The organism is Gilliamella sp. X-46, from assembly GCF_057063525.1.
Genome location: NZ_JBXSQH010000015.1, coordinates 1 through 53,968, shown reverse-complemented (window position 1 = coordinate 53,968; position 53,968 = coordinate 1). Strand labels below are relative to the sequence as shown.

General features: G+C 35.1%; 50 protein-coding genes and 1 pseudogene. 39 read left to right on the top strand and 12 right to left on the bottom strand.

Annotation, left to right across the window (positions count from 1 at the left end; translation table 11 throughout):
- From ACYIAJ_RS09195 to nusG, 3 genes are all read left to right on the top strand, one after another.
- Positions 1-161: EF-Tu C-terminal domain-related protein (locus ACYIAJ_RS09195; protein ID WP_483560351.1), on the top strand; the 161-nt coding region annotated here is incomplete at its 5' end.
- Between the two features lie 137 nt (positions 162-298).
- The gene (gene secE / locus ACYIAJ_RS09190) at positions 299-700 is read left to right on the top strand and encodes a preprotein translocase subunit SecE (RefSeq protein WP_483560346.1); all 402 of its coding nucleotides are present in this window, start codon (positions 299-301) and stop codon (positions 698-700) included.
- Position 701: 1 nt separating this feature from the next.
- A complete protein-coding gene (gene nusG / locus ACYIAJ_RS09185; protein ID WP_483560345.1) occupies positions 702-1,247 on the top strand; it encodes a transcription termination/antitermination protein NusG in 546 nt (181 codons plus the stop codon).
- 218 nt (positions 1,248-1,465) lie between these two features.
- Here the strand turns inward: nusG and ACYIAJ_RS09180 are convergent, their stop codons facing one another.
- Positions 1,466-1,771 carry an HPP family protein gene (locus tag ACYIAJ_RS09180; protein WP_483560350.1) on the bottom strand — a complete coding sequence of 102 codons (306 nt, stop codon included), beginning with the start codon at positions 1,769-1,771 and terminating at the stop codon, positions 1,466-1,468.
- On the opposite strand from ACYIAJ_RS09180, the gene ACYIAJ_RS09175 reads away from it, so the two are divergent.
- Complete coding sequence (locus tag ACYIAJ_RS09175; RefSeq protein WP_483560352.1) at positions 1,746-2,114, top strand: hypothetical protein; 369 nt, start codon at positions 1,746-1,748, stop codon at positions 2,112-2,114. The genes ACYIAJ_RS09180 and ACYIAJ_RS09175 overlap by 26 nt on opposite strands.
- 67 nt (positions 2,115-2,181) lie before the next feature.
- Here the strand turns inward: ACYIAJ_RS09175 and ACYIAJ_RS09170 are convergent, their stop codons facing one another.
- The gene (locus tag ACYIAJ_RS09170; RefSeq protein WP_483560344.1) at positions 2,182-4,104 is read right to left on the bottom strand and encodes an ABC transporter ATP-binding protein; all 1,923 of its coding nucleotides are present in this window, start codon (positions 4,102-4,104) and stop codon (positions 2,182-2,184) included.
- Positions 4,105-4,194: 90 nt separating this feature from the next.
- Here ACYIAJ_RS09170 and ACYIAJ_RS09165 point away from each other — a divergent pair, with 90 nt between their 5' ends.
- Entirely contained in the window at positions 4,195-5,352 is a 1,158-nt protein-coding gene (locus ACYIAJ_RS09165; protein WP_483560349.1) for a sugar diacid recognition domain-containing protein, read from the top strand.
- Between the two features lie 191 nt (positions 5,353-5,543).
- On the opposite strand, the gene garD is transcribed toward ACYIAJ_RS09165, so the two are convergent.
- Complete coding sequence (gene garD, locus ACYIAJ_RS09160; RefSeq protein WP_483560343.1) at positions 5,544-7,094, bottom strand: galactarate dehydratase; 1,551 nt, start codon at positions 7,092-7,094, stop codon at positions 5,544-5,546.
- 446 nt (positions 7,095-7,540) lie between these two features.
- On the opposite strand from garD, the gene ACYIAJ_RS09155 reads away from it, so the two are divergent.
- From ACYIAJ_RS09155 to ACYIAJ_RS09130, 6 genes and pseudogenes are all read left to right on the top strand, one after another.
- Positions 7,541-8,869, top strand: coding sequence for an MFS transporter (locus tag ACYIAJ_RS09155; RefSeq protein ID WP_160404057.1), 1,329 nt, complete (start codon positions 7,541-7,543; stop codon positions 8,867-8,869).
- Between the two features lie 45 nt (positions 8,870-8,914).
- A pseudogene (locus ACYIAJ_RS09150) lies at positions 8,915-9,157 on the top strand (glucarate dehydratase); the annotation flags it as partial.
- A gap of 109 nt (positions 9,158-9,266) precedes the next feature.
- Positions 9,267-10,601: a glucarate dehydratase gene (gene gudD, locus ACYIAJ_RS09145; RefSeq protein WP_160404058.1), complete on the top strand. Its 1,335-nt coding sequence runs from the start codon at positions 9,267-9,269 to the stop codon at positions 10,599-10,601.
- 49 nt (positions 10,602-10,650) lie between these two features.
- Positions 10,651-11,421, top strand: coding sequence for a 2-dehydro-3-deoxyglucarate aldolase (gene garL, locus ACYIAJ_RS09140; protein WP_483560342.1), 771 nt, complete (start codon positions 10,651-10,653; stop codon positions 11,419-11,421).
- A gap of 32 nt (positions 11,422-11,453) precedes the next feature.
- Complete coding sequence (gene garR / locus ACYIAJ_RS09135) at positions 11,454-12,335, top strand: 2-hydroxy-3-oxopropionate reductase (protein WP_483560341.1); 882 nt, start codon at positions 11,454-11,456, stop codon at positions 12,333-12,335.
- Positions 12,336-12,403: 68 nt separating this feature from the next.
- On the top strand, positions 12,404-13,552 hold the full coding sequence (locus ACYIAJ_RS09130; RefSeq protein WP_483560340.1) for a glycerate kinase: 1,149 nt from the start codon (positions 12,404-12,406) through the stop codon (positions 13,550-13,552).
- Positions 13,553-13,607: 55 nt separating this feature from the next.
- Here the strand turns inward: ACYIAJ_RS09130 and ACYIAJ_RS09125 are convergent, their stop codons facing one another.
- Entirely contained in the window at positions 13,608-15,611 is a 2,004-nt protein-coding gene (locus ACYIAJ_RS09125; protein ID WP_483560339.1) for an OPT family oligopeptide transporter, read from the bottom strand.
- A gap of 225 nt (positions 15,612-15,836) precedes the next feature.
- Between ACYIAJ_RS09125 and mazG the strand changes: the two genes are divergently transcribed.
- Both mazG and ACYIAJ_RS09115 read left to right on the top strand, forming a co-directional pair.
- The gene (mazG, locus tag ACYIAJ_RS09120; protein WP_483564686.1) at positions 15,837-16,640 is read left to right on the top strand and encodes a nucleoside triphosphate pyrophosphohydrolase; all 804 of its coding nucleotides are present in this window, start codon (positions 15,837-15,839) and stop codon (positions 16,638-16,640) included.
- A complete protein-coding gene (locus ACYIAJ_RS09115; RefSeq protein ID WP_483560336.1) occupies positions 16,633-17,073 on the top strand; it encodes a phage holin family protein in 441 nt (146 codons plus the stop codon). Before mazG ends, ACYIAJ_RS09115 begins: the two co-directional genes overlap by 8 nt.
- 168 nt (positions 17,074-17,241) lie before the next feature.
- Here ACYIAJ_RS09115 and ACYIAJ_RS09110 read toward each other — a convergent pair whose 3' ends face one another.
- Complete coding sequence (locus ACYIAJ_RS09110) at positions 17,242-17,730, bottom strand: hypothetical protein (RefSeq protein ID WP_483564685.1); 489 nt, start codon at positions 17,728-17,730, stop codon at positions 17,242-17,244.
- A 1,135-nt stretch (positions 17,731-18,865) separates the two neighbouring features.
- On the opposite strand from ACYIAJ_RS09110, the gene ACYIAJ_RS09105 reads away from it, so the two are divergent.
- On the top strand, positions 18,866-20,242 hold the full coding sequence (locus ACYIAJ_RS09105) for a hypothetical protein (RefSeq protein WP_483564684.1): 1,377 nt from the start codon (positions 18,866-18,868) through the stop codon (positions 20,240-20,242).
- 144 nt (positions 20,243-20,386) lie between these two features.
- Here ACYIAJ_RS09105 and efp read toward each other — a convergent pair whose 3' ends face one another.
- The gene (gene efp / locus ACYIAJ_RS09100; RefSeq protein WP_091346571.1) at positions 20,387-20,953 is read right to left on the bottom strand and encodes an elongation factor P; all 567 of its coding nucleotides are present in this window, start codon (positions 20,951-20,953) and stop codon (positions 20,387-20,389) included.
- 34 nt (positions 20,954-20,987) lie between these two features.
- Between efp and epmB the strand changes: the two genes are divergently transcribed.
- From epmB to nudC, 6 genes are all read left to right on the top strand, one after another.
- Positions 20,988-22,019, top strand: coding sequence for an EF-P beta-lysylation protein EpmB (gene epmB, locus ACYIAJ_RS09095; RefSeq protein WP_483560330.1), 1,032 nt, complete (start codon positions 20,988-20,990; stop codon positions 22,017-22,019).
- Positions 22,020-22,236: 217 nt separating this feature from the next.
- Positions 22,237-22,377: a 50S ribosomal protein L34 gene (rpmH, locus tag ACYIAJ_RS09090; RefSeq protein ID WP_025314679.1), complete on the top strand. Its 141-nt coding sequence runs from the start codon at positions 22,237-22,239 to the stop codon at positions 22,375-22,377.
- Between the two features lie 11 nt (positions 22,378-22,388).
- Entirely contained in the window at positions 22,389-22,745 is a 357-nt protein-coding gene (rnpA, locus tag ACYIAJ_RS09085; protein WP_160403720.1) for a ribonuclease P protein component, read from the top strand.
- A gap of 47 nt (positions 22,746-22,792) precedes the next feature.
- Positions 22,793-23,035 (top strand): membrane protein insertion efficiency factor YidD, encoded by a 243-nt coding sequence (gene yidD, locus ACYIAJ_RS09080; protein WP_483560327.1) that lies wholly within the window; start codon positions 22,793-22,795, stop codon positions 23,033-23,035.
- Entirely contained in the window at positions 23,035-24,663 is a 1,629-nt protein-coding gene (gene yidC, locus ACYIAJ_RS09075) for a membrane protein insertase YidC (protein ID WP_483560325.1), read from the top strand. The genes yidD and yidC overlap by 1 nt, the downstream gene beginning before the upstream one ends.
- Positions 24,664-24,715: 52 nt before the next feature.
- A complete protein-coding gene (nudC, locus tag ACYIAJ_RS09070) occupies positions 24,716-25,519 on the top strand; it encodes an NAD(+) diphosphatase (RefSeq protein ID WP_483560323.1) in 804 nt (267 codons plus the stop codon).
- A gap of 32 nt (positions 25,520-25,551) precedes the next feature.
- On the opposite strand, the gene ACYIAJ_RS09065 is transcribed toward nudC, so the two are convergent.
- The 3 genes from ACYIAJ_RS09065 to hemB form a co-directional block, all read right to left on the bottom strand.
- Positions 25,552-26,370, bottom strand: a complete 819-nt coding sequence (locus ACYIAJ_RS09065; RefSeq protein ID WP_483560321.1) for a hypothetical protein — start codon at positions 26,368-26,370, stop codon at positions 25,552-25,554.
- Positions 26,371-26,433: 63 nt separating this feature from the next.
- On the bottom strand, positions 26,434-27,204 hold the full coding sequence (locus ACYIAJ_RS09060; protein ID WP_483560319.1) for a transposase: 771 nt from the start codon (positions 27,202-27,204) through the stop codon (positions 26,434-26,436).
- 304 nt (positions 27,205-27,508) lie between these two features.
- Positions 27,509-28,519: a porphobilinogen synthase gene (gene hemB / locus ACYIAJ_RS09055; protein WP_483560317.1), complete on the bottom strand. Its 1,011-nt coding sequence runs from the start codon at positions 28,517-28,519 to the stop codon at positions 27,509-27,511.
- Positions 28,520-28,703: 184 nt separating this feature from the next.
- On the opposite strand from hemB, the gene rpsU reads away from it, so the two are divergent.
- The 14 genes from rpsU to ACYIAJ_RS08985 all read left to right on the top strand — a co-directional run bounded on the left by rpsU (position 28,704) and on the right by ACYIAJ_RS08985 (position 45,114).
- Positions 28,704-28,919, top strand: coding sequence for a 30S ribosomal protein S21 (gene rpsU, locus ACYIAJ_RS09050; protein ID WP_483560315.1), 216 nt, complete (start codon positions 28,704-28,706; stop codon positions 28,917-28,919).
- A gap of 142 nt (positions 28,920-29,061) precedes the next feature.
- Positions 29,062-30,843 (top strand): DNA primase, encoded by a 1,782-nt coding sequence (dnaG, locus tag ACYIAJ_RS09045; RefSeq protein WP_483560313.1) that lies wholly within the window; start codon positions 29,062-29,064, stop codon positions 30,841-30,843.
- Between the two features lie 81 nt (positions 30,844-30,924).
- On the top strand, positions 30,925-32,766 hold the full coding sequence (rpoD, locus tag ACYIAJ_RS09040) for an RNA polymerase sigma factor RpoD (RefSeq protein ID WP_483560311.1): 1,842 nt from the start codon (positions 30,925-30,927) through the stop codon (positions 32,764-32,766).
- A gap of 63 nt (positions 32,767-32,829) precedes the next feature.
- Positions 32,830-33,801: a bile acid:sodium symporter family protein gene (locus tag ACYIAJ_RS09035; RefSeq protein WP_483560309.1), complete on the top strand. Its 972-nt coding sequence runs from the start codon at positions 32,830-32,832 to the stop codon at positions 33,799-33,801.
- Positions 33,802-33,869: 68 nt separating this feature from the next.
- Positions 33,870-35,384, top strand: coding sequence for an inorganic phosphate transporter PitA (pitA, locus tag ACYIAJ_RS09030; RefSeq protein WP_483560307.1), 1,515 nt, complete (start codon positions 33,870-33,872; stop codon positions 35,382-35,384).
- 64 nt (positions 35,385-35,448) lie between these two features.
- Positions 35,449-35,901: a universal stress protein UspA gene (gene uspA, locus ACYIAJ_RS09025; RefSeq protein ID WP_483560305.1), complete on the top strand. Its 453-nt coding sequence runs from the start codon at positions 35,449-35,451 to the stop codon at positions 35,899-35,901.
- Between the two features lie 186 nt (positions 35,902-36,087).
- Positions 36,088-36,843, top strand: coding sequence for an SDR family oxidoreductase (locus ACYIAJ_RS09020; RefSeq protein ID WP_483560303.1), 756 nt, complete (start codon positions 36,088-36,090; stop codon positions 36,841-36,843).
- Between the two features lie 141 nt (positions 36,844-36,984).
- Entirely contained in the window at positions 36,985-37,314 is a 330-nt protein-coding gene (locus tag ACYIAJ_RS09015; protein ID WP_483560301.1) for a hypothetical protein, read from the top strand.
- A 353-nt stretch (positions 37,315-37,667) separates the two neighbouring features.
- Positions 37,668-40,124, top strand: coding sequence for a bifunctional aspartate kinase/homoserine dehydrogenase I (gene thrA / locus ACYIAJ_RS09010; protein ID WP_483560300.1), 2,457 nt, complete (start codon positions 37,668-37,670; stop codon positions 40,122-40,124).
- Positions 40,125-41,063 carry a homoserine kinase gene (gene thrB / locus ACYIAJ_RS09005; RefSeq protein WP_483560298.1) on the top strand — a complete coding sequence of 313 codons (939 nt, stop codon included), beginning with the start codon at positions 40,125-40,127 and terminating at the stop codon, positions 41,061-41,063.
- 99 nt (positions 41,064-41,162) lie between these two features.
- The gene (gene thrC / locus ACYIAJ_RS09000; RefSeq protein WP_483560297.1) at positions 41,163-42,452 is read left to right on the top strand and encodes a threonine synthase; all 1,290 of its coding nucleotides are present in this window, start codon (positions 41,163-41,165) and stop codon (positions 42,450-42,452) included.
- A 229-nt stretch (positions 42,453-42,681) separates the two neighbouring features.
- A complete protein-coding gene (gene nrdR, locus ACYIAJ_RS08995; protein WP_160403694.1) occupies positions 42,682-43,134 on the top strand; it encodes a transcriptional regulator NrdR in 453 nt (150 codons plus the stop codon).
- 8 nt (positions 43,135-43,142) lie between these two features.
- Positions 43,143-44,255: a bifunctional diaminohydroxyphosphoribosylaminopyrimidine deaminase/5-amino-6-(5-phosphoribosylamino)uracil reductase RibD gene (ribD, locus tag ACYIAJ_RS08990; protein WP_483560296.1), complete on the top strand. Its 1,113-nt coding sequence runs from the start codon at positions 43,143-43,145 to the stop codon at positions 44,253-44,255.
- A 613-nt stretch (positions 44,256-44,868) separates the two neighbouring features.
- Complete coding sequence (locus ACYIAJ_RS08985) at positions 44,869-45,114, top strand: hypothetical protein (protein ID WP_483564683.1); 246 nt, start codon at positions 44,869-44,871, stop codon at positions 45,112-45,114.
- Between the two features lie 336 nt (positions 45,115-45,450).
- Here ACYIAJ_RS08985 and hemW read toward each other — a convergent pair whose 3' ends face one another.
- Complete coding sequence (gene hemW, locus ACYIAJ_RS08980) at positions 45,451-46,578, bottom strand: radical SAM family heme chaperone HemW (RefSeq protein WP_483560294.1); 1,128 nt, start codon at positions 46,576-46,578, stop codon at positions 45,451-45,453.
- Between the two features lie 196 nt (positions 46,579-46,774).
- Between hemW and ACYIAJ_RS08975 the strand changes: the two genes are divergently transcribed.
- From ACYIAJ_RS08975 to pgl, 4 genes are all read left to right on the top strand, one after another.
- A complete protein-coding gene (locus tag ACYIAJ_RS08975; protein WP_483560293.1) occupies positions 46,775-47,647 on the top strand; it encodes a D-hexose-6-phosphate mutarotase in 873 nt (290 codons plus the stop codon).
- 181 nt (positions 47,648-47,828) lie between these two features.
- Positions 47,829-48,113, top strand: a complete 285-nt coding sequence (gene rplY, locus ACYIAJ_RS08970; protein WP_091346520.1) for a 50S ribosomal protein L25 — start codon at positions 47,829-47,831, stop codon at positions 48,111-48,113.
- Between the two features lie 169 nt (positions 48,114-48,282).
- Positions 48,283-49,743, top strand: a complete 1,461-nt coding sequence (gene zwf / locus ACYIAJ_RS08965; protein ID WP_483560291.1) for a glucose-6-phosphate dehydrogenase — start codon at positions 48,283-48,285, stop codon at positions 49,741-49,743.
- A gap of 13 nt (positions 49,744-49,756) precedes the next feature.
- Positions 49,757-50,455: a 6-phosphogluconolactonase gene (gene pgl / locus ACYIAJ_RS08960; RefSeq protein WP_091346517.1), complete on the top strand. Its 699-nt coding sequence runs from the start codon at positions 49,757-49,759 to the stop codon at positions 50,453-50,455.
- 252 nt (positions 50,456-50,707) lie between these two features.
- On the opposite strand, the gene ACYIAJ_RS08955 is transcribed toward pgl, so the two are convergent.
- Positions 50,708-52,072: an MFS transporter gene (locus tag ACYIAJ_RS08955; RefSeq protein WP_483560289.1), complete on the bottom strand. Its 1,365-nt coding sequence runs from the start codon at positions 52,070-52,072 to the stop codon at positions 50,708-50,710.
- A 1-nt stretch (position 52,073) separates the two neighbouring features.
- Positions 52,074-52,736: a cytochrome P450 gene (locus ACYIAJ_RS08950; RefSeq protein ID WP_091346513.1), complete on the bottom strand. Its 663-nt coding sequence runs from the start codon at positions 52,734-52,736 to the stop codon at positions 52,074-52,076.
- Between the two features lie 261 nt (positions 52,737-52,997).
- Between ACYIAJ_RS08950 and ACYIAJ_RS08945 the strand changes: the two genes are divergently transcribed.
- A complete protein-coding gene (locus ACYIAJ_RS08945) occupies positions 52,998-53,819 on the top strand; it encodes an AraC family transcriptional regulator (protein WP_483560287.1) in 822 nt (273 codons plus the stop codon).
- Positions 53,820-53,968: the final 149 nt, after the last annotated feature.

Genomic DNA, 53,968 nt, shown 5'->3' with positions numbered 1-53,968 from the left:
TCGAATTACCAGAAGGCGTAGAAATGGTAATGCCTGGTGATAACATCAAAATGACAGTATCATTAATTCACCCAATCGCGATGGCAGACGGCTTACGTTTTGCGATTCGTGAAGGTGGTCGTACTGTCGGTGCTGGTGTGGTTGCTAAAGTTATTAAATAATTGAATTAAGCCTTAGCGGCAATAGAAAGGGTATCATTCGATGCCCTTTCTTATCTAGTCTGTTTAGCAAAATGTTTTTATTAAAAGAGCATTTTGGAAAATAGATATTATTATAAATAACATAATATAGGTTTTATATGCTAGTAAGTAACGAGAGTCAAAATACAAATACTATTCTAGACAAATTGAAATGGGGTTTAGTTCTAGTATTGATTGCGTTTATTGTTTGGGGAAATTTTTATTTTTCCCAACCTAATGATATATATCAACCTAATACAATCGTTCGGATTATTATAGTTGTTGTTGTTTCTCTATTAACTCTGTTTATTGCGATCACAACAAACAAAGGCAAATTATTTTTATCATTTTTAAATGAATCTAAAAAAGAGTTAAGAAAAGTTGTATGGCCAACTCGTAAAGAAACGACACAGACAACTTTACTTATTGCTGCTATCACAGTTATTGTTGGTTTAGCGCTTTGGGGAATGGATTCTTTATTCCGTTCAATAATCTTTTATTTAACATCAATAGGGCGTTAATATGAGCGAATCACAACAAAAACGGTGGTATGTTATTCAAGCTTATTCCGGCTATGAAGCACGTGTTGCACAATCATTACGTGAATATATCAAATTACATAATATGGAAGATGCATTCGGTGAAGTATTAGTTCCAACCGAAGAAGTTGTTGAAATGAAAAGTGGGCAACGTCGCAAAAGTGAACGTAAGTTTTTCCCTGGTTATGTATTAGTTGAAATGATGATGAATGATGCGACTTGGCATTTAGTTAGAAGCGTACCAAGAACAATGGGTTTCATTGGTGGCACGTCGGATCGACCAGCGCCAATTAGCCAACGTGAAGTTGATGCAATCATGAATCGTCTACAACAAGTTGGCGATAAACCACGTCCTAAAACGTTATTTGAGCCGGGTGAGCTTGTTCGTGTTAATGAAGGTCCATTTGCTGACTTTAACGGTGTTGTTGAAGAAGTTGACTACGAAAAAAATCGCTTAAAAGTATCGGTTTCTATTTTTGGACGCTCAACTCCTGTAGAGCTAGATTTTAGTCAAGTTGAAAAGAGCTAATTTTTTGATATAGTTTTTTCACTGAATTAGCTGTATCTTTTAGAAAACCACAAGAGTCAATCTTGTGGTTTTTGTTTTTATGAAAGAAATATAATGTCTTTCGAGAATTTGAGAATAATAGTTCTGTTTCTAATATATTTAATCAAAGTGAGTCGCCAAGGTAGATAAAACCACTATCGGATCATAATTTAACTTATTATTAATATAATACAGGCAATCTATTCTTTTTTAGATTTTTTTATTCTTTTACCCATATAAAAGTGATATCCCAACCAATAGTTAGGCCAACGTGCTTCGATTCCTATATTATTAACTATTAAAGCAACCATGACTAATAAAACCGAACCTATAAGTACTGGTGTTATCAAGAATGAATAGTCAGTAATTCCGGACATCATGATTAAAATAGGGGTTGCACCAGCTGGAGCGTGAACTACACGTAGTAACTGCATCAATGCGATAGATGTCCCAACTGCTAATGCTATCGGTATAATTCCATTGCTAAATAAATTAAAGAACAACACACCTATAAAAGACAAAATCAATGCAATTATTTCATGGCATATAAAATGGTTTAAGAATGATAATTACCGCGGTTGCATGTTTGTACGAGCTAAGTCTGAATATAACAATAAAAGCGAAGAAATATGCGCTATTGTTAGTGAACATAAAAAGTGGATTCAAGATAGGATTTTTGAATGTCTAGGAGGCACAAAGTCATGTGAACAAGCATCTTGCCTAATTATGTTAATACTTGAAGGTATGATATCTTGCACATCCGTTTTTGGTATTGAGGGATATGATTTTGAACAGGCAAAAATGTACATCTATGATATCGTCGATAACATTGGCGAGGATAACCTATGAATTTAAATAGCTGGCTTATAGACAATGGATAGCCATTACCTCAAGCCTATTAACCAAAATGATCAATTTAATCTAAGTTAAACGATTCCAGTTGTTGTTGTAATTCTAACCATTGTAGTTCTGTTTCTTCTAATTGATTTTTAAGTTGGCTTTGCTCTAGTAACAAAGTTGTAAGTTCGTTTTTTTTGCTCGCATCATAGATTGCAGGATCAGACAGTTGTTCTTCAATTTGCTTTAATTGATGGGTTAATTTATCAAGCATCTGTTCTTCTTTTTGTAACTGTTTTTTTATTGGCTGCATTTGTGCACGTAATTCAGCTTGTTTACGTTTTTGCTCTTTACGATCTTGAGCTGATATATTACTTGTATTTTCTTTTTTGGGTGAATTTATTTCGTCATTTGATTGGTTATCATCTTTTTGTGCTTCGGCTAACCATTTTTGATAATCATCAAGATCGCCGTCAAATGGTTCAACTTTATGATCATGGACTAAATAGAATTCATCGGTGGTCGAACGTAGTAAATGGCGATCATGTGACACCACAACTAATGCACCATCAAAATCAATTAACGCTTCAGTCAATGCTTGTCGCATATCTAAATCTAGGTGGTTAGTTGGTTCGTCTAATAAAAGAAGATTTGGTTTTTGCCAGACAATTAAAGCTAAAACAAGTCGCGCCTTTTCACCACCCGAGAAAGTTTTAACTGGCTCGGTGACTTTATCGCCTTGAAAATCAAATCCACCTAAATAATTACGCAGTTCTTGCTCTGTATTTTTCGGTTCGGCAAGTTGCGTTAAATGCCAAAGTGGTGACTCATCGGGGCGTAGATATTCTAATTGATGTTGAGCAAAATAACCTAATTGAACACCTTTAGCGAGATTAATATGGCCTTCTTTAGGTGCAAGTTCACCAGCTAGCAATTTAATCAGTGTTGATTTACCTGCACCATTGCGTCCTAATAAGCCAATGCGTGAACCAGGGACTAAATTAAGCTTAATTTTTTCTAGTATAATTTTATCATCATAACCCGCTACAACTTTTTCCATCATTAACAAAGGACTTGGTAAGAATTCAGATGGCTTAAAATTAAAATGAAATGGATTATCAACATGAGCAGGTGCAATCAGTTCCATTCTTTCTAACATTTTTATACGGCTTTGTGCCTGTTTAGCTTTTGTAGCTTTGGCTCTAAATCGATCGATATAATTTTGTAAGTGTGCAACTTTGAGTTGTTGGCTTTCATAGAGTGATTGTTGTTGTGCCAACTTTGTTGAGCGTTGAATTTCAAATGAAGAGTAGTTACCGGTGTATTCAAATAAACTTTTTTGTTCAATATGAATAATTTTATTGACTAAAGGATCTAAAAAATCACGATCGTGAGAGATTAAAATCAGCGTTCCTGGATAGTTACTTAACCATTTTTCAAGCCAAATGACAGCATCTAAATCAAGGTGATTGGTTGGTTCATCAAGCAATAATAAATCAGAACGACACATTAACGCTTGTGCCAAATTCAATCGCATTCGCCAACCACCGGAATAGGACTTAACCGGTAACATTAATTGCTCATTAGAAAAACCAAGACCATGTAGTAAGGTTGCAGCTCGAGCGCGAATTGTCCAAGCATCAATGGTATCAAGCTTTTCATGGATAATCGCAATTTGCTGACCATTATTTTGTTCATTAGCGGTATCTAACTGTTTTTCTAATTGTCGATACTCACGATCGCCATCAATGGCATATTCAATCGCAGGGATATCTAATGCCGGAGTTTCTTGATTGACCCAAGCGAGTTGCCATTGCGATGGTATACTTAACGTGCCGGCATCAGCTTGAATTTCACCTTTAATTAGTGAAAACAGCGTCGATTTTCCGCAACCATTTTTACCTACTAACCCAACTTTTTGTTGAGGATTAATGGTTGCTGAAGCATTATCTAAAAGTAAGTTAACGCCTCGGCGCACTTGGATTGAATCAAAAACTATCATGATATTTTTGTCTATTATTCAAAATAAAATGTGTTATGCTAACAAAAAATTGGGTTTATGCAAAATTAAAATAGAGTAATTAATATGGTAATGGACTCTTATAACCTTATACCTAAAATTGCACAACAAATTGTTGAAAGAACCATGAAAATTATTGATTGCAATATCAATGTAATGGATGCACATGGTTGTATTATTGGCAGTGGTGATTTAGAACGTATTGGAGAGCTACATGAAGGAGCGATGTTAGCTATATCTCAGAAACGAACAGTTTCAATTGATAGTACCATGGTGAAAAATTTACAAGGTGTTAAACCAGGAGTCAATCTACCGTTAAAACTTAATGATAGGATTGTTGGTGTAATTGGATTAACTGGCGAACCTTCCGATATTTGGCAATTTGGAGAGCTTGTTCGCATGTCTGCAGAAATGATGATGGAACAAACTCATTTATTACAAGAGCTATCTTATAATAATCGTTTAAAGGAAGAGCTTATCCTAACGCTAATTGAAAAAGAGACTTTGCCCGACAGTATGATTCAATGGGTTAAACGATTGGATATCGATTTGGATTTACCCAGAGTGGTTGGTATGATTGAGGTCGATAGTGGACAGTTAGGCATTGATACTGCAATGAGTGAATTACAAAATTTACAAACACAGATACAATTGCTAAGTAAACATAATTTAGTAGCAACTAAATCAGTTACTGAGCTAGTTATTTTAATCCCAGCACTTAATAGGTATGGACGATGGGATTTATTAGAACATAAGAAGAAACTAGAGTCACTTATTATTACAATAAAAAATATTACTCAATTAGATATTAGAATTTCGCTTGGTAATTATTTTGAGCAACATCCTTATCCTTTGGTAAAGTCTTACCAGACAGCAAAAACGACGATGTTAATTGGTAAACAAAGAATGCCTAATATTCGTAATTATTATTATCAAGAGCTAATTTTACCTGTTTTATTACATGGATTAAGTTATGACTGGCAAGCCGAAGAATTATTATTACCTTTGAAAAAATTAAGGCTGGCTGATAATAATGGTCTTTTGAGGAAAACTTTGCAAACATGGTTTAAAAATAATGTTCATAGTAGTAATACAGCTAATGAACTTTTTATCCATCGTAATACATTAGAGTATCGTTTAAATAAAATTGCTACGTTAACAGGATTAAATCTTGCAAAATTTGATGATAGATTACTTTTATATATAGGTTTGCAATTAGATAGAAGTTAATTTATAGGAATTGCTTGCATTTATAATATGCAAAAAGCTAGGTTAAAGCTGTTTGCTTTTATTTAAATAGTATGAATGAACATTATAAAAAACTATCCAGATGAAATTTTACATGAAGACGATTAATGAGTTTTTAAATAATTATCTTAATCATGAAGCGTAAACAATCTGGCATTTTCTTTTATAAATAATTAGGTTATTGGTGCAGGATTGAAAATAGCTAACGGGTTATATAATTTCCAATGATCTGACCATGGTTTCTTTCTTCCACTTGCTACATCTAAAATCAAATGAAATAGTCTCCAACCTATATCTTCAATTGTTGCTTTTCCTAAAGCAATATCGCCGGCACTAATATCAATTAAATCAAACCACTGTTCAGCCACAATATTACGGCTAGACATCTTAATTACTGGTACCATAGCCAAGCCATAAGGTGTTCCTCGTCCAGTAGTAAAAACTTGTAATGTAATTCCTGACGCAACTTGTTGAGCTCCGCAGACAAAATCGCTTGCCGGTGTAGCTGCAAAAATCAATCCTTTTTTCGTTGGGCGTTGTCCAGGAGCTAGAACTTCTACAATAGGGCTTGTTCCTGACTTAGCAATTGATCCCATTGCTTTTTCGACTATGTTATTTAATCCTCCCTTTTTATTTCCTGGCGTTGTATTTGCACTACGGTCGACTTTTCCGGCAGCAAGGTATTCATCATACCACTGCATCTCACGAATTAGTGCTTTACCAACCTCCTCATTAGCCGCTCTTGGTGTAAGTAAGTGAATACCATCACGTACTTCAGTAACCTCAGAAAACATCACAGTAGCACCGCATCTAACTAATAAATCAGAAGCAAACCCTACAGAAGGGTTTGATGTGACGCCAGAAAAAGCATCACTACCTCCGCATTGCATACCTATTACTAATTCTGATACTGGAACAGTTTCCCTTTGACGCTGATTTAATCGTTGTAAATGCTTTTCAGCTACATTCAAAATATTATTCACCATGGCTTTAAAACCACGTTCATCTTGCAATATAACTAGATCATCATTTTCTATTTTGATAGGAATTGAATCTTCAGTTCCTTTTAGTAATTTTTCTGGCTGAAGTTTTTCACACCCCAAGCTCACAACCATAATTTCACCACCAAAATTAGGATTTTTAGCTAAATTATGAATAGACCGTATTGGTACAATAGCTGCTGGAGCATCAATAGCTACACCGCAACCATAAAGATGCGTTAATGGAACAACACCATCTACATTTGGATAGTTAGGTAATAAATCACGCTCAATAATTTTTGAGACATACTCAACAACGCCAGAAACACAGTTAACGCTCATGGTTATACCAAGTATATTTCGCGTTCCAACGGAACCATCTTTATTACGATAACCTTCAAAAGTATAACCGTCCAAAGGTGGAAGCGGTTCACTTTTTTTTGTGGCAATGGCTAATTCATGTAATTCGGGGGCGGTTGGTATTTGAGTCACAGACTCGTTAACCCATCCTCCTTTTTTTATATCTACTTTGGCAAAACCAATAATTTCACCATAACGGATAATTTCTTGCCCTTGATTTATATCATTTAAAGCAACTTTATGACCTTGAGGTATATTCTCAATTAGTTCTAATCCATCCGGAAATAGAGCTCCTTTGGGCAACCCACCATCATTCACAACAATAGCAACGTTATCAATTTCTTTGATTTTGATATAGAGCGGTTTATTACGATGGTTTTCCATTATTTATTTCCTATAAAATGATTAGCTTTTCAGTAATAATCAAAAGTGCAAAGATTTATATCTACTATGATGTTTTTACTGATTTATTTTTCGTATATTAAATGTAAAAACAATGAATATCATTATGAATATTCATAATTATTCAAGGTGATATTACGATTAATTTGTGCAGATGACTATATTAATGTGTTCCACATCACAAAATTAGAGCAACTATCTAAAATTATGTGAGGAATATAACATTACATTGTGCATTTTCACAAAAATAAGTGACATTCTGGTTATTATTTTGTTTTTTCATCTAATGAAATATATCGCCTGACTGTCCGATAATAATTTATTAATAACGGGTTACTGAGAAATATTTAATGACTAGTGATTTTCTACTCAGCGACGTTTGTAAAGATTCAGGATTAATAAATTCAAAAATCGTATAGAGGCTAAATATGAAAATAAACAAAGCAAGGCAAAAAAAGACTAACATCCGGTGGATGACAGTCATTTTTTTATTTATTGTCACCGCTGTTAATTATGGTGATAGAGCTACATTAGGTATTGCAGGAAAATCAATATCGGGAGAATTGGGATTTGATGCGGCAGCAATGGGCTGGGTAATGTCATCATTTGGTATTGCCTATGTGATAGGACAGTTACCTGGTGGTTGGTTATTAGATAGATTTGGATCAAAACGAGTTTATTTTTACAGTATTCTATTCTGGTCTATTTTTACCTTATTACAAGGTACAGTTCATTTTTTTATTGGTGCTTGGGCTCTTATTATGCTCTTCACTTTTCGGTTTTTAATGGGGTTATCAGAAGCACCTTCCTTTCCTGGAAATAGTCGCATAACAGCAGCATGGTTTCCTGCTAAAGAAAGAGCAACAGCAGTAGCTATTTTTAATTCAGCACAATATTTCGCGACAGTAATTTTTGCACCGATTATGGGATGGTTAACTCACGAATATGGGTGGCAATCTGTATTCTTTTTTATGGGAGGTCTTGGTATTTTGGTGAGTATTGCAACGCTAATTATGATTCGTAATCCCAAAGATCATCCATGGGCAAATCAAGCAGAGGTTGATTATATCATTGAAGGCGGAGCTTTGGTTGATATGGATCAAAAGAAAGCGGATGGTAAGCAAAAAGGACCAAAATTAGGTTATTTAACTCAGCTTCTTACAAACAGAATGTTGCTTGGTGTTTATTTAGGACAGTATTGCATTAACTGTTTAACATTTTTCTTTATTACTTGGTTTCCTATTTATCTTGCAACGCAACGTGGAATGAATATTAAAGAAGTTGGTTTTGCTGCTGCTATTCCAGCTATTTGTGGTTTTATTGGTGGAATTAGTGGTGGAGTTTTTTCAGATTTTCTAATGCGTAAAACAGGATCGCTTTCAATTGCACGTAAAACGCCGATTATTTTAGGAATGTTATTTTCGATGACAATGATTTTATGTAATTACGTTGATTCAATTGCATTAGTTATTTTATTTATGTCAATGGCTTTCTTTGGTAAAGGTGTTGGTGCATTAGGATGGGCTGTTATGGCTGACACTGCACCTAAAGAAATGAGTGGACTTGCTGGTGGACTATTCAACATGTTTGGTAACGCATCTAGTATTATTTCACCAATTATTATTGGCTATATTGTTGCATGGACAGGTCGATTTGAATGGGCTTTAGTTTTTGTGGCTGGTCACGCTTTTGTTGCAGCGTTTAGCTATTTAGTTATTGTTGGTCCTATTACACGTATGGAATTAAAGAAAAATTAACAATATTTATAACTAACAATAGATTAGAGCCAAGGAAAACGTTTTATGTGTACTCAGTCAGTTCCGATCATTAAATCGATGCAAGTTATTCCAGTAGCAGGATATGACAGCATGTTAATGAATATTGGTGGTGCACATGGTCCTTACTTTACTAGAAATATTGTTATTTTAACAGATAATACGGGGCATACTGGTGTTGGTGAAGCACCAGGTGGCACTATAATTGAAAATGCCCTAAAACAGGCAATCCCTCATGTTGAAGGTAAGGCAATTTCAATTTTAAATCGTGATGCTATAGCAATGCAGTATTTAATTCCCAATTGAAAATTTGATTGTAAGCGCCCGTCTATGGTTTGTTAAAAAAGATTTATATAAATTGAAAATTAAAGAGGTAATTATGAGTTCATCAACACCAATTATTACTGAAATGCATGTCTACCCAGTAGCCGGCTATGACAGTATGTTATTAAATTTAAGTGGTGCGCATTCGCCTTACTTTACACGGAATATCGTTATTCTTAAAGATAATTCGGGCAATATTGGTTTAGGCGAAGTGCCATGTGTTGGCGTTGTCACCCAAACGCTTGAAGACGCAAAACCGCTAGTTATTGGGCAATCAATTGCGCAATACAAAAATGTTATGAACCGAGTTCGCAATCAATTTGCTGATCGTGATGTAGGTGGACGAGGCAACCAAACTTTTGACCAACGTTCAACTATTCACGTTGTGACTGCCATTGAATCCGCCATGTTAGACTTATTAGGCAAACATCTTGGCGTGACGGTAGCTTCATTACTTGGTGATGGACAGCAACGAGATGAAGTTGAGATGTTAGGGTATTTATTTTATATTGGAGACAGCAAAAAAACAGATCTCCCTTATCAAAATCAATCTGAAGATAAATGTGATTGGTATCGATTACGACATGAAGAAGCATTAACGCCAGAAAAGATAGCCCGTTTAGCCGAAGCAACTTATGAAAAATATGGTTTTCGAGATTTCAAATTAAAAGGCGGTGTTTTATCGGCAGAAGATGAGGCCGAAGCCGTCATAGCGATTAAAAAGAAATTCCCTGATGCACGAGTAACCTTAGATCCAAACGGTGGTTGGTTATTAGATGAAGCAATACGTATAGGTAAATATTTGAAAGACACACTAACCTATGCCGAAGATCCTTGTGGAGCCGAACAAGGCTTTTCAGGGCGCGAAATTATGGCCGAATTTCGACGTGCGACAGGATTACCAACGGCAACCAATATGATTGCAACAGATTGGCGTCAAATGGCACACACATTATCTTTACAATCTGTTGATATTCCACTTGCGGATCCACATTTTTGGACGATGAGTGGATCTGTCCGAGTGGCTCAGATGTGTCATGAATTTGGTTTAACTTGGGGATCTCATTCAAATAACCATTTTGATATCTCACTTGCGATGTTTACTCACGTTGGTGCAGCAGCACCAGGTAACCCAACAGCACTTGATACGCATTGGATTTGGCAAGAAGGAAACCAACGTTTAACAAAAGACCCTTTACAAATTGTTAATGGCAAAATCAAAGTTCCTGAAAAACCTGGTTTGGGGATTGAAATTGATATGGATCAGGTAATGAAAGCGCATGAATTATTTAAAGGTATGAAACTGGGTAATCGTAATGATGCTATTGCTATGCAATATTTAATACCTAATTGGCAATTTGATAATAAAAAACCGTGTTTAGTTAGATAATTAAAATTTATTATCAAGACACAATGTGTAAAAAATGTGAAGGTAAATTATGAAAAAGGTGACATGCCACAATCAATTTAAACAAGATATGTTGGCACGAAAAAAACTTATTGGTTGTTGGGCTGCATTAGGTAGTCCTATTTCAACAGAAATACTTGGTTTAGCTGGTTTTGATTGGCTATTACTTGATGGAGAGCATGCAATCAATGATGTTATCTCATTTGTGCCCCAATTAATGGCATTAAAAGACAGTGTTAGTGCGCCTGTCGTTCGCCCTTCATGGAATGATCAGGTTCTTATTAAACGCTTACTTGATATCGGTTTTTATAACTTTTTAATACCTTATGTTGAGACTGCAGAACAAGCAAAACTTGCTGTTTCTTATACACGATATCCACCTGAGGGTGTGAGAGGTGTTTCTGTTGCTCATAGAAGTAATGTATATGGAACGATTCCAGATTACTTCCAAAAAATTAACAAAAATATTTGTGTTATGGTGCAAGTTGAAACACAACAAGCTGTTAATAATGTAGAGTCCATTGTAGCTGTTGATGGTGTCGACGGTATTTTTATTGGGCCAAGTGACCTTTCTGCTTCTTTAGGGCATTTTGGAAATCCAAAGCATCCTGATGTTCAAGCAGCAATCAAAAAAGTTTTTAATGAAGCTAAAAAGCAAGGCAAAGCTTGTGGTATTTTAGCAACTATAGAGGCTGATGCTCGTCAGTATATAGATATGGGAGCAACTTTTGTTGCCGTCGGTAATGATCTTGGCCTTTTAAGAAGTGCAACACAATCATTAGCCGATAAATTTCTAAAATAACAGTTATTTTTTATCAGAAAAAGGAGAGTAAAATGAAAATTGGTTTTATTGGTTTAGGTATTATGGGTAAACCGATGAGTAAAAACTTGTTAAAAGCAGGTTACTCACTTGTGGTTTGTGATAGAAACCTAGATGCAGTTAAAGATGTTGTTGCTGCAGGTGCAGAAAGTGCAGAAAATGCAAAAGAAGTTGCTAAACGTTGTGATGTAATTATTACTATGTTACCTAATTCACCTCATGTAAAAGAAGTGGTATTGGGCGAAAATGGTATTGTTGATGGAGCGAAAAAAGGTACAACGATCATAGATATGAGCTCAATAGCACCATTGGCAAGTCGTGAGATTCATGATGAAGTCGTCAAAAAAGGTTTAACTATGTTAGATGCACCTGTTAGTGGCGGCGAACCAAAAGCAATCGATGGAACATTGTCAGTGATGGTAGGTGGAGACAAAAACATCTTTGATAAACATTACGATTTAATGAAAGCAATGGCTGGTTCAGTTGTTTATACTGGTGATATTGGTGCTGGTAATGTAACTAAACTTGCTAATCAAGTTATTGTGGCACTTAATATTGCAGCTATGTCAGAAGCACTAGTTTTAGCGACTAAAGCAGGAGTAAACCCTAAATTAGTTTATCAAGCTATTCGTGGTGGTCTTGCTGGTAGTACTGTTTTAGATGCTAAAGTTCCGATGGTATTAGATCGTAATTTCAAACCAGGTTTTAAAATTGATTTACATATTAAAGATCTGCAAAATGCTTTGGATACTTCTCATGGTGTAGGAACATCATTACCATTAACTGCAATTGTGATGGAGATGATGCAAGCACTAAAAACTGATGGTATGGGCGAATGTGATCATAGTGCATTAGCCCGCTATTATGAAGCATTAGCAAAAATAGAAGTTAAATAATTAATATTGATATTGATATTGAGTATGGAGACATACTCAATAATTTGTCCAATTGTGTAAGGATATGTATGAAAGTTGTCATTGCTCCTGATTCTTTTAAAGAAAGCTTAAGTGCTATTGAAGTTGCTAATGAGATAAAAGCGGGATTTTCACAAGTTTACCCTGATGCAAAATATTTTTTACGACCAGTTGCAGATGGTGGTGAAGGTACTGTCGATGCGATGGTGAATGCGTTAAATGGTCATAAAGTTAAGGTTTCTATTACTGATCCATTAGGCGAAAAAGGACTGGCTTTTTATGGTATATCTGGTGATGGGCAAACTGCGGTAATAGAAATGGCTGCTGCAAGTGGGCTTGAGCGAGTTTCGATCGATAAGAGAGATGCAAAAATTACCACCTCATATGGTACCGGAGAATTAATTAAAGATGCACTCGATCGCGGTTGTAAAAAATTCATCATAGGAATTGGTGGAAGCGCGACAAATGATGGAGGTGCAGGAATGCTACAGGCACTAGGTGTCAGGCTCCTAGATAAATTTGGAAATCAAATTGGTTATGGCGGTATTTCACTTAGTGCTATTGAGAAAATTGATATTAGTCAAATGGATCATCGAATTAAGCAATGTGATTTTGAAGTAGCTTGTGATGTTACCAATCCCTTAACTGGTGAAAATGGAGCTTCTGTTATTTTTGGACCACAAAAAGGAGCTACACCATTAGATGTCAAATTACTTGATTCAAATCTTAAACATTTTGCTCAAGTTATTAAACAAACTTTTAATGTCGATATTGAGTTTACTCCAGGAACAGGTGCAGCAGGTGGAATGGGAGCTGCTTTGTTGGTCTTCATGAATGCAAAATTAAAACCTGGTATTGAAATTATCACTAAGTTGCTAAATTTGGATGAATTAGTTAAAGAGGCTGATTTAGTTATTACTGGTGAAGGTCGATTAGATTATCAGAGCGTTAATGGTAAAGTACCTGTAGGTGTTGCTCATATTGCAAAAAAATATAATAAACCAGTTATTGCTATAGTAGGTAGTTTAGGAGATAAAGCCGAAACTGTTTATCCATGTGGTATATCATCTATGTTTAGTATTTTAAGCAAAGTAAGTACATTATCAGAAGCATTAGATTCAAACATGGCTAAATTGAATATTTATAATACCTCAATGAACATAGCCCTTACATTAAAAATTGGTAAAAATCTTAAGTAATAAAAAGCCCTTTATAATAAAAAATAAAGGGCTTAAATTTAATTATTCAATAGGACTATTTCTTAATTGCTGATAAAGCGCGACGAATAAAGAGCGTACATATACCAACAAAAACAAAGAGACCTAAAAATTGAGGTAACATACCTAAATCAGCCGAAATTGCAAGCGGTGCATCATTTCCACCACTTGTAATACTAATAACAATTACAACCGCCAATAATACGCCCACTAAACTTTCGCCAACAATTAGCCCTGACGCAATCAATGCTGCTTTACGATCAACTTTCTTAAATTGCTGTTCTGGATCTAAATTTTGTGATTGTGCTTTTTTATAAGCATAACGTTTAATTATCCATGATAAGAAAGTACCAATGAAAATAGGCATGGTAATACTTGGTGGTAGGTAAATACCTAAACCAACAGCAAGCGCTGGCAACCTAAACTTAGCTTTATTAGCTGCTAAAACTGAATCGATAATAATAATAATAGCACCTATACCTAGCCCGATATATATCATGGTTTTATCAAGATTATTTGAAATTATTCCTTTGGCAATTTTTGTCATCAATGTTGCTTGAGGTGCTGATAAAACTTGTTTTGGATCCATATCAGAGCGTGGAAGCGCACCGGTAAAGCCGTAAGCGTTATATAAAATTTCTAAAATAGGCGCAATAACAATCGCACCAACAACACAGCCAATTAATAACGCCACTTGTTGTTTCCATGGTGTAGCATGAACTAAATAACCTGTTTTTAGATCTTGCAAATTATCGTTTGAAATACAGGCTATTGATAACACTGCACTGGTAGTAAACAGCGTAAGAGCTGTGGCAAAATTAGAGCCCTCGGCAGAAGCTAACATACCATTAGCTTCACCTAAGCCTAATAGAACTAATGAAATAACAATGATAGCAACAATGGCAATGCCTGATATTGGGCTAGCCGATGAACCAACAAGTCCAGCCATATAACCACAAGCGGCAGCCACTAAAAAGCCCATAATAAAAGCAAACAATGTAGCGCAAAACACTAATGACCAAGCAACGCCTGCCGATAGCCCACTATCTGTAATAAAGCTATAAAAAGTGACTAATAAAATAACTAACATACCACCCATAATTAATAAAATAGCTTTAGGTGATAAATCCCGCTCGGTTGATGCAATATCATCGTCAGACGCATCTGAACGCATACTTTTAAATGATATTTTTAAACCTTCAATCATTGGTTTGATTAATGTAAATAGTGTCCAAACTGCTGCAATAGCAATGACTCCCGCACCAATAAAGCGTATATCTTTTTCCCAAAATCCCATTGCAACTTTAGATAAAGGCAGACTAGTATCATAATCGGTAATTGCACTTAAAATTGGAACGCCAAATACCCAACCAATAATGGTTCCAATTAAAATGGCAATTCCTGACATAATCCCAATCAAATAACCTGCACTTAGTAACGCTAACGAAAAACCCATAGGAAGTTGAAAAATGGATTTGCCGACAGTAAACCAATAAGCAGTACTTTCAGATAACACACGAAAACCATTAGTAAAAAGGCTGACTGTGGAGGCAACGATGCCACCAAATAAAATATCCTTTAAACCATCATTAGCTTCTTTATTATCGGTTTTAGAGCCTGCCTTTAGAATTTCAGCAGCAGCCACTCCCTCAGGATAAGGCAAATTGCTTTTAACGACCATGGCATGTCGTAATGGAATTGAAAATAAAACCCCAAGCATTCCACCTGCGGCGCATATTGCAAAGGTTAACCAAAATGGAAAGTTTTGCCAGTAACCAATCATTAACAAACCCGGAAGCACAAAAATAATTGAAGATAATGTACCTGCCGCTGATGCTTGAGTTTGCACCATGTTATTTTCTAAAATAGTTGAACCCGAAAATAGTTTCAATATTGCCATTGAAATTACTGCAGCAGGGATTGCGGATGAAAACGTTAATCCCACTTTTAAACCAAGATAAACATTTGATGCAGTAAAAATGACCGTAATAAAAGCACCAAGGATGGTACCTCTTAAAGTAAGTTCACGTAAATTATTCATATATCAATAAAGTTAATTTAATAGGGGTATATTATATACTTAATTAGTATTTATCGGCTAGAAGTTCCGTAAATAGCTACATTTTAGTCGCTTTTATCATTATTTTTGGTGAAATAATTAGCAATAACATCAAAATATATTGCTATTAACCTTTAAAAAAATAACCGTTTTGTTATGAAACCTTTACAATGACACTGATCAATGACTTATTTGTGGGGGTATATTTTGAACGGATTACAGCGCTTACAAGCTATTATCAAACAACTTCGTGATCCTGTTAATGGTTGTGAATGGGATCGAGTTCAAACTTTTGCATCTTTAAAATCATATACATTAGAAGAAACGTACGAAGTACTTGATGCCATTGATAAACAAGACATGGATGAGCTAAAAAAAGAACTGGGTGATTTACTATTTCACATTGTCTTTTATGCTGATTTAGCCGAAGAACAAGGAAGGTTTGATTTAGATGAGGTCTGTTTAGCGGTTGCTGATAAGTTAGTTTATCGTCATCCTCATATTTTCACCAAAAATAAGGTTGAAAAACCTAACTGGGAACAACTTAAACAAAAAGAGCGCGATCAAAAAGCACAATACTCATTGCTTGATGATATTCCCCAAGCAATACCCGCCTTAATGCAAGCTGAAAAAATTCAAAAGCGTTGCGCCTCGGTTGGTTTTGATTGGCATGATATAAAGTCTGTGCTTGATAAGGTAAAAGAAGAAATTGGTGAAGTTGAGCAAGAATTAGAACGAACCAAACAAGATCCACAAAAAATTGAAGAAGAGTTAGGTGATTTATTGTTTGCTACCGTCAATTTAGCTAGGCATTTAAAAGTTAAATCAGAACTCTGTTTACAGCAAGCTAATAAAAAATTTACTCGGCGATTTCAGCAAGTAGAATCCATACTTAAACAAAAAAATTTGTCTTTAATTGATGCAACGCTTGAACAAATGGAAGACGCGTGGCAAAGTGTTAAACAATTAGAACAGATTAAACTCAATAGCGAAGTGAATAAAAATGACTGAACAAAAAAACGAATTGTATCAAGAAATCGAAGCTTGGGCACAAAATGCCATTTTAAACAGCCCGACTTGGAGTATTAATCAGCTCGATTATTCTGAAAAGAGCATCACTGTTGTTGAAATGATCATCAGTGAACTGGCTGAAAAGAACTTCAGCATATCAGAAGAACAACTCAACATGATATCACAAGAATACGGGTGTTATTTATTACTCACCGCCCATAAATTATACGGTGGCGAGTTTTATTGGAACGAAGAGTTTGAACAACCCATGTTAATTTGCTGTGAACCTGACGCCATGATAGTCCTTATGACTTGGAACAAGGTCAAAGGGCGATTAGTAGGGGATAAAGCCGATCATATTGCCTATTTCCTAGATGAGTTTGGTAAAGCTACCTTTCAACCAGAAAAAGGCACTCATGTGGTTTATTTGTAATAAAAATAATTATTCTTAAAGTTCTTTACCAAGAAAACTAAGAAAGTCGATAAATATTAACAAACTCTAAAATATTGCTGAATTAGTTGTGTGATAGCCTCGAGCCTTTGAGGCTATACTAATACTTGGCACACTAAAAGCAACGTTATTGCTGTCTAAATAACTTAATTATTCATAAATAGTTGTTAATCGAGAAAATCTTGTTCTTAATGAAATATAATCTTTTGAAAAATAATCAAATTTAACTTTAATTTCTTGGTTTCTTAATTTAAATTTCATAATAACATAAGGATGAGAATTAAATTTAGCAGATAATAAATCATCATAATTAAGCCTTGATACAATTTTATTTGTATCTTTATCTGTAAAACAGATTTGTTTATTCATTCGATCAAAATACATAAAATTTTTATAGGTTCTATAGCAATAAAAATTCGAACGCACAAACTCATCCTTAAACTCACTTTTAAAAATTGTAATATGTTTATTAATAATAATATTTGTGTATTTAATAAATACCAGATAGTAAGCTAAAACGCCAATAATGATAAATGTGAGTCCAATATAATAATTTTTGAAGAAAAAGCTACAAACAGAAATAGCCCACAAAAGTACCAAACACCCGCCAGTAACTGATCTTATAATTGAAAATAACACTTACATCTCCTTTGTCTTTTATATAGATGATATTTTGTAAGGAATACTCAATATAATCAATCTATAATTTTTATAATTAATCGTATAATAGCCTAAATATTTTGGGCTTTTCAATGTCTGCTAGGATCGGTAAGGTTCCCAATATTTTGAGATTTTTTGGGGGAAGGGATAAATAATATCAGTGATAATGTCTAAGTTATGTTATTTTTATGCAAAATCTTATAACGCCTAACCACATATCTCTGATTGATATGCGAACCTACTTCAGTTGTCGGCACATTCTGACGCCGGAATAATACAAATAAACATAGCATTAGGTGATAATTGAGTTTCTTTTTTTGTTAAAAGCAACTCAATTACCACCCAAAAATCGGTCAGGAAAGGTATTGATTTTATTGAAGTTTTTATTTGGCTATTTTTAAGAAAATCAACAACTTATACTACTTTGACAAAGTGCTGAACACTAACAAACCAGCAAAACTGAAAATAGCATGCCCCTATAACAGTCATTTAACCCCCAAAAATCGGTCAGGAAAGGTATTGATTTTATTAAAGTTTTTATTTGGCTGTTTTCAAGAAAATCAACAGCTTATATTACTTTGACAAGTGCTGAAAACTAACAAACCAGCAAAACCAAAAATAGTACGCCCATATAACAGTTATTTACCACTCAAAAATTGGTCAGGAAAAGTATTGATTTTATTAAATTTTTTGTTTGGTAGTTTTTATTCAAAAAACGCCACCAAAACTATTCCCCAAAACACGCCAACAAAAGCTTAACCCATCTTATTAACAAAACTTTATAAATTTTTAACAAAAAAACTGGCGCATTATTATTCAACAGGTTATAATTTCACCGCTTTTAAAGCAAGGGAACGCTCATTAGTTGAGCGAATAATTATAAAAAATCGAAATAAAACAAAAATTTACTTGACAGGTTAATCGTTATGCGCTATCATAATCGGCATCTGGCATCTGGCATCTGGCCTGCCAAACCTATGTCTTAAATCTACTTCAATTTCACCGTAGTCTAAATCAGACTCAATTCTTATTTTTATCACCGAAGTTATCGAAATCATCGAGCTTAGCGAAATCGCCAAGGTCGAAGCTTGTACCTTCCTTATCAAAGTCATCGTTGCTCTTTGCACCATTGCTGTTATTGCCGTATTCGTTTGATTCACAGGCATTATCGGCTTATACCTCAAGGGTAATTGAAGGCTATAAACCGTATCTAACGTATGATAATGGTAGAACCAAAGCGACAACAACCGCTGATTTACTCAGTATCACATTATCAGATAATCGAACATTTACGCCATCCAATGGCTCTAGTGCGACCAATCCCATTGTATTACCCGTCGCGGGTCAAAGTTTTACTGATATTCATATGATGGTGCCACCATCAACCAATTCTGTTCGTTTAAATGACTTAGTGACAAGTTATCATTATTGGGGTGATGATGATGGGGATGGGCAGGGAGCAAATGGTGTTACGGCAACAGGTAGCTTATCAGTTGCTATCACCGATAAAAACAACCGAGCTGTAGGGCGTGGTACGGTTTTAAGTCTTTGTCATGCCCCTTATAAAGTGGTGCTAAATAGTAGCGGGGGGAGTTTAACTACGCAGTACGGCGTACCTAATAGCAGTACATTCAGTGGTAGCTCGGCAACCTATTATATCACTCCACCACCATCGCCTAGTATTTGTTATGCAAGGCCGAATCTGATATTTAATGGACAATACGCCAATACATCAACTTGGGACCCAACAAAAGGTCATCTTACTCAGTCTACCGATCCTGCATCTTACAATCGTAATTTTCCTACAACGGGTGCGGATGGTTTATATTTTGATTTAGACATTGCAGGGATTGATGCAAGTCAGCTCACTTGGGCTCCTGTCACTCATGAGGGAATAACAGCAACAGTGACAAGGGTAACCGCAAATGATAGTTGGCTTAATGGTTCAGAGGTTGTAACACGTGTAAGGTTAAGTGGCCCAGCAGGGAGGGTAGCTCCCATTGGTCATCCCAGTTTACCTGCAACATTTGAGTTGGTAGGGAGGGATAGTGGCGGTAGAGAGGTAGTCAAATATGGTTTTGTGTTGATGAAATGGTTTGTCAACCGAGGAGGTACGGCAGAAGATCCTCGTAATGAGCGTAATTTTCATTTACCTTGGTGTAGTAGTTTGGGTTATTCTCTTCCAACGTTTCGATTATTAGCAGATTATACCCAAATAGGACGTCCACACTCTGTAGCCGAACGAGGCATAGGAAAAGGCTTATTTAATGAATGGGGTAATGTAAGTGATTACCGCGGGGCAGGCTTCGCTAGAGGATATTATTGTACTCACAGTAGTTCTTTTGCTAGTACTCGAGCAATTGTTAGTCCTTTAGGCAGTGTAACTTATACTATTCTTAGATCTGTTTATGGTCGTGGTTGCTTAGCATACCGCGATATGCGTGATTATTTGCACAATGTTTATGGGGTTTGTGTTTACCCTCGAAATTAAGTCGACGAAGATGATGTGTTTGTGCTGTTGAAAGTAGCTAATTACCATTTTTTTACTATGAATGTTAAATACGTAGCTAATAAAAAAGAGAGGCCAAAAACCTCTCTTTTTTTATGATAAATGCTAACTTACGCTGTGCGCTATTTATTTAACGCGTGATACATATTCACCTGAACGGGTATCCACTTTAAGCACTTCACCAATTTGTACAAATAAAGGTACACGAACAACCGCTCCAGTTGATAATGTCGCTGGTTTGCCGCCAGTTCCGGCTGTGTCACCTTTTAAACCTGGATCGGTTTCGATCACTTCAAGTTCAACAAAATTCGGTGGTGTAACTGCAATCGGTTGGCCATTCCATAATGTTAAAATACATTCCGCTTGATCAACTAACCATTTTGCATTGTCACCAACTGCTTTGGCATCAGCCGATAGTTGTTCAAATGTGTCGTTATTCATAAAGTGCCAAAACTCGCCATCGGTATAAAGGTACGTTAAATTCATGTCAATAACGTCAGCCGCTTCAACTGATTCGCCAGATTTGAACGTTTTGTCGACTGTTTTGCCTGAAAGTAATTTTTTAATTTTTACGCGGTTAATAGATTGCCCTTTACCCGGTTTATAAAATTCATTTTCAACAATGACACACGGCTCGCCATCTTGCATTATTTTAAGACCAGCTTTAAACTCATTAGTACTATAAGATGCCATAAAAGCTCCAACTAAAATTCTGAATTACAAAAAAATGAACCACATTATACAGCAAAAAATTGAACCACAAAATAATAAAGATAAATGGATTGTTGATCTTGCCAATGTTGTGACCGATATCAATGTTCTATATTCTTATTTAGAGTTGGATGCGGATGCGATTTCGAGCCTGATGCAGCAGGCAAGAAAGCAGTTTCCTCTTCGAGTGCCGATGGCGTTTATTCGCCGGATGAAAAAGGGCGATAAATCAGATCCACTTTTGTTACAAGTGCTTTGCCATGATGACGAGATGCTAAACGTGGATGGCTATAGCCACGATCCCTTGCAAGAGCAGGATAATGTCATTCCGGGATTGTTGCATAAATACCATAACCGTGCGTTATTAATTACGAAGACAGCCTGTGCGATTAATTGCCGTTACTGTTTTAGGCGGCATTTTCCTTATCATGATAATCAAGGCAGTAAACAGAATCTTGCTGTGGCGCTTGAGTATATTGCTAATCATCCTGAACTTGACGAGATTATCCTGTCAGGGGGGGATCCGTTAATGGCTAAAGATCATGAAATGGCTTTTTTGATTGACGAATTAGAAAAAATCCCTCACGTTAAGCGGTTGCGGATTCATACCCGTTTAGCGGTAGTAATTCCGTCGCGTATTACGCCTGCGTTATGTCAGTTATTTGCTAAAAGTCGGTTGCAATGTGTAGTGATTACTCACATTAATCACCCAAACGAGATTGATGATGATGTTGCTCAGGCGGTTTCGTTATTGAAACAACACGGTGTGACGATGCTTAATCAGAGTGTTTTGTTGAAAAACGTTAATAATAATGCCGATGTGTTGGCAATGTTAAGTGATCGGCTTTTTGATGTTGGTATTTTACCTTATTACATCCATTTGTTAGATAAAGTACAAGGTGCAGCTCATTTTTTTGTGGATGATGAGTCTGCCAAAGTTATTATGAAACAACTTGCCGAGCAAGTGTCTGGCTATTTAGTACCTAAGTTGGCACGCGAAATCGGTGGCGAAAAAAGTAAGCGTGTACTTGCTTTTACTGATGAGTAAATTGAGTTTGTTTTTGTAAGCATTTGTTTTATATTGTTTTTATTTTATTTGGTTTTGTCGTGTCACAATAAAGCGTTAATCGAATTTATTCGTATTTATCTGTTAAAATCTCATTGACGAAAAATAAAATAGGCACTATAATTCCGACCTCTTTAATTAATGCTGTGGAGTTTTACTCTGCAACTTGTTGATAAATTAGATTTGGATATAAATCGTCATGAAACGCACATTTCAACCATCAGTATTAAAACGCAATAGAACTCACGGTTTCCGTGCTCGTATGGCAACTAAAAACGGTCGTCAAGTTCTTGCTCGCCGTCGTGCTAAAGGCCGTGTTCGTTTAACTGTTGCTAGCTGATTTAAAGTTGGGTGATTAAGCTCACTTTTCCTCGGGAGTTGCGCTTGTTAACTCCCTTTGATTTTAATCATGTTTTTCAAGAGTCTATTCGAGTTGGCTCCCCCTTTCTTACCTTAGTTACACGAAGAAATACCTTAGATCATCCTCGGTTAGGGTTTGCTATAGCTAAAAAGCAGGTGAAACGAGCTCATGAGCGTAATCGTATTAAACGACTGGCTAAAGAGTATTTTCGACATCATCAACATCAGCTTCCTAATATCGATTTTATTCTGATGGCTAAACAGCCTGTTGTAGACTTAGATAACCAACAAATCGTTGAGACACTTAATCAATTATGCCAACGGATCATCGCCAAGCAAAAGGGTTAAATAAATTTATATTGATTATCAAATTGCATGTTTGTGCATGTAAGGATATGATAGTTAATATTTTTGTGTTTTTTATTCGTGTATATCAGCGTGTTATTAGTCCTTTACTGGGTCCTAAATGCCGCTTTACGCCGACATGTTCGCAATACGCAATAATTGCACTAAGACGCTTTGGGTTAATAAAAGGTGGTTGGCTAACAGCCAAACGTGTATTAAAATGTCACCCTTTACATGAAGGAGGAGAAGATTTTGTTCCTCCCAAAACTAAAACCAATAGAGAAAAACACTAATGGGATCGCAACGTAATATTTTAGTCATTGTTTTACTTTTTGTATCTTTTTTTATTTGGAAAGCGTGGGAAGAAGACCATGCGCCAAAACCCCCCGTCGCTAATCAGTTGACACAATCAGTCAGTGAAGATGATTCAACCGATGGTTCAGCACAAGGTAAAACAATTACCGTTAAATCTGACGTATTGTCACTCACTATTAATACCTATGGTGGTGATGTGCAAGCTGCTCAATTGTTAAAATATGAGCAAACACTTCACTCAGGTACACCTTTTCAATTATTAACATCACGCCCTGATTTTGTTTATATTGCTGAAAGCGGTTTAACCGGTAAAGATGGTCCTGATAATGCGACTCAAGGCTCAAAACGCCCTGTCTATCAAACCGCGCAAACCGAATATGTTTTAGCTGATGGGCAAGACGAATTGCGAGTACCACTAACTTATCAAGTTAACGGCGTTACTTATACTAAATATTATGTATTGCATCGTGGTAATTATGCTGTTGATGTTCAATATGATATTAATAACCAAAGTGGTGCGCCAGTTGAAGTGTCAATGTACGGTCAATTAAAACAAACTGTTAAATTACCAGATGATATTCCAACCGAAGGCGGTAATGGGTTAGGGCAAAGTGCATTCCGTGGCACTGCTTATTCTAGTTCTAGTACTAATTATAGCAAATATAGCTTTGATGAAGTTAAAGATAAAGCTTTAACCGTTGAAACGCAAACAGGTTGGGTTGCGATGTTGCAGCACTATTTTGCATCGGCATGGGTACCAGCGCAGGAGCAAAATAACTTGTTTTATACGCGCTCAACCGCTAAAAACTCACAAGCAACCATCGGCTTTAAAGGTGAACCAACGGTTATTCAAGCTGGTGGTAATCAGTCTATTACTGCAAAATTATGGTTAGGACCAGAAATTCAAAGCCAATTGAAAGAAACCGCTAATCATCTTGATTTAATTGTTGATTATGGTTGGTTGTGGTTCTTGTCTCAACCGTTATTTTACTTGTTGAATCTTATCCATAGCTTTATTGGTAATTGGGGCTTTTCAATTATTGTTATTACATTTATTGTGCGTGGTCTTTTGTTCCCATTAACGCGTGCTCAATATCGTTCTATGGCTAAGATGAAGCTATTGCAACCTCGCTTACAGGCTTTGAAAGAGCGTTATGGCGATGATAGACAAAAAATGAGCATGGAAACAATGGCGCTTTATAAACAAGAAAAAGTGAATCCATTGGGTGGCTGTTTGCCTTTAATTATTCAAATGCCGATTTTCTTGTCATTGTTCTATATGTTAGGCAATACAGTTGAATTACGTCATGCACCATTTGCTCTTTGGATTCATGACTTGTCAGCGCAAGACCCATATTATATTCTGCCATTATTGATGGGCGGTACCATGTTCTTAATTCAGAAGATGTCACCAACGCCAGTCACTGATCCGTTACAACAAAAATTGATGACTTATATGCCATTAATCTTTACGGTATTTTTCTTATGGTTCCCATCGGGATTGGTTTTATATTATATCGTTAGTAACTTGTTCACAATTGCTCAGCAACGTATTATCTACTGGGAACTTGAGAAAAAGGGACTTCACGAGAAGAAAAAGAAATAGTATAAATAAAGGAGGGGTAAAATCCTCCTTTTTTATTTTGGGTGTTAATAGTATGAATATACAGCAACAATTTAATTTAACGGGTAATGAAACCGGCTACTGGTTTGTTAGTGCCAATGGTCGGTTATGGTTGCCTAATGGAGAAGTGCCTGTTGGTTGTGCTAGGGAATTTGGTTTTACTAACCAACTTGCTCAGCCAATCGGTGAATGGAATGGGCAAATAGCTTGGCTGATTTGTCATGAAATAAAAAATGCGATGAGTTCAATTCGTCCATTACTTAATAGCACTGATCCCTCATTATTTAATATGGCTGGTCGAGCAGTGCAACTTGCTGAGTTTTACCGCTCTCATAAATATTGTGGATATTGTGGGCATGAAATGTATATCAGTAACACGGAGTGGTGCTGTATGTGTGACCACTGTAAAGAGCGTTATTATCCACAAATTTCACCATCGATTATTGTGGCAATTCGTCATAATAATAGAATTTTGTTAGCTAAGCATGTTAGGCATAATCAAGATAACTTATATACTGTTTTGGCTGGGTTTACTGAAATTGGTGAAACCATGGAAACGGCAGTTGAACGTGAAGTCTTTGAAGAGTCGAAGATTAAAATTAAAAATATTCGCTATGTTGGCTCACAACCTTGGCCTTTTCCAAATTCACTTATGATGGCTTATTTAGCTGATTATGATAGCGGTGACATAGTGGTAGATAAAAACGAGCTTATTGAAGCAAACTGGTACCATTATACACAGTTACCTAAAATCCCAGAGTATGGCACCATTGCAAGACGTTTAATTGAAGATACGATTGTTCTATGTCGTGAATATGATGAATTCGGTGAAAATTAACCATATTCACTTAAGTATCAATAGGCGTAGGTCTATTGATATTCAATAGTACGAGTTAGCTCAACCGTTTCGGATTCAACCCCTGTTTTGACACAAATAGCCTTGGTCCAATCTTGATTTTCATTGTAATTAGTGTAAGTACAGGTTTCGGTTAATTCGACTTCTTGTTCATTTTTATTATTAATGATGATCTCACCATTTGATGTTAACTTGTATGTTTTGAGAATGGTTTTTTCTATTTGGTTGTTTTCGTTATAAATGATCTCTTTTTCTTGCGCTAAAATTGGGAATTTTGTTTTCTCATCGACTGGAACATATGCATTATATAAAATAAGCTCTACATGGTCATTTTCATAAATAATTTTGTTGTTAAAAATGACGTTATTTTCTGCAAAATGGGACAAAGTTGTTTCAACTAAATGGCCTTGTTCATCAAACTCAGAATTTTCGACAATATCACCGTCATTGTTTTTCATTCCAAGAATATTTTTTTGTGTATCAAAAATAATATCGTATTGCTCTCGGTTATTACCATAAATGTATTTAGCCGCATCATAATTGACTTCGCCATACAGTCCGTCTAAATCATAATTAGCAACATAACCTTGTGCGTTGTAGTTAATGACTTTATTTGATGAGGTTCCCGTTATTTTTTGTTGTTTCATTAATTTGCTATTTGGTAATAGCTCGGGTTCAGTATGAAAAAGATAACTATTAACGACAGTTGTTGGTAACTGTTGAGATGATTTTTCTGGTATTTTTTCATCTGGTTTTTTTTTATCGTCACAACCGCTGATTAATAATGTACTGCTAATAACGCATATGTATAAAAATAGACTATTCTTTTTCATAAAGTTGATTCCTATTTATCCTATTGTTTGAAAATATTAATAATAAAACGTTAAACTAAGTAGTTATTTATGTCCACACCAAATGGCAAGTGCTTCACAATGCCAATCTTTCATAATCTCACACCAGATGGAACGCCATTTACGAACAGTATCATTGTGAAAATTAAGTGCTTTTTCTATTTGTATATTATTAGCACCAGAAACGAGAAGTTCAATGAACTGTAACCATAATTCAGGTTTTGGTATACGGTTTAAGCGAGTATTGCTTAAAATGTTAAAACTATGTCGGCAGCGTTTACAGCGATAGCAAGTACGAGATCCGACTTTGGTTGTTTCATTGGAACCACAATATATGCAAATTGGGTTTTGTTCATTTAATAAAGTAGTTACTTTTGCTTCTATTGTTTTATGTTGTTCTACTAAAGTTGGCATTAATGTAGTTTGCTTTTGATGAGTATACCACTTCTGTAATGAAGGGTAGTGGATCTGAAGATAATTAATAATCGCATGTTCTCGACGCATTATTTTTTCGAGTGAGATTTCAAGACTTTTAGCAATATTGGAATAACTAATATTTTTTATACGATTAGTGAAAATAACTTCTAACCAATTAAATGGTGCTAGACGACTAAAGGGAGTATTGGTTGAAACGGTAAAGTATTTATGACAGTCTTTACAGCGATATGTTTTAGTCGGTTTTGAACGGATTGAATAAAACTTTGTATTTTTGCAAAACGGACAAACGTCTACATGTTGTGATGTTATTTTTTCTAGGACATGATGAAAAGCTTTTAATTCGTCATGTAATTCGGTTGGTACGAGTTCATAAATCATTTTTTATTCTCTTGTTACTTATCCTAGCAAATGTTATCAGAACTTTATTTAAACATATAGCTTTCCTGAAGCTGTTTTACACGTTTTACGGAAAACGTATTTTTAAAATTGTATCGATATGAGCCTGTTTTTAATTTCTTGAAATTAACTGGTGAAAAACTAGGTAAAAGTGTAAATGCTAAACACGTTTATAGCAATTAAATTACCTTCCTGCTTATTTTTCGCTTATAGCTTTAGGCGCTGTTTATTTAGGTGAAGCTGATTAAAATAAAAAGGGCCTTTACCATTATTTAAATAAATATTGCTATTGTTGATGTAACCATTCAGCCACTTGTTTGGCAAAATAAGTTAAAACACCATCGGCTCCAGCGCGTTTAAAGCAAAGTAAAGATTCCATAATGGCTGATTTTTCATTTAACCAACCGTTTTGAATTGCTGCTGTTAACATGGCATACTCGCCAGAAACTTGATAGGCAAAAGTAGGAACAGCAAAGGTTTCTTTCACTCTTTGCACGATATCAAGATAAGGCATACCTGGCTTAACCATGACCATATCTGCACCTTCGCTTAAATCTTGATAGATTTCTTGTAATGCTTCATTACTATTAGCGGGATCAAGCTGATAAGTTTTTTTGTTTCCACTTTTTATATTTTTGGCCGAACCAACTGCATCACGGAATGGGCCATAGAAACAGGAGGCATATTTGGCTGAATAAGCCATGATTTGTGTGTTAGCAAAGCCGTGTTTTTCTAGTTCGTTACGTATTGCACCGATGCGTCCATCCATCATATCGCTTGGTGCGATAATATCCACTCCTGCTTCTGCCTGCATTAAAGCTTGTTTAACCAGTGTTTCAACAGAAATATCATTTTGCACATATCCTTGCTCATCAATAATACCGTCTTGCCCATGAGTTGTATAAGGATCAAGAGCGACATCTGTGAGTATTCCAAGCTCAGGAAATTCTTTTTTTAATGCTCGAACAGCTTTTGGTACTAAACCATTTTGATTGTATGCTTCTTGCGCAAGTAATGATTTTTTTTCTGATTCAATAGCTGGAAATAAGGAAAGAATAGGGATTCCTAATTTTGCGATTTGCTCTGCTTCTTTTAATAGTACATCAATGCTCATTCGGTTAACGTTTGGCATTGAGGTAATTGGCTGTGTAATATTATTACCTTCAACAATAAAAACTGGGTAAATTAAGTCATTGATTGTCAAGTTATGTTCTGCGACCATTCGTCGACTAAAATCATGGGCACGATTACGGCGTAAGCGGCGATTTGGATATAGGCCAGTAATTAATGAAGGCATGAAAAACTCCTGTTTATTCTTAATAGATTTGATTTATTATCTGATGCCATATGTTGATTAGCAAATTAATTTTCTATCTTACAATAATTCTATTTTTTACTTTACAAAATATATTAATTAGAGGTAAAATTGCGCACTAATTTTAATCCCTTGTGATATTAAACAAATTTGAGGTGAGAGGCACATGCCAGTAATTAAAGTACGTGAAAATGAACCTTTTGATGTAGCGTTACGTCGTTTTAAACGTTCTTGTGAAAAAGCAGGAGTTTTAGCTGAAGTTCGTAATCGTGAATTTTACGAAAAGCCAACAACTGTTCGTAAACGCGCAAAAGCGGCCGCTGTTAAACGCCATGCTAAAAAATTAGAAAGAGAAAACGCTCGTCGCATTCGTCTATATTAATATTTTAAGATTATTTATACTGAAAACTTGAATTGATATTAAAATCAATTTGTTATATTTTTAATATAAAGAATTCTAACAAGCCGTATTTTTGATACGGCTTGTTTTCTTTCTATAACGCCAAAATTGGTTAAAATTTATCATGAAAGGTCATATTCCTCGCGATTTTACTTTAGATTTGATTGCTCGCACAAATATTCTTGATGTGATCAGCAAACGCGTAAAAATGAAAAAAAAAGGAAATAATTACTTTGGTTGTTGTCCTTTTCATGATGAAAAAACTGCTTCTTTTTCGCTAAGTGAAAAAAAACAAATTTATTATTGCTTTGGCTGCGGAGCGTCGGGCTCAGTAGTGACTTTTTTAATGCAATATGAGCATTTGTCTTTCCCTGAAGCTATTGAAGAATTAGCTAGTATGCAAGGAATTCGAGTTCCTTATATAGACAGTGATAATAATCAAATTGATCAATCTAAACAGATTGAATCTAGAAATGTACGTCGTGATCTATATGCATTAATGGCTAAAATCACCAATTTTTACCAACAACAATTAACATTACCAACATCGACAGAAGCTCATAAATATCTTGAACAACGAGGGTTGAATGCTGAAATTATAGCTAGATATAAAATCGGTTTTGCGCCTAATGAATGGCGACTAACATCACAAAATGTGGTTAAAAGTCATTCTGAAACAGTGCTTTATGAGCGAGCTGGCATGTTAGTGACTAATGATAGCGGTAATCGATATGATCGTTTTCGTGGTCGGATTATGTTTCCTATTCGCGATAGACAAGGTAATGTGATTGCATTTGGTGGGCGAACCATTGTTAATGATTCAGCGAAATATATAAATTCACCTGAAACGCCGATTTTTCATAAAGGATATCAATTGTATGGTCTTTATGAAGCACAAGAGCTTAATCGTAATCCTCAGCAATTGGTAGTGGTTGAAGGGTATATGGATGTTGTGTCTTTAGCTCAATATGGTATTGACTATGCTGTTGCGGCTTTAGGGACGGCAACATCAGAAGAACATATTAAATTATTATTTAGGGCAACAGATTCTGTAATATTTTGTTATGACGGCGATAACGCTGGGCGAAGTGCAGCTTGGCGAGCACTTAATGTTCTTTTGCCTTGCTTGATAGATGGCAAAAAAGTTGCTTTTGCTTTTTTACCGCAAGATGAAGATCCAGATAGTCTTGTTCGTAAAATTGGTAAAGACGGTTTTGAAAATTATTTAAGTGAAGCTTCAAATTTATCAAAATTTTTATTTGATGAGCTTTTAAAACAGGTTGATTTAAAAACACCTGAAGGAAAAGCTAAATTGAGCTCATTAGCTTTACCGTTGTTTGATCAAATTAAAGCAAAGGCATTTAGATTAAATTTATTACAACAACTTGGCAATTATTTAGGTTTACTTGATGTTTCTCAACTAGAGCAATTATTGAGTACGATTCGTTCTAAAGGTGATGAAAGAGTAAATGAAAACGTTCCTGTATCACGAATCAAATTAACTACGATGCGAGTTTTAATCGGTTTATTACTTCAATATCCTAATCTTGCTACGCAAGTTTCTGATATCAATGTGATTCGTCAGGTTAAAATGGCAGGTATTGAGATTTTTATTGAATTACTTGAATTATGTCAACGTTACCCTAATATAACGACAGCACAAATATTAACAGAGTGTATAGATAGACCGTTTTATAAGCAGTTGAGTCGCTTGTCTACATGGGACAGCCATTATCAAGATGATGAAATAGACTCAATTTTTTCACATACTTTAAAAGAGTTATATGATAATATACTCGCCCAAAGGCAAGATGAACTGATCGCAAAAGAGAGAGTCTCTGGTTTAAGTTCTGCAGAGAAAAAAGAATTGGCGACCTTAATACTTGTTTTATCAAAAAAAGACTAAATATATAGGGTATATGTAGAACCCAGCTAGTACTTTACATATATAATATAGATGACCAAATAACTAAAGTGGATACCTTTTATGGAGCAAAATTCTCAGTCACAGTTAAAACTCCTGATCATCCGAGGTAAGGAGCTAGGATACCTGACCTATGCAGATGTCAACGATCACTTGCCTGAAGAGATTATTGATTCAGATCAGATCGAAGATATTATCCAAATGATTAATGATATGGGGATTCAAGTTCTTGAAGAAGCCCCAGATACTGATGAGTTATTACTTTCAGATAATGTCCCTGATGAAGAAGCCGTTGAAGCAGCAACAGCATTAGTATTATCTAATGTTGAGTCTGAAATTGGTAGAACAACCGATCCAGTTCGTATGTATATGCGTGAAATGGGCGCGGTTGAGCTGTTAACACGTGAAGGCGAAATCGATATCGCTAAACGTATTGAAGATGGCATTAATCAAGTTCAAACTTCAGTATCAGAATATCCCGAAGCAATTACTTATCTTTTAGAGCAATATAATTTAATCGAAAGTGGACAAGTTCGTTTATCTGATTTGATTACAGGTTTTGTTGATCCAAATGCTGAAGAAGCTGCTGACGAACTGCCTGAAGATTTAGTGGTTAGTGGAGCCGAAATCGAAATTGATGATAGCGATGATGAAAACGAGGATGAAGAAAGCGATACTGCAACTGATGATGATGTTTCTATCGATCCTGAAGTTGCAAAAGCTAAATTTGCTGAGTTAAAAGAGCAGCATGATAAAACTTCTGCTGCTATTAAAAAATATGGACGAGCTCATAAAAAAGCACAAAAAGAGATCGAAAATTTATCTGAAATCTTCAAACAATTCCGTTTAGTTGCTAAGCAGTTTGATATTCTTGTCAATAACATGAGAAGCATGATGGATCGCGTTAGAAGTCATGAACGTGCAATTATGAAAATCTGTGTTGAACGATGCAAAATGCCGAAAAAGCAATTTATGACTTATTTTACTGGCAACGAAAATAACATGGATTGGTATAAGAAAGCATTAAATTCTAAAAATGCATTTGCGGCTAATTTAAAAGAATTCGATGAACAAGTTGCTGCTCAAGTAAATTTGTTACAACAAATAGAAACGGAAACTAATCTTTCTATTGAGCAAATCAAAGATATTAATCGACGCATGTCTATTGGTGAAGCTAAGGCTCGTCGTGCTAAGAAAGAAATGGTTGAGGCTAATTTACGATTAGTTATCTCTATTGCGAAAAAATATACTAACCGCGGATTACAATTTTTAGATCTTATCCAAGAAGGTAATATTGGCTTGATGAAAGCGGTTGATAAATTTGAATATCGCCGTGGCTATAAATTCTCAACCTATGCAACTTGGTGGATCAGGCAAGCTATTACCCGTTCTATTGCTGACCAAGCGAGAACAATCCGAATTCCTGTGCATATGATTGAAACGATTAATAAGTTAAATCGTATTTCACGTCAAATGTTACAAGAAATCGGCCGTGAACCAACACCTGAAGAGTTGTCTGAACGCATGCAAATGCCAGAAGATAAAATTCGTAAAGTGCTTAAAATTGCTAAAGAGCCAATTTCAATGGAAACACCTGTTGGTGATGATGAGGATTCGCATTTAGGTGACTTTATTGAAGATACTGCTCTTGAGCAACCGTTAGATGCGGCAACTTCTGAAAGTTTACGTAGTGCAACGCGTGATATTTTATCTGGATTAACACCAAGAGAAGCGAAAGTGTTACGTATGCGATTTGGTATTGATATGAATACTGATCATACGTTAGAAGAAGTCGGTAAACAATTTGACGTAACTCGTGAACGTATTCGTCAAATCGAAGCTAAGGCATTACGGAAATTACGTCACCCAAGTCGTTCCGATGTGCTTCGTAGTTTCTTAGAATAAATTTTTATATCTACATATATCGCCACTTTTGTGGCGATTTTTTTAACTAAAGACGCGAAAACCATGAATATACTGCAACGTTTTAAAATCGATCCATTCTTGTTGGTACTTATTTGTGTTGTGGTTACAGCCAGTCTGTTTCCTTGTAAAGGACAAACTAAAGTTATTTTTGAGCAACTCACTACTTTTGCCATTGGCTTGCTATTTTTTATGCATGGCGCCAAATTGTCCTTGCAAGCCATTGTTTTGGGTATTAAAAATTGGCGATTACATTTGTTAATTTTTGCAACGACATTTGTGGTTTTTCCTCTATTAGGCTTGATGATGAAATTTCTTGTACCTTCTTTTTTGTCTCAAGAACTTTATTTAGGATTTGTTTATCTTTGTGTTTTACCTGCAACAGTTCAATCTGCGATAGCGTTTACTTCAATTGCGAAAGGCAATGTGGCTGCTGCTATTTGTAGTGCCTCAGCATCAACATTATTGGGTGTGTTTATTTCTCCTGTTTTAGTTGGTTTATTAATGAATACCCAATCTTCTGGTGCTATGAATATGTTAGACGCTATTACATCTATTATGCTAAAGCTAATGTTACCATTTGTGCTTGGTCATTTATCAAGGCGCTTTATTGGTAAATGGGTTGATAAATATAAAAGTGTCATTTCTAAAACCGATCGACTTTCGATTCTATTAGTTGTATATGTTGCCTTTAGCGATGCCGTTGCAAACGGTATTTGGTCTCAAATTAGTTTGTTATCACTTCTAGAAATTGTTTTTTATTCTATTATGTTATTAACTATTGTTTTATTAATAACAACTTATGGTTCAAGATTATTTGGCTTTAGTAAAGAAGATGAAATTACTATTGTGTTTTGTGGTTCGAAAAAAAGTTTAGCAAGCGGTATTCCTATGGCTAGTGTTATCTTTCCAATATCAATAATGGGAGTTATTATTTTACCATTAATGATTTTTCATCAAATTCAATTAATGATTTGTGCAGTGTTAGCTGCACGTTATGCAAAACGGAAAATGTAAAATTTGTTTTGCTCATTGCTCTATTCTCAAGGATAATAGAGGCGCTATTAACAACAGAAAGATATATTATGTTACATCTATTTGCTGAATTAGAATTTTCAACCATTATATTATTGGGTTTGGCGCTGTTTTTTGTCCTTTTTTATGAAGCTATTAATGGATTTCACGACACCGCTAATGCAGTTGCCACAGTAATTTATACAAGAGCATTAAAAGAACAACTCGCTGTTTTTATGGCAGGTATGTTTAACTTTTTAGGTGTGCTACTTGGTGGACTGAGTGTCGCTTATGCCATTGTTCATCTATTGCCTACTGATTTATTACTTAATGTAAGTTCAGCTCATGGGCTTGCTATGGTGTTTTCTATTTTATTTGCTGCAATTATTTGGAATTTAGGCACTTGGTATGTTGGTATTCCAGCATCAAGTTCACACACTTTAATTGGATCTATTATTGGGGTGGCACTTGTAAATGCATTTATTATGGATACATCTATTATTAATGCACTTAATATTCCTAAAATGATTCAAATCTTTTTATCTTTAATTGTTTCGCCAATAGTTGGATTAATTATTGCCGGTTTGATGATATTTTTGCTGCGTAAATACTGGACACGTAAAAGCCAAAGTAAAAAAAGCAGTAAAAAAAGAGAACGTATCTTCATGACCCCAGAGCAACGAGAGAAACTCTATGGCAAAAAGAAACCGCCATTTTGGATCCGTATAATGCTTATTATATCGGCTGCTGGCGTAAGTTTTTCTCATGGTGCTAATGATGGGCAAAAAGGAATTGGTTTGTTGATGTTGGTGTTGATGGGAATTGCACCTGCAGGTTTTATCGTTAATATAAATGCTTCGACTTATGATATTGCCAATACTCGTAATGCGATTAACAATATTCAAGAGTATTTTGTAGTGCATAATGATGATCTTACAGAAGTAATTGGTAAACAACCTGCATTAGATACTACTATTCCAGAAGGTGATTTGAATAAATATCATTGTGATTATTCACATTCATTTACTACTTTGGGCATTGCTAACCATTTATTTAACAAAATAAGTGATTATGAATCACTGACGGTTGAGCAACGTTCACAAGCTAGACGTATATTATTATGTTTATCGGATACTGTATCTCATGTTGCTAAACAACCTAATGTATCATCAGAAGACAAGCAATATTTGAAGTCTTTGAATAGCGATTTGCTTAAAACCGTTGAATATGCACCAATTTGGATTATCATTGCCGTTGCTTCAGCTTTAGCCGTAGGAACTATGATAGGTTGGCGTAGGGTTGCTATTACCATTGGTGAAAAAATTGGTAAAAAAGGCATGACTTATGCGCAAGGTGTTTCAGCTCAAATCACGACGGCCTTATCAATTGGTATTGCCAGTTATACGGGAATGCCAGTATCAACAACTCAAGTACTTTCTTCGTCAGTAGCAGGTACTATGATTGTTGATGGAGGTGGTGTGCAAAGTAAAACCATTAAAAATATTGCCCTAACATGGATTTTAACACTTCCGATTTCGATTTTGTTATCTGGATCACTTTTTTGGCTTGCTCAAAAATTAATTTAGTAGTAAAACTAGTGTATCGGTTTTCAATTTTTAGGGCATTAACAATAGGAAGGAGTACAGTATTATGGCTTATAAACATATATTAGTCGCAGTTGATTTGTCACCTGAAAGTGAAGTTCTTGTCGAAAAAGCCGTATCTATGGCTAGGCCATATAATGCTCAGATATCGTTGATTCATGTTGGTATTAATTATTCAGACCTCTACACTGGTTTAGTTGATATCAATATGAATGATATGAAAGATCGTATTGCCGAAGATGCTCATATTGCTTTAAATAAACTCGCCAATGATGCTGGTTATCCTATTGCTCATACTCTTTCTGGTAACGGTGAATTTGGTCAAGTATTAATTGAAGCTATTCACGAATATAGTGCTGATCTTGTTGTGTGTGGTCATCACCAAGATTTTTGGAGTAAATTAATGTCTTCTGCTCGTCAGCTTATTAATAATACTCATATTGATACTTTGATCGTTCCATTAAAAGATGAAGAACCAGTCGAAGAGTCAGCTAAATGAAGTTTTAAATACCAACCCGCTTAATTAGCGGGTTTTTTATAGGTATTGCATAACTTATTTCGGGAAAAAATTTCAGAAAAATAAGTATGTGTTTTAGTCTCTTTCTATTTACTGTTTCCTATTTATGCTTATTGTTGGTCATTGAAATGTTCTTAAATTTTTATTTAGCCTATAAGGAGAGCTAAGATGAATATCGCTTTAGTTACTGGGGCATCCTCTGGTTTTGGGAAAGCCATTTGTCGTAAGCTAATTGCTGATGGTTATAAAGTTGTAGGCGTAGCCAGACGTGTAGATAAACTACAAAAACTTGCAGATGAATTAGGCGTTAATTTTTTACCATTGTCATTAGATATAACCCAGAAAGATGCAGTGGGATCTATTTTGTTACAATTGCCTAAAGAATTCCAACCAATTGATATTTTGATTAATAATGCAGGTTTGGCATTAGGTTTAGAACCTGCTTATGAAGCAGATTGTCGTGATTGGGAAACAATGATTGAAACTAACATTATTGGATTAGTGAATTTAACTCGCCAAATTTTACCAGAGATGGTTGAGCGTAACTTTGGTTATATTATTAATCTTGGATCTGTTGCCGGTACTTATGCCTATAAAGGTGGAAATGTTTATGGTGCATCTAAGGCTTTTGTTAAACAGTTCAGTGCTAATTTACGTACAGATTTATTAGGTAAAAATATCAGAGTTACTAATATTGAGCCTGGATTATGTGGTGGTACAGAGTTTTCGAATGTACGATTTCATGGTGATGATCAGAAAGCTGCTGCGGTTTATCAAGGCGTTGAATTTATTACTCCAGAAGATATTGCTAATACAGTTTCTTGGTTGATTAACACGCCAACTCATTTCAATGTTAACTCAATTGAAATAATGCCTGTTGCACAGGCCTCGGCAGGGTTGTCTGTTTGTAAAAAAAACAACTAAGAATGCATCCATTGGTATTGAGTATTTCAGGTGTTTCTTATTGAGGATTAAAAAAATAGGTTTGGAAAACAAAATAGACTTGCACTTCTGTGAATGGGTTGTTATTCTTTTATCCTGTGATTTTAATTGAGGTTTATGGCAATGACATTTTCTGATGTAACGAAAACATTTGCGACAAGTTTGCCTGGTACAGATAGTTATGTAAAACTAAGAAAGGCAATGAGAACTCTAATTCAAGAAGACCCAAAGAATGCTTCGGTTTATTTTTTGATTTTTGGGTTTGCTCGCACATATGTTATGTTATACGAGGATCAGGAAGTATCCCCTCAATTTGCTGAAGATAATCAAAAATTAATGTTATCGTATCTCAATATTTTAGATGAAGCATTAAAGAAACAAGATGCTCAGAGCATATATCACGCATTGAATAAAGTTGTTAATGAGTATGAAAACAGCAAAAAAGTTTTTTAAATTAACAGCCTGACATGAAAATGTCAGGCTGTTTTTTTTAGGGATTAATTTAATATTTTTAGGAAAATCATGATAATTTTAACCAGTATGACAGGAATTATTAATACCTTAGGTACTATTACGCGATCTAGGGCGGGTTGATTTTTCCAAAAAATATTTAAAAACCCGCCCCTTAAAGGCGGGTTTTTATTTTGTATGAAAGTAAAGTTGTTAACATAAACAAAGTAAAAGCGAAGAATTAAAGATGGAAATAGCGTGATAACACTACAAAATTTTTAATATCTATAAATAAGTATTAAAACAATATATTAAATAATAATGAGTATTAATTAGGATAATAAGTAGGGTGTGATATGAAAGTTTTAAAATTTGGAGGAACATCTGTTGCTAACGCTGAACGTTTTTTGCGCGTTGCAGAGATTATTGAAAATAATGCGAAGCAAGAGCAAACTGCTACTGTTTTATCTGCACCTGCTAAAATTACCAATCATTTAGTTGCAATGGTGGAAAAAACAGTCGCAAAGCAAGATATACAAAGTAATATCTATGATGCAGAGAAAATCTTTGCTGAATTATTGGATGGAATTGCAAAAGCACAACCTAATTTTGCTTATGACGAAATGAAGCGTTTTGCGCTTGATGAATTAAATACTATTAAGCAATTGCTTGAAGGTATTGGTTTACTTGGTCAATGTCCAGATAGTATTAATGCATCAATTATTTGTCGAGGTGAAAAACTTTCTATTGCCATTATGCAAGAACTTCTTAAAGCTAAAAGTCATTTAGTGACGGTGATTAATCCTGTTGCCATGTTAGTTGCAGAAGGCACCTATTTAGAGTCAACTGTTGATATTGCTGAATCTTCACACCGAATTAGTGAAATGCATATTCCACAAGATCATATTATTTTAATGCCAGGGTTTACCGCGGGTAACGAGAAAGGAGAGCTTGTAGTGCTTGGTCGTAATGGCTCGGACTACTCGGCTTCGGTATTAGCAGCATGTTTACGCGCCAATAGCTGTGAAATATGGACAGATGTCGATGGTGTTTATACTTGTGATCCACGTATTGTTCCAGATGCAAAATTACTTAAAACGATGTCTTATCAAGAGGCGATGGAACTTTCATATTTTGGTGCAAAAGTACTTCACCCTAGAACTATTTTACCTATTGCCCAGTTCCAGATCCCTTGTTTAATTAAAAATACTAATAATCCTGATGCACCAGGAACACTTATTGGTGCCAATGTGGTTGATTCAACAACACCTGTAAAAGGTATCACTAATTTAAATAACATGGCAATGATCAATGTCTCTGGTCCTGGATTAAAAGGTATGGTTGGCATGTCGGCCCGAGTTTTTTCTGCAATGTCTTATGCAGGTATTTCGGTCGTACTGATTACTCAATCATCATCCGAATACAGTATTAGCTTTTGTGTACCTCAAACTGAACTTTATCGAGCAGAAGAAGCGTTAAGTGATGAATTTTTCTTGGAATTAAAAGATGGGTTACTTGAACCAATTGAGGTAATCGAAAAACAGGCAATCATCTCCGTTGTCGGTGATGGTATGCGTACATTACGAGGATTATCAGCAAACTTTTTTACAGCGCTTGCTAGAGCCAATATTAATATTGTCGCTATTGCGCAAGGTTCATCTGAAAGGTCGATTTCTGTCGTTGTGGATAATGATGTTGCTGTAATGGGCGTACGGGTTGCTCATCAAATGTTGTTTGGTACAGATAAAATGCTAGATGTATTTGTTGTTGGTGTTGGTGGCGTAGGAGGAGCCTTAATTGATCAAATCGGACGTCAACAAAAATGGCTTAAGAACAAACAAGTTGATTTGCATGTTTGTGGGCTATTTAATTCTAAACATAGCGTGCTTAATCGTGATGGTATTGATCTTACTAATTGGCGAGAGCAAATCAAACACAGCGAAAATGACTACACATTAGATAGTATTATTGAGTTTTCAAAAAATAATCGATTACTCAATCCAATTTTAGTGGACTGCACTTCTAGTAGTGAAGTATCTGATAAATATGCAGACTTTTTAGCCAATGGTTTTCATGTTGTTACGCCAAATAAGAAAGCGAATACGAGTTCAATGGCCTATTATTTACGTTTACGCCAAGAAGCGGCAAAAAGTAAACGCAAATTTCAATACGATACTAACGTAGGGGCAGGGTTGCCTGTCATTGAAAATCTACAAAATTTATTAAATGCAGGTGATGAGCTAATCAAGTTTTCAGGAATTTTGTCGGGATCCCTTTCTTTTATATTTGGTAAACTTGATGAAGGAATGTCGTTGTCAGATGCAACTAAACTTGCTAAAGAAAAAGGTTTTACTGAACCTGATCCCCGTGACGACTTATCGGGTACGGATGTCGCTAGAAAATTATTAATTTTAGCGCGAGAAGCAGGATTACAATTAGAACTAGATCAAATCAATGTCGAATCAGTCCTACCAGCTGAATTTGCACAAGGTAGCATTGATGAATTTATGGCTAAATTGCCGCAATTAGATGCAGAGTTTAAAACAAAATATGAACAAGCAGCAAAAGAAGGCAAAGTGTTACGTTATGTTGGTAGAATTGAAAATAATCAATGTAGCGTTAAAATTGAGACTATTGATAGTGATGATCCGCTATATAAAGTAAAAAATGGTGAAAATGCATTGGCATTTTATACACGTTATTATCAACCAATTCCGCTAGTTTTACGTGGTTATGGAGCTGGGAATGATGTCACAGCTGCAGGGGTTTTTGCTGATATTTTACGTACAACATCAGGCAAAATTGGAGGTTAAATGAATCATAAATCATTAACGGTTTACGCGCCTGCTTCGATGGCCAATATTAGTGTTGGTTTTGATATATTAGGTGCAGCAATTAGCCCAATTAGTGGTGTGATGCTTGGTGACTGTATAACAGTTGAATCTGCTAAGGAATTTTCTCTTACTAGTAAAGGTCAATTTGTTAAAAAACTACCACGCGATCCAAAATACAACATTGTATTTCAATGTTGGCAACGCTTCTGCCAAGCAATGGGTAGAATGTTACCGGTTAGTATGACACTTGAAAAAAACATGCCAATAGGATCTGGATTAGGTTCAAGTGCCTGTTCAGTAGTAGGAGCATTTGTTGCTTTAAATACGTTTTTTGATAAACCATTTAATCAATTTGAATTACTTTCAATGATGGGTGAGCTTGAAGGGCGGATTTCTGGTAGTGTGCATTATGATAATGTTGCACCCTGCTATTTAGGTGGTATGCAACTTATCCTTGATGAAATGGGTATAATTAGTGAGCCCATACCTCATTTTGACGATTGGTACTGGATTATGGCATATCCTGGTATAAAAGTATCAACCGCTGAGGCTCGTGCAATTTTGCCCGCCTTGTACCAAAAATCAGATTGTGTTGCACATGGTCGATATGTTGGTGGGTTTATTCACGCCTGTTATACCAAACAATCAAAATTGGCTGCATCAATGTTATGTGACAATATTGCTGAACCTTATCGTAAACAGCTATTACCTAACTTTGATGAAACACAAAAACGAGTCAAACAGTTAGGTGCATTAGCGTCGGGGATTTCAGGCTCAGGCCCAACGATGTTTGTTGTGGCTGATAAGCTTGAAACTGCAAAGCAGATCGAATCACTACTTCAACATTTTTATTTACAAAATGATGAAGGTTTTACTCATATTTGTAAAATAGATACTCAAGGAGCAAAAGTTATTTAATTTGATTTTTTTAAATTAAAAAATACTCCAATTTCTTACTGATTAAGCTGATATCAGAAAGAGCGAACAATGAAAGCATAAAGATAATCGGAAAATATTATGAAATTGTACAACTTAAAAGATCATTCACAGCAAGTTAACTTTGCACAAGCAGTACAGCAAGGATTGGGAAGGGAACAAGGTTTATTTTTCCCTGAAACACTACCTAAATTTTCTGCAAACGACATTGAATCACTATTAAAACTAGATTTTGTTACTCGTAGTGCCGCAATCTTATCTGCTTTTGTTGATGATGAGATCTCTCGAGAGGATATGTATAGACTTGTAAAAAATGCATTCCAATTTCCAGCCCCAGTGAAATCAGTGGAAGGAGATATTGGTTCACTAGAGCTATATCATGGTCCAACATTAGCGTTTAAAGATTTTGGTGGACGCTTTATGGCACAAGCATTAGTTCAAGTTGCAGCTGACAAAAAAATTACTATTTTAACCGCTACATCCGGCGATACTGGTGCTGCTGTTGCTCATGCTTTTTACCATTTGCCTAATATTCGTGTAGTCATTTTATATCCAGAAGGAAAAATCAGTCCTTTACAAGAAAAGCTATTTTGTACACTTGGCGATAATATTCACACTATTGCTATTCAAAGTGACTTTGATGCATGCCAAGCTTTGGTGAAAAAAGCATTTGATGATGAAGAGTTGAAAGTTGCCATTGGTTTAAACTCGGCTAACTCAATTAATATTAGTCGATTATTAGCTCAAATCTGTTATTACTTTGAAGCTTTTGCACAGCTAACGCCAGCGCAACGTGAACAGTTAGTTATTTCTGTGCCAAGTGGTAATTTTGGTGATTTAACTGCTGGCTTACTAGCTAAAACAATAGGTTTACCAATTAAACGTTTTATTGCTGCAACTAATGCAAATGATACTGTGCCACGATATTTAGTAACGGGTAAATGGGAACCACACGCCACTATTGCAACACTGTCTAATGCAATGGATGTTAGTCAACCCAATAATTGGCCTAGAATTGAAGAAATTTATGCTCGTGAAGGTTGGACTCTTAAATCACTTGGTCATACAGCCGTGTCAGATGAAATTTCTAAACAAACAGTTCGTGAACTTGATAATAAGGGATATTTGTCTGAACCGCATGGTGCAATTGCTTACCGCGCACTGCGTGATCAGTTGCAAGATGGCGAATATGGTCTTTTCTTAGGTACTGCCCATCCAGCTAAATTTAAAGAAGTAGTTGAAGATATTCTAGGTAAATCTATTCCACTTCCTAAAGCATTAGCTGAACGGGCTGATATGACGTTACTTTCTCATTATATGCCTGATGATTTTGAAAAATTGCGGGATTTTTTAATTAAATTGGATTGGTAGATCATTTTTCCGTCGCTATTTTAGCGACGGATTCCTTTTATAAGATTTCAATAAATTTTATCCTCTCTTAAAATAAGTCCTTAGTGTAGATTATGAGCCGATAAGATTTGTATAAAACAGTAATTTTGAATTGAACATATTAACCTGACTTGTTATAAAAGAATCCTTGTTTAAATTAATATTTTCGGCTATTTTAGTATGAATTATAACATTGTTAGGATATTTTTTTATGTACTGCCCGTTTTGTAATGCAGATGATACAAAAGTGATTGATTCTCGACTTGTTGGCGAAGGCTTTCAAGTCCGTCGAAGACGACAATGTGTCGAATGTAATGAACGTTTTACGACATTTGAAGTCGCTGAATTAATAATGCCAAATGTTATTAAAAGTAATAAAATTCGCGAACCTTTTAATGAAGATAAGCTACGTAATGGTATAAAAAGAGCTCTTGAAAAGCGTCCAGTTGGTTTTGATGCCATTGAAGATGCAATTACACGTATAAAATCTAAACTTAGAGCGACTGGTGAACGTGAAGTTCCTGCAAAATTAATTGGTGATTATGTGATTGAAGAACTCAAAAATTTGGATAAAGTCGCTTATATTCGTTTTGCCTCGGTTTATTTTAGCTTTGATGATATTGAGCAATTTAGTAACGAAATTGCGAAGTTACAACAAAAATAATCATTTATATGAACATAACTTGTGATAACGATCTATTTTACATGCAACAAGCAATAGAACTTGCTAAATTAGGTCGTTTCACCACAACCCCAAATCCAAATGTTGGTTGCATAATTGTTAAAGATAACCAGATTATTGGAAAAGGCTATCATAAAAAAGCAGGGCAACCACATGCTGAAGTATATGCATTACAAATGGCTGGTGATGAGGCGAAAGGTGCTACTGCTTATGTAACGCTAGAGCCTTGTAGTCATTTTGGTCGAACTCCTCCTTGTGCAGATGCTTTGATCAAAGCGCAAGTTAAACGTGTTGTTATTGCAATGCAAGACCCTAATCCAACTGTTGCTGGTAATGGTATTAAACGATTAAGCGATGCCGGAATTGAAGTCAAAGTAGGAGTTTTGACTGAACAAGCCGAAGCACTTAATAAAGGTTTTTTGAAACGGATGCGAACAGGTATGCCGTATGTACAACTTAAATTGGCAACATCACTAGATGGTAAAATCGCCATGGCATCTGGTGAAAGTAAGTGGATTACTTCGAGTGTTGCAAGGCAGGATGTACAAAGATTTAGAGCGCAATGCTGTTGTATTTTAAGTACCAGAGCTACGGTACAATCGGATAATGCTAGTCTTACAGTTCGATATGAAGAATTACCTGATGATATCAAGCAAATTTATTCCTCCGAAAATATTCGGCAACCAGTGCGTATTATTATTGATAGCCAAAAGAAACTTACAGGCGATGAAAATATCTTTAAGCAATTAGGTGAAACTTGGATCGTGCGGAAGCAAGATATTCCTGTTACTAAACCAAATACAAAGTTAATCATCGAGTCATCAATGAATAAGAAGATTAATTTGACTAAATTATTTTCTTTATTAGCTAATAAGCAAATAAATTCTATTTGGGTTGAAGCTGGTGCTCACCTAGCAGGTGCATTGATAGAGCAAGATTTAGTTGATGAATTGATTGTCTATTACGCGCCTAAATTACTTGGCCATAATGCGAAAGATATGTGTATATTGCCTAACTTACAGAATTTGTCAATGGCACCAAACTTTCGATTTAAATCAGTTACTATGGTCGGCGAAGATTTACGAGTTATTTTAAAAAAGTGAACCTCATCTCAGTTTTAAAAAGTTTTTAATTTCTATAGTGATAATTTAACTGTTAATTTATTCACTTTTGGTCTTCAAACGAAGATAAATGTTAAAAATTCGCATGTTAATCTTTTGTTTGTGGTTGATCAGTTGTATGATAAATTTTATTATCATTAATATTAAGTAGTTATTTGTAACATAGAAAGTCAAAATTGGCTAGAGTATCTTCAGCCTTATTAAAACGTCGATTGAAAATATTGAACATCAAAAAACTTATCAACAAATACTAAAAATTGTTGAGCATACCTTTGGTATCTTGCCGCCCCAAGAAGGGGGTTGTGATAGTCACAGTATTGGAAAATTAAAATACATGGATGTCGTTATATTATCAAGACATGCTGTCGACTCAAACAGGATGGTGTTATTATTGATGGTATTACTACTTATAATAAAGCTAATATAGGTAGCACTTTTGTTGCTAATAAAAGTATTAGTGAAAAAGATTTCATTTTTAATATTCCTAATAGTGCCTGTGGTTTAATTTCATTCCACCATATTAATAAAAACTTATTAAACGATTGTAATCATTTACATAGGGGCATCATTATATTCTTTTCGTGTCATTGATGCGATGCGTAAAGCGCTTGATATTATTAAAAGTAATGGCGGAACAATTTCTTTCGATCCTAATTTACATAAAGAAATGTTAGATATTCCTGAAGTGAGACAATCTTTTGATTATATTTTGGAATACGCTGATATATTTTTGTCTAGTAAATGCGAAGTGCGTTATTTTGCAAATAATAATGATAAAAGCGAAAAGGAAACTATATTAAGTCTACCTAAAAAAGGCATTAGAATATGCAAATGCAAGTGATGCCTTATCTGCTTCTAAAAAAGGTTCGATGGAAGGGATATCGTCATTTACTTAAATTGAAATATTCTTCTCTAAAAATACACCTGGATTGATTTAGTTTCATCAATTTTTATTTTTCTAATCTAATAAAAAAAATCCCAATAACAAAGTTATTGGGAAAACATAAGGAATAGGAAAACAATGAAATAAATGCATTGTCGGATTGTATTATGCACTTTTTATGGGAAAATGTGTGTAAAGGGATGTGAATTATTGCTTAAATAGTTAGTACTTATTTTGTTAAATAAACGTAAAGAAAGCTCTTTTATTATCGTAAAAATTAAATGCTTAATTTAACTATAAAAAAAGTTCTAATAATGAATTTAAAAATAGCTTGCCATGATCAGTTATTTGCCAGTTTTGTTTGTCTTCAATTAAATAATTTTTTTCAATGGCGGTTGCTATTTGTTTCTCAACTGTTTGTAAAGGTAAATGAGTCCGTTGTTCAAATTCGTGTTTAGGTGTTGGTTCAAAAAGCCTAAAACGATTCATAAAAAATTCAAAGGGCAGATCTTCTTCCGGTACCATATAATACTTATCCAAATAACGTCCTTCTAAATAACCTTTTGGGTGACGCGTTTTTATGGTGCGAATAATTTTGCCATCAGGTTGTGTTAATTTACCATGAGCACCACATCCAATACCTAAATAGTCCCCAAATCGCCAATAATTTAAATTATGTTGGCATTGTAAATCTTCTTTAGCATAAGCCGAAGTTTCATATTGCTGATAACCATGATTTGTCAATAATTGATGACCTCGTTGATAAATTTCCCAAAGTTTATCATCATCTGGTAAAACGGGTGGTTTTGATCCAAATAGTGTATTGGGCTCAATAGTTAATTGATACCAAGACAAATGAGGTGGCGCGATAGCAATGGCTTGTTCTAAGTCATATATGGCATCATCAATACTTTGATTTGGCAATCCATGCATTAAATCTAAATTAAAACTTCTTAAATTTAATTTTTGGGCTAGTTTTCCTGCTGTGGTTGCTTCTTTAGGATCATGTATCCGCCCCAATTTAACCAGCTTATCGGCTTGAAAACTTTGCACACCGATTGATATTCGATTTATACCTGCTTGTTGATAACCATTAAATCTTTCTATATCTACAGAATTTGGATTGGCTTCAATGGTAATTTCTGCATTCTTATTTATGGGGATAATCTTATTTATATTCAATAATAATTTATCAATCAATTCAGCAGAAAACAGGCTCGGTGTACCTCCGCCAATAAAGATTGAATGAATTGAACGGTTTGAACAAAAAACAGCATCATGCTGTAAATCTTTAATCAAATGCGCTATATAGGCTTTATAATCTGGCGTTCTTTTAACGGTATGTGAATTAAAATCACAATAAGGACATTTTTGTACACACCATGGCATATGAATATACAAACTCATTGGGATTTTATACATAAACGTAGCCTTTCCTGAAACTTTTTAACAAAAATAACCCGTGTGTTATCTTATTTTTATAGCCTGCCATTTTACTCCAATTTATTAAAAAAAGCTTTTGGCATCTATAGTGTTTTTATTATTAAGTTAAAAAGCGTACAATTATCGATATGTTTCGATATTAATTGTTGATTAAATTTATTATTTAGGAGTAAGTATGAGTATATATAAAGCGATTTTAGATAGTGGCTTATCAGGCGTATCACTAAGCTCATCGGTTAAGCAATCGACTTATGGCCAACTCCCTATTGTGGTTATTAACCATAAAACTTGCAAGGCAGCGGTTACATTACAAGGTGCACATTTGCTATTTTGGCAACCTGCTACTGAACAAACCCCCGTTGTTTGGCTAAGCGACAAAACAAATTTTAAACAAGGAGTGGCTATTCGAGGAGGGGTACCCGTTTGCTGGCCTTGGTTTGGTCAATTAGGGAATCCTTCTCATGGTTTTGCGCGTATTGTTGAATGGAAATTAGACTCTTGTAAAGAGGACGATAATGGTGTTGATCTCATATTGTCTCTTACTAATAATCAGCAGACAGCACCTTATTGTCACCAACCTTTTACTGTGTCATTAAATCTTCATTTAGGTAAAACTTGTGAAGTTACTTTAAGCTGTTTTGCTGACTTTGATATAACTAGTGCACTACATACTTATTTTGGTATTGATAATATTGACCATGTTGTAGTCAAAGGTTTAGGTGAAACTTATCAAGAACGACTTGCAGTTGAAAACAAACCGGCGACAGTAGGTCAATTAACTTTTAATCAAGAAGTCGATCGTATTTATACTGATGCGAGTAAACAACTAACGATAACTGATGGCATCCGAACAATTCGATTAACCAATACTAATGTCAGTGATGTAGTTACTTGGAATCCATGGATAAATAAAGCTAAAGCCATGGCGGATTTTGGTGATGATGAATATAAATCAATGGTTTGTGTCGAAGCCGGTTGTATTACAAAACCATTAAGATCATCTCCTAATAAGAAATCAACTTATGGTTTTCTGATAGAATTGATCTAATCGTTCATATTTTATGCCACATACGCAATCAATGTTTTACTCAATTTGCATATGATTAATTGATTGCGTTTATAGGGATAACACTTTATAATCCACAACACTTTTTAAAGTGCTAGTTTGATAGTCAACTACTGGGTCGCCTGTAATTGGCTTTTATTTTTAATAATTAAGAGAAATAAATATGTTTACATTCAAAGCTGAAGTTAGAAAAGAGCATGGTAAGGGTGCGAGCCGCCGCCTGCGTCACGCTGGTCAATTCCCAGCCATCATTTATGGTGGAACTGAACCTGCAATCTCTGTTGTGCTTGATCACAACCAAATCTTTAATATGCAAGAGAAACCAGAATTTTATTCTGACGTGTTAACTGTTGAGGTTGACGGCAAAGCAGTTAAAGTCAAAGTACAAGCAGTTCAACGTCATGCGTTTAAACCAAAATTAGTTCATATGGATTTTGTACGCGCGTAATTTATGTAGTGGAATATTATCCATACTTGTTTCAAACAAAAGGTCACCACAGAGGTGACCTTTTTGTTTTAGAGCTAATGCAGGCTAATGCCTATTGTTATGATTTATCCTGTACACTAACCATCCAACATAATAGAATGATTATATTACACCATCCTAGGAGAAAACCATGTCTGATATCCCAGCTTGCGATTTAGTTATTTTTGGTGCTAAAGGGGATTTGACTAGACGTAAATTACTACCGTCTTTATATCAATTAGAAAAGTATGGAAAACTACCTGAACAGACCAAAATTTTAGGCGTAGGGCGCGCTGATTGGGATCATGCTGCTTATTGTGAGGTAGCAAAAGATGCGTTAACCTCATTTATGCCGGAGCCGCTAGACGATAGTATTTGGCAACGATTTAGTCAACGATTGGATTTTCATAAACTAGATGTTAATGATAGCGCTGGTTTTGAACGATTGAAAAATAAACTTAATTCAAGTCATCCCGCTATTTTTTATTTTGCAATGCACCCAGGTACTTTCGGTACTATTTGTCAAGGTTTAGCTGCTGCTGGATTAAATCAATCACAAAACCGTATTGTGATGGAAAAGCCGCTTGGAACTGATTTGCAATCATCTCGCGAAATCAATGATTCGGTGGCTAAATTCTTTAGCGAATCGCAAGTATATCGTATTGATCATTACTTAGGTAAAGAATCGGTACTAAACCTCTTAGCTTTACGTTTTGCCAACACAGTGTTTGCGTCATTTTGGGATCGTAATTCTATTGATCATGTCGAAATTACGGTGGCAGAACAAGTAGGTATTGAAGGTCGTTGGGGATATTTTGATAAAGCTGGTCAAATGCGAGATATGGTACAAAATCATCTATTACAAATCTTAACTATGATTGCTATGTCACCACCTGCTGACCTTGACGACGATAGCTTACGTAGTGAAAAGATAGCTGTACTAAATGCTCTTAGACCAATTAATAAAACCAATATTCGCGAAAAGGTGGTTCGAGGACAATATACAGCAGGATTTGTTAATGGTGTTAATGTACCAGGCTATCTAGAAGAAGACGGCGCAAATCAAAAAAGTAATACCGAAACATTTGTTTCCATTCGAGTTGATATTGATAACTGGCGTTGGGCGGGGGTCCCATTTTATTTACGTACAGGTAAGCGTTTACCTAGCAAATGTTCTGAAGTTGTTGTTTATTTTAAACCATTACCACTTAATCTATTTAGTGAATTTTATCCACAATTACCACAAAATAAATTGACGATTCGTTTACAACCTGATGAAGGAATGGATATTGAAATTCTAAACAAAGTACCGGGATTAGATAGTACTCACAATTTACAAACCACTAAACTTGATTTAAGTTTTAGTGAAACTTTTCACCAACAAAGCGCTGATGCCTATGAGCGTTTATTACTTGAAGTTATGCGGGGGCGCCAAGCGTTATTTGTTCATCGTGATGAAGTTGAAGCAGCATGGAAATGGGTTGATTCAATTATTAGTGCATGGGAAACAGAAAAAGAACCACCAAAAACTTATCAAGCTGGAACTTGGGGACCAGTCGCATCCGTTGCCTTAATCACTAAAGATGGGCATTCATGGCACGAATTTGAATAAAGGAAAAATAACTATGTTTACGTTAAATAAATATCAAAATAGTCAATTATTGATCGAAGATTTAACCTCACATATCGTCAATGAATTAAAACAGGCCATTGTACAAAAAGGACATGCTTCTATTGCGGTTTCGGGGGGGAAAACACCTATTCCATTATTTGTATCACTAAGTCAACAAAATATAGAATGGAGCCGAGTTTTTATTACATTAGTTGATGATAGATGGGTTGATGATAATGATGATGCCAGTAACGAAAAGTTAGTGATGACGCATTTATTACAAAACAATGCAAAATTGGCTAATTTTGTCGGTTTAAAAAACAGTTGTGATAATCCATTTGATGGCGCCGAAATGACTGACAAGATGTTAGATAAAATTCCGATGCCATTTGATGTAATTGTTTTAGGTATGGGCGAAGATGGACATACAGCTTCATTATTCCCAGGGGCAGCTAATTTAGCGGCCGGTTTAGATATGAAATCAGGTCGAAAAGTTGTCGGGATGACACCATTAACAGCGCCACTTGATCGTATTACTTTAACGTTACCTACTATTTTAAATAGTAAAAATATCTATCTACATTTAGTTGGTGAAAGTAAAATGCAGGTATTAGAACAAGCCGAAAAAGATCATAATGTTAATCAAATGCCTATTCGAGCTGTTTTGCAGCAGGACAAAGTGAATGTCACAGGGTTTTGGACTGCATCTTAAATTTTCTTCAGTTTTGTTTGCCAACTTGCGTCGGTAATGAATTTTTACAATAAATTTTGCTTCCAAAGCACTGTGTAAGTGGTTTAGAAAATTAGTTTAAACAGAAAAAATACCTTATTCAAGTTAAAACCTGCGTCAGCGGTTGAGACTCTTTATAGTTCATTCAATTGTTCAATACAGAATAAGTGGCTTAGCAGTATCGTTGAATAAGCGAAAAAAAACGGAACTCACATGTTCCGTTTTTTTTGTATGCTAAATCCTTGTATTCACTCGGCCAAAGAAAATATAGACAATAACCGCTAGAAAACCAAAAGCCAGAGACACAAAAAACATTGCCTGATAAGCACAGTTTATTGAAATTATTTGATGTTGAGTGAGGTTGATTAATATTCCTGATAGTACACCTCCAAATGCACCACCAATTTGCTGTGTAACACGCGTGATAGCGCTCGTGTCCTTAATTTGATTTTTATCACAGAACTCAAATGGAGAAGAGAGAACAGCAATCGTGGCGACGCCTAATCCGGAACCTCGAACAGTAAAACCGATAATTTCAAAGGCGTTGCCACCTACTTGAATTATTAATATACTTATTGCTGATATTATTAATCCTACACCAATAATTAGAAATGAATTTATCTCACTTAGAGATTTATAAATAAATTTTCTAGCCAACCAGGCACCTACACCTTGTAGAGCTAGCAACATACCAATATATGTAATAGATATATTATCATTTATTGCTTGTATTAAAGGAAAAAAAATCATGAAACCAAAAAAGATAAGTGACGTCAGAAATCCCATAATTATTGCAAACGAATATTGAATACAACTAAATGAACTTAAATCGATCAGTTTACTGTCTGACTTGTTATTAATAATAAGCGAAACCATCATCAAACCAATACCTAAAACTAGCATAATAATATTAAAAATATCAAAAAAATGCCCAGAAGTGATATTTTTAATAGAGATGAAAAATATTATTAAAGCAATTAAAAATGTCATTAATACATAAATATTCATATTGTATTTAGACGTTTTATTATCAGGCATTGTCGTTCTACCAAATAAAAAAGCCATAAGTACTAAAGGTATGTTGATAAAAAAAGCTATTCTCCAATTTAACTGTTCTGATATGATTGCTCCAAAAATTGGCCCTAGTGCAGGGGCAAAGACTGACGGAATAGCAATCAATGCCATAACCGGCTTTAGTCTTTCCTTACCAAAATAAGTTGCTATTGTAGATTGAGTAATAGGAATTAAAATTCCTGCACCAAAACCTTGTAGACATCTATACAAGATTAAAGAAACCAGATTATATGAAAATCCAACTAATATAGAACCAACAAGAAAGACAAAAATTGAGCATACCCATGCTTTCTTGAGTCCAAAATTTTCATGTACATAAGGTGATAGTAATATGCCAGCTGCGCAAGCAAGCATATATATGGTAACAGCCCATTGCATATAAGCATAAGAGGCATTAATGTCATTCGAAATTGAGGGTAAAATAACATTAACAATACTGCTATCTAATAATGGCAATATACTAGATAGTGTCATAGCAAACACTAACTTTCTTTCTGAGGTTGTCAGGTCAATCGATTGTTTCATATTAAACTCTTTCCAGATTATATTGAGTTGCGCCTAGTGTATATATTTCACTGAACGTTGGTGGTGTAATTTCTTTGTAATTTTTAAGTATTGAAACTAATTTTTGAAGGGCGATATTTAATTGTATATTTGTAAATTGAGCACCAATACAAGCATTAATTCCCACTCCATATGAAAGATGTCCCTTAAATTCTCTTCGTGGATTGAATGTGTTTGGATGTTCAAAATATTTTTCATCTCTATTTGCTGATGGTATTAAGGAAAATATTAAATCTCCTTTTTTTAAGTTAACACCTTCAACACAACTATCATCCTCGACTTGGCGTGGAATTAAATGAACAGGTGGTGTAATACGTAAGCTTTCCTGCAAGATACTATTAGTGCTGCAATCATTGGAGATAACTAGATCAATATAAGATTCATTTCTATAAAAGTGATAGATACAATTTGCTAAAACTTTATCAACTGGTTCTGAAGCTGCAAGTAAAATGTTTAATGAAAGCGCGACTATCTCACTATCACTTAATATTTCACTTTCATTACTATTATGAATAATAAAAGAAATAATATCATCTCCAGCACACTTTTTACGTTCATCGATTAAATCCAATATCACTTTTTCCAATTCTTCAGATGCAAATAGTGCGATATCTTCAGTAAACATGTTTTCCTTTCATTTCATTTTATACCTCTTTCTAGACAGCTAGTTACTAAAAATATATATAATCTTAATTGTTTCAATTGTTTATATTAAATGATATTTTTTTAAATCATTCATGATTTATTGGGTTATTGCTAATTTATTTTTGATATATATAGTTATATTTATTTTATTTGAATTAACTTGGGTTAATTTAGGATAGTTAGTAAAACAAAAATTTACTAACTAATTCCAGCCACAAAATATTACTTAGAGGCCATATAAATGAATATTTCACTCATTTCTCCAGAGGTCGCTTCTTCTGATAACGAACCTATGATTATATCGGCATCACTCAAATCCCCATCAGTGAAAGTAACAGAACGTCATCATCATTCGAGAGGACAACTAGCTGGTACATTACAAGGTTTAATTTCAATTGAAGTGGAAGGTAGTCAATGGGTAATACCCGCAACTCATGGTATATGGATACCTCCAGATACACAGCATTCTCTTCTCGGATCACATGGGCCATTCCACGGATGGAGTATCTATATACAAAAAAGCGAATGTAATAATCTGCCGAATAAATCCTGCATGCTAGAATTATCTACTCTATTGCGTGAAGCAATTACCCGAACCATGACATGGAATAATTCAGAATTGCAACCCGAGCATAAGCGATTGATGGCAGTGATTGTCGACGAGATTAGTATAATACCTCAAGTTGATATAGCACTCCCAATGCCAAAAGATATTCGTTTGTTAAAAATTGCTTTAGCTTTGTCTAATAATCCTAGTGATGATAGAAACATTAATGAATGGAGCGTTTGGGCTGGGATTTCTCGACGCTCATTAACTCGTCGATTTACAAATGAAACTGGATTTAATTTCACAGAATGGCGACAGAAACTACGTATGTTAAAAGCTTTAGAGTTGCTTGTTGCGGGCAGACCTATCACAGAAATTTCTTTAAATTTAGGTTATGATAATATTAGTGGTTTTATTGCTATTTTCCGTCGAAATTTCGGGGTAACTCCAGGTAACTATCAAAAAGCGATGAGAAATAACCGCCCATGGAGAAACTTTAATGACACTATCATTTAAAATGATAATTATATTAATGATAAATTAGGGCGTGTTGATCTTTCGTGATTATTTTTTAGACGGCATGATGTGAGTTATAATAATTCTGCAAAAAACAACCATAACTCGATTCATCATGCCAAGAACAATGCTAACAGATAAACGGTGGG

Bases quoted from the DNA above. Each gene is read 5' to 3' on its own strand.
- secE (WP_483560346.1), top strand. From the start codon at position 299: ATGCTAGTAAGTAACGAGAGTCAAAATACAAATACTATTCTAGACAAA.
- nusG (WP_483560345.1), top strand. From the start codon at position 702: ATGAGCGAATCACAACAAAAACGGTGGTATGTTATTCAAGCTTATTCC.
- ACYIAJ_RS09170 (WP_483560344.1), bottom strand. From the start codon at position 4,104: ATGATAGTTTTTGATTCAATCCAAGTGCGCCGAGGCGTTAACTTACTT.
- ACYIAJ_RS09165 (WP_483560349.1), top strand. From the start codon at position 4,195: ATGGACTCTTATAACCTTATACCTAAAATTGCACAACAAATTGTTGAA.
- garD (WP_483560343.1), bottom strand. From the start codon at position 7,094: ATGGAAAACCATCGTAATAAACCGCTCTATATCAAAATCAAAGAAATT.
- ACYIAJ_RS09155 (WP_160404057.1), top strand. From the start codon at position 7,541: ATGAAAATAAACAAAGCAAGGCAAAAAAAGACTAACATCCGGTGGATG.
- gudD (WP_160404058.1), top strand. From the start codon at position 9,267: ATGAGTTCATCAACACCAATTATTACTGAAATGCATGTCTACCCAGTA.
- garL (WP_483560342.1), top strand. From the start codon at position 10,651: ATGAAAAAGGTGACATGCCACAATCAATTTAAACAAGATATGTTGGCA.
- garR (WP_483560341.1), top strand. From the start codon at position 11,454: ATGAAAATTGGTTTTATTGGTTTAGGTATTATGGGTAAACCGATGAGT.
- ACYIAJ_RS09130 (WP_483560340.1), top strand. From the start codon at position 12,404: ATGAAAGTTGTCATTGCTCCTGATTCTTTTAAAGAAAGCTTAAGTGCT.
- ACYIAJ_RS09125 (WP_483560339.1), bottom strand. From the start codon at position 15,611: ATGAATAATTTACGTGAACTTACTTTAAGAGGTACCATCCTTGGTGCT.
- ACYIAJ_RS09115 (WP_483560336.1), top strand. From the start codon at position 16,633: ATGACTGAACAAAAAAACGAATTGTATCAAGAAATCGAAGCTTGGGCA.
- efp (WP_091346571.1), bottom strand. From the start codon at position 20,953: ATGGCATCTTATAGTACTAATGAGTTTAAAGCTGGTCTTAAAATAATG.
- epmB (WP_483560330.1), top strand. From the start codon at position 20,988: ATGAACCACATTATACAGCAAAAAATTGAACCACAAAATAATAAAGAT.
- rpmH (WP_025314679.1), top strand. From the start codon at position 22,237: ATGAAACGCACATTTCAACCATCAGTATTAAAACGCAATAGAACTCAC.
- yidD (WP_483560327.1), top strand. From the start codon at position 22,793: ATGATAGTTAATATTTTTGTGTTTTTTATTCGTGTATATCAGCGTGTT.
- yidC (WP_483560325.1), top strand. From the start codon at position 23,035: ATGGGATCGCAACGTAATATTTTAGTCATTGTTTTACTTTTTGTATCT.
- nudC (WP_483560323.1), top strand. From the start codon at position 24,716: ATGAATATACAGCAACAATTTAATTTAACGGGTAATGAAACCGGCTAC.
- ACYIAJ_RS09065 (WP_483560321.1), bottom strand. From the start codon at position 26,370: ATGAAAAAGAATAGTCTATTTTTATACATATGCGTTATTAGCAGTACA.
- ACYIAJ_RS09060 (WP_483560319.1), bottom strand. From the start codon at position 27,204: ATGATTTATGAACTCGTACCAACCGAATTACATGACGAATTAAAAGCT.
- hemB (WP_483560317.1), bottom strand. From the start codon at position 28,519: ATGCCTTCATTAATTACTGGCCTATATCCAAATCGCCGCTTACGCCGT.
- rpsU (WP_483560315.1), top strand. From the start codon at position 28,704: ATGCCAGTAATTAAAGTACGTGAAAATGAACCTTTTGATGTAGCGTTA.
- dnaG (WP_483560313.1), top strand. From the start codon at position 29,062: ATGAAAGGTCATATTCCTCGCGATTTTACTTTAGATTTGATTGCTCGC.
- rpoD (WP_483560311.1), top strand. From the start codon at position 30,925: ATGGAGCAAAATTCTCAGTCACAGTTAAAACTCCTGATCATCCGAGGT.
- ACYIAJ_RS09035 (WP_483560309.1), top strand. From the start codon at position 32,830: ATGAATATACTGCAACGTTTTAAAATCGATCCATTCTTGTTGGTACTT.
- pitA (WP_483560307.1), top strand. From the start codon at position 33,870: ATGTTACATCTATTTGCTGAATTAGAATTTTCAACCATTATATTATTG.
- uspA (WP_483560305.1), top strand. From the start codon at position 35,449: ATGGCTTATAAACATATATTAGTCGCAGTTGATTTGTCACCTGAAAGT.
- ACYIAJ_RS09020 (WP_483560303.1), top strand. From the start codon at position 36,088: ATGAATATCGCTTTAGTTACTGGGGCATCCTCTGGTTTTGGGAAAGCC.
- ACYIAJ_RS09015 (WP_483560301.1), top strand. From the start codon at position 36,985: ATGACATTTTCTGATGTAACGAAAACATTTGCGACAAGTTTGCCTGGT.
- thrA (WP_483560300.1), top strand. From the start codon at position 37,668: ATGAAAGTTTTAAAATTTGGAGGAACATCTGTTGCTAACGCTGAACGT.
- thrB (WP_483560298.1), top strand. From the start codon at position 40,125: ATGAATCATAAATCATTAACGGTTTACGCGCCTGCTTCGATGGCCAAT.
- thrC (WP_483560297.1), top strand. From the start codon at position 41,163: ATGAAATTGTACAACTTAAAAGATCATTCACAGCAAGTTAACTTTGCA.
- nrdR (WP_160403694.1), top strand. From the start codon at position 42,682: ATGTACTGCCCGTTTTGTAATGCAGATGATACAAAAGTGATTGATTCT.
- ribD (WP_483560296.1), top strand. From the start codon at position 43,143: ATGAACATAACTTGTGATAACGATCTATTTTACATGCAACAAGCAATA.
- ACYIAJ_RS08985 (WP_483564683.1), top strand. From the start codon at position 44,869: ATGCGTAAAGCGCTTGATATTATTAAAAGTAATGGCGGAACAATTTCT.
- hemW (WP_483560294.1), bottom strand. From the start codon at position 46,578: ATGTATAAAATCCCAATGAGTTTGTATATTCATATGCCATGGTGTGTA.
- ACYIAJ_RS08975 (WP_483560293.1), top strand. From the start codon at position 46,775: ATGAGTATATATAAAGCGATTTTAGATAGTGGCTTATCAGGCGTATCA.
- rplY (WP_091346520.1), top strand. From the start codon at position 47,829: ATGTTTACATTCAAAGCTGAAGTTAGAAAAGAGCATGGTAAGGGTGCG.
- zwf (WP_483560291.1), top strand. From the start codon at position 48,283: ATGTCTGATATCCCAGCTTGCGATTTAGTTATTTTTGGTGCTAAAGGG.
- pgl (WP_091346517.1), top strand. From the start codon at position 49,757: ATGTTTACGTTAAATAAATATCAAAATAGTCAATTATTGATCGAAGAT.
- ACYIAJ_RS08955 (WP_483560289.1), bottom strand. From the start codon at position 52,072: ATGAAACAATCGATTGACCTGACAACCTCAGAAAGAAAGTTAGTGTTT.
- ACYIAJ_RS08950 (WP_091346513.1), bottom strand. From the start codon at position 52,736: ATGTTTACTGAAGATATCGCACTATTTGCATCTGAAGAATTGGAAAAA.
- ACYIAJ_RS08945 (WP_483560287.1), top strand. From the start codon at position 52,998: ATGAATATTTCACTCATTTCTCCAGAGGTCGCTTCTTCTGATAACGAA.